This is a genomic window from Streptomyces sp. cg35, assembly GCF_050410835.1.
Lineage (GTDB): Bacteria > Actinomycetota > Actinomycetes > Streptomycetales > Streptomycetaceae > Streptomyces.
In genome coordinates this window covers 2031501-2088279 of record NZ_CP191268.1, presented here as the reverse complement: position 1 = coordinate 2088279, position 56779 = coordinate 2031501, and the positions used below count along the sequence as shown (strand labels likewise).

The 56779-nt window shown below is 72.4% G+C and carries 48 protein-coding genes and 1 pseudogene (1 of these 49 running past the window's edge); 28 read left to right on the top strand and 21 right to left on the bottom strand.

Annotated elements, in window-relative coordinates:
* From ACQUQD_RS09665 to cyc2, 4 genes are all read left to right on the top strand, one after another.
* Positions 1-2758 carry the 3' portion of an NEW3 domain-containing protein gene (locus ACQUQD_RS09665; protein ID WP_428951625.1) on the top strand. Its footprint begins 1775 nt before the window's first position, so the window shows 2758 of its 4533 coding nt (coding positions 1776-4533); its start codon lies off the left edge, out of view; the stop codon is at positions 2756-2758.
* On the top strand, positions 2755-3834 hold the full coding sequence (locus tag ACQUQD_RS09660; protein WP_428951624.1) for a LacI family DNA-binding transcriptional regulator: 1080 nt from the start codon (positions 2755-2757) through the stop codon (positions 3832-3834). The genes ACQUQD_RS09665 and ACQUQD_RS09660 overlap by 4 nt, the downstream gene beginning before the upstream one ends.
* 86 nt (positions 3835-3920) lie before the next feature.
* Positions 3921-4757 (top strand): pentapeptide repeat-containing protein, encoded by an 837-nt coding sequence (locus tag ACQUQD_RS09655; RefSeq protein WP_428951623.1) that lies wholly within the window; start codon positions 3921-3923, stop codon positions 4755-4757.
* A 129-nt stretch (positions 4758-4886) separates the two neighbouring features.
* Positions 4887-7121, top strand: coding sequence for a germacradienol/geosmin synthase Cyc2 (gene cyc2, locus ACQUQD_RS09650; RefSeq protein ID WP_428951622.1), 2235 nt, complete (start codon positions 4887-4889; stop codon positions 7119-7121).
* Positions 7122-7172: 51 nt separating this feature from the next.
* Here cyc2 and ACQUQD_RS09645 read toward each other — a convergent pair whose 3' ends face one another.
* Positions 7173-7907, bottom strand: a complete 735-nt coding sequence (locus ACQUQD_RS09645; protein WP_428951621.1) for a CTP synthase C-terminal region-related (seleno)protein — start codon at positions 7905-7907, stop codon at positions 7173-7175.
* Between the two features lie 96 nt (positions 7908-8003).
* On the opposite strand from ACQUQD_RS09645, the gene ACQUQD_RS09640 reads away from it, so the two are divergent.
* Complete coding sequence (locus ACQUQD_RS09640; protein ID WP_428951620.1) at positions 8004-8864, top strand: LysR family transcriptional regulator; 861 nt, start codon at positions 8004-8006, stop codon at positions 8862-8864.
* Positions 8865-9002: 138 nt separating this feature from the next.
* On the top strand, positions 9003-9590 hold the full coding sequence (locus ACQUQD_RS09635; protein WP_428951619.1) for a PDZ domain-containing protein: 588 nt from the start codon (positions 9003-9005) through the stop codon (positions 9588-9590).
* A gap of 57 nt (positions 9591-9647) precedes the next feature.
* On the opposite strand, the gene ACQUQD_RS09630 is transcribed toward ACQUQD_RS09635, so the two are convergent.
* Positions 9648-10400: a metallophosphoesterase gene (locus tag ACQUQD_RS09630; RefSeq protein ID WP_428951618.1), complete on the bottom strand. Its 753-nt coding sequence runs from the start codon at positions 10398-10400 to the stop codon at positions 9648-9650.
* A 231-nt stretch (positions 10401-10631) separates the two neighbouring features.
* On the opposite strand from ACQUQD_RS09630, the gene ACQUQD_RS09625 reads away from it, so the two are divergent.
* Together ACQUQD_RS09625 and ACQUQD_RS09620 are read left to right on the top strand one after the other, a co-directional pair.
* Positions 10632-11759 carry a M24 family metallopeptidase gene (locus ACQUQD_RS09625; protein WP_428951617.1) on the top strand — a complete coding sequence of 376 codons (1128 nt, stop codon included), beginning with the start codon at positions 10632-10634 and terminating at the stop codon, positions 11757-11759.
* A 6-nt stretch (positions 11760-11765) separates the two neighbouring features.
* Positions 11766-12665, top strand: coding sequence for a phosphotransferase family protein (locus ACQUQD_RS09620; RefSeq protein ID WP_428951616.1), 900 nt, complete (start codon positions 11766-11768; stop codon positions 12663-12665).
* A 103-nt stretch (positions 12666-12768) separates the two neighbouring features.
* On the opposite strand, the gene treZ is transcribed toward ACQUQD_RS09620, so the two are convergent.
* Positions 12769-14514 (bottom strand): malto-oligosyltrehalose trehalohydrolase, encoded by a 1746-nt coding sequence (gene treZ / locus ACQUQD_RS09615; protein WP_428951615.1) that lies wholly within the window; start codon positions 14512-14514, stop codon positions 12769-12771.
* A gap of 123 nt (positions 14515-14637) precedes the next feature.
* Positions 14638-15489, bottom strand: coding sequence for a GNAT family N-acetyltransferase (locus ACQUQD_RS09610; protein ID WP_428957504.1), 852 nt, complete (start codon positions 15487-15489; stop codon positions 14638-14640).
* Between the two features lie 200 nt (positions 15490-15689).
* Here ACQUQD_RS09610 and ACQUQD_RS09605 point away from each other — a divergent pair, with 200 nt between their 5' ends.
* Positions 15690-16241: an FHA domain-containing protein gene (locus tag ACQUQD_RS09605; protein WP_428951614.1), complete on the top strand. Its 552-nt coding sequence runs from the start codon at positions 15690-15692 to the stop codon at positions 16239-16241.
* A gap of 160 nt (positions 16242-16401) precedes the next feature.
* Entirely contained in the window at positions 16402-16833 is a 432-nt protein-coding gene (locus ACQUQD_RS09600) for an SSI family serine proteinase inhibitor (RefSeq protein WP_428951613.1), read from the top strand.
* A gap of 9 nt (positions 16834-16842) precedes the next feature.
* On the opposite strand, the gene ACQUQD_RS09595 is transcribed toward ACQUQD_RS09600, so the two are convergent.
* A complete protein-coding gene (locus ACQUQD_RS09595) occupies positions 16843-18084 on the bottom strand; it encodes a M14 family zinc carboxypeptidase (RefSeq protein ID WP_428951612.1) in 1242 nt (413 codons plus the stop codon).
* Positions 18085-18455: 371 nt separating this feature from the next.
* On the opposite strand from ACQUQD_RS09595, the gene ACQUQD_RS09590 reads away from it, so the two are divergent.
* On the top strand, positions 18456-19622 hold the full coding sequence (locus ACQUQD_RS09590; protein WP_428951611.1) for a cytochrome P450: 1167 nt from the start codon (positions 18456-18458) through the stop codon (positions 19620-19622).
* On the opposite strand, the gene treY is transcribed toward ACQUQD_RS09590, so the two are convergent.
* Positions 19609-21981 carry a malto-oligosyltrehalose synthase gene (gene treY, locus ACQUQD_RS09585; protein WP_428951610.1) on the bottom strand — a complete coding sequence of 791 codons (2373 nt, stop codon included), beginning with the start codon at positions 21979-21981 and terminating at the stop codon, positions 19609-19611. The genes ACQUQD_RS09590 and treY overlap by 14 nt on opposite strands.
* An 81-nt stretch (positions 21982-22062) precedes the next feature.
* Here treY and ACQUQD_RS09580 point away from each other — a divergent pair, with 81 nt between their 5' ends.
* Positions 22063-23316, top strand: a complete 1254-nt coding sequence (locus ACQUQD_RS09580) for an MFS transporter (protein WP_428951609.1) — start codon at positions 22063-22065, stop codon at positions 23314-23316.
* Here ACQUQD_RS09580 and glgX read toward each other — a convergent pair.
* Positions 23291-25408 carry a glycogen debranching protein GlgX gene (gene glgX, locus ACQUQD_RS09575; protein WP_428951608.1) on the bottom strand — a complete coding sequence of 706 codons (2118 nt, stop codon included), beginning with the start codon at positions 25406-25408 and terminating at the stop codon, positions 23291-23293. The two genes, ACQUQD_RS09580 and glgX, sit on opposite strands and share 26 nt — an antisense overlap.
* 198 nt (positions 25409-25606) lie before the next feature.
* On the opposite strand from glgX, the gene ACQUQD_RS09570 reads away from it, so the two are divergent.
* The 4 genes from ACQUQD_RS09570 to ACQUQD_RS09555 all read left to right on the top strand — a co-directional run bounded on the left by ACQUQD_RS09570 (position 25607) and on the right by ACQUQD_RS09555 (position 29967).
* The gene (locus ACQUQD_RS09570; RefSeq protein WP_428951607.1) at positions 25607-26362 is read left to right on the top strand and encodes a Tat pathway signal sequence domain protein; all 756 of its coding nucleotides are present in this window, start codon (positions 25607-25609) and stop codon (positions 26360-26362) included.
* A gap of 65 nt (positions 26363-26427) precedes the next feature.
* Complete coding sequence (locus ACQUQD_RS09565) at positions 26428-27735, top strand: copper amine oxidase (RefSeq protein ID WP_428957503.1); 1308 nt, start codon at positions 26428-26430, stop codon at positions 27733-27735.
* A 114-nt stretch (positions 27736-27849) separates the two neighbouring features.
* On the top strand, positions 27850-29118 hold the full coding sequence (locus tag ACQUQD_RS09560; protein WP_428951606.1) for an SAV2148 family HEPN domain-containing protein: 1269 nt from the start codon (positions 27850-27852) through the stop codon (positions 29116-29118).
* 114 nt (positions 29119-29232) lie between these two features.
* On the top strand, positions 29233-29967 hold the full coding sequence (locus ACQUQD_RS09555; RefSeq protein ID WP_428951605.1) for a 3'-5' exonuclease: 735 nt from the start codon (positions 29233-29235) through the stop codon (positions 29965-29967).
* A 64-nt stretch (positions 29968-30031) separates the two neighbouring features.
* Here the strand turns inward: ACQUQD_RS09555 and ACQUQD_RS09550 are convergent, their stop codons facing one another.
* Positions 30032-30910 carry a phosphotransferase enzyme family protein gene (locus ACQUQD_RS09550; protein ID WP_428951604.1) on the bottom strand — a complete coding sequence of 293 codons (879 nt, stop codon included), beginning with the start codon at positions 30908-30910 and terminating at the stop codon, positions 30032-30034.
* 152 nt (positions 30911-31062) lie between these two features.
* Between ACQUQD_RS09550 and ACQUQD_RS09545 the strand changes: the two genes are divergently transcribed.
* The 6 genes and pseudogenes from ACQUQD_RS09545 to ACQUQD_RS09520 all read left to right on the top strand — a co-directional run bounded on the left by ACQUQD_RS09545 (position 31063) and on the right by ACQUQD_RS09520 (position 37147).
* Positions 31063-31989: a carbohydrate ABC transporter permease gene (locus ACQUQD_RS09545; protein ID WP_428951603.1), complete on the top strand. Its 927-nt coding sequence runs from the start codon at positions 31063-31065 to the stop codon at positions 31987-31989.
* Positions 31989-32819: a carbohydrate ABC transporter permease gene (locus tag ACQUQD_RS09540; protein ID WP_428951602.1), complete on the top strand. Its 831-nt coding sequence runs from the start codon at positions 31989-31991 to the stop codon at positions 32817-32819. Before ACQUQD_RS09545 ends, ACQUQD_RS09540 begins: the two co-directional genes overlap by 1 nt.
* Complete coding sequence (locus ACQUQD_RS09535) at positions 32819-34117, top strand: ABC transporter substrate-binding protein (RefSeq protein WP_428951601.1); 1299 nt, start codon at positions 32819-32821, stop codon at positions 34115-34117. Before ACQUQD_RS09540 ends, ACQUQD_RS09535 begins: the two co-directional genes overlap by 1 nt.
* 204 nt (positions 34118-34321) lie before the next feature.
* Positions 34322-34537 (top strand): annotated as a pseudogene (locus tag ACQUQD_RS09530) (rRNA adenine N-6-methyltransferase family protein); the annotation flags it as partial.
* 120 nt (positions 34538-34657) lie between these two features.
* Positions 34658-35878 carry a macrolide-inactivating glycosyltransferase gene (mgt, locus tag ACQUQD_RS09525; protein ID WP_428957502.1) on the top strand — a complete coding sequence of 407 codons (1221 nt, stop codon included), beginning with the start codon at positions 34658-34660 and terminating at the stop codon, positions 35876-35878.
* Between the two features lie 228 nt (positions 35879-36106).
* Positions 36107-37147 carry a CDP-alcohol phosphatidyltransferase family protein gene (locus ACQUQD_RS09520; protein WP_428951600.1) on the top strand — a complete coding sequence of 347 codons (1041 nt, stop codon included), beginning with the start codon at positions 36107-36109 and terminating at the stop codon, positions 37145-37147.
* 43 nt (positions 37148-37190) lie between these two features.
* Here ACQUQD_RS09520 and ACQUQD_RS09515 read toward each other — a convergent pair whose 3' ends face one another.
* Positions 37191-39461, bottom strand: a complete 2271-nt coding sequence (locus ACQUQD_RS09515) for an MMPL family transporter (protein ID WP_428951599.1) — start codon at positions 39459-39461, stop codon at positions 37191-37193.
* Between the two features lie 371 nt (positions 39462-39832).
* On the opposite strand from ACQUQD_RS09515, the gene ACQUQD_RS09510 reads away from it, so the two are divergent.
* Both ACQUQD_RS09510 and ACQUQD_RS09505 read left to right on the top strand, forming a co-directional pair.
* Positions 39833-41041 (top strand): S8 family serine peptidase, encoded by a 1209-nt coding sequence (locus ACQUQD_RS09510; protein WP_428951598.1) that lies wholly within the window; start codon positions 39833-39835, stop codon positions 41039-41041.
* A 74-nt stretch (positions 41042-41115) separates the two neighbouring features.
* Complete coding sequence (locus ACQUQD_RS09505; RefSeq protein ID WP_428951597.1) at positions 41116-41670, top strand: DUF1697 domain-containing protein; 555 nt, start codon at positions 41116-41118, stop codon at positions 41668-41670.
* Here ACQUQD_RS09505 and ACQUQD_RS09500 read toward each other — a convergent pair.
* Entirely contained in the window at positions 41654-42520 is an 867-nt protein-coding gene (locus ACQUQD_RS09500) for an aldo/keto reductase (protein WP_428951596.1), read from the bottom strand. The two genes, ACQUQD_RS09505 and ACQUQD_RS09500, sit on opposite strands and share 17 nt — an antisense overlap.
* A 135-nt stretch (positions 42521-42655) precedes the next feature.
* Between ACQUQD_RS09500 and ACQUQD_RS09495 the strand changes: the two genes are divergently transcribed.
* Both ACQUQD_RS09495 and ACQUQD_RS09490 read left to right on the top strand, forming a co-directional pair.
* The gene (locus ACQUQD_RS09495; RefSeq protein WP_428951595.1) at positions 42656-43660 is read left to right on the top strand and encodes a ketopantoate reductase family protein; all 1005 of its coding nucleotides are present in this window, start codon (positions 42656-42658) and stop codon (positions 43658-43660) included.
* Between the two features lie 54 nt (positions 43661-43714).
* Positions 43715-44332, top strand: a complete 618-nt coding sequence (locus ACQUQD_RS09490; RefSeq protein WP_428951594.1) for a TIGR03086 family metal-binding protein — start codon at positions 43715-43717, stop codon at positions 44330-44332.
* Here ACQUQD_RS09490 and ACQUQD_RS09485 read toward each other — a convergent pair.
* Positions 44322-45602 carry an MFS transporter gene (locus tag ACQUQD_RS09485; RefSeq protein ID WP_428951593.1) on the bottom strand — a complete coding sequence of 427 codons (1281 nt, stop codon included), beginning with the start codon at positions 45600-45602 and terminating at the stop codon, positions 44322-44324. The two genes, ACQUQD_RS09490 and ACQUQD_RS09485, sit on opposite strands and share 11 nt — an antisense overlap.
* Positions 45603-45682: 80 nt before the next feature.
* Here ACQUQD_RS09485 and ACQUQD_RS09480 point away from each other — a divergent pair, with 80 nt between their 5' ends.
* Complete coding sequence (locus tag ACQUQD_RS09480) at positions 45683-46663, top strand: helix-turn-helix domain-containing protein (protein WP_428951592.1); 981 nt, start codon at positions 45683-45685, stop codon at positions 46661-46663.
* A 175-nt stretch (positions 46664-46838) separates the two neighbouring features.
* Positions 46839-47372 (top strand): RICIN domain-containing protein, encoded by a 534-nt coding sequence (locus tag ACQUQD_RS09475; RefSeq protein WP_428951591.1) that lies wholly within the window; start codon positions 46839-46841, stop codon positions 47370-47372.
* A 57-nt stretch (positions 47373-47429) separates the two neighbouring features.
* Here ACQUQD_RS09475 and ACQUQD_RS09470 read toward each other — a convergent pair whose 3' ends face one another.
* The 10 genes from ACQUQD_RS09470 to ACQUQD_RS09425 form a co-directional block, all read right to left on the bottom strand.
* A complete protein-coding gene (locus ACQUQD_RS09470) occupies positions 47430-48170 on the bottom strand; it encodes a sirohydrochlorin chelatase (RefSeq protein ID WP_428951590.1) in 741 nt (246 codons plus the stop codon).
* A gap of 6 nt (positions 48171-48176) precedes the next feature.
* On the bottom strand, positions 48177-49055 hold the full coding sequence (locus ACQUQD_RS09465; protein WP_428951589.1) for an ABC transporter permease: 879 nt from the start codon (positions 49053-49055) through the stop codon (positions 48177-48179).
* On the bottom strand, positions 49042-49821 hold the full coding sequence (locus tag ACQUQD_RS09460; RefSeq protein WP_428951588.1) for an ABC transporter ATP-binding protein: 780 nt from the start codon (positions 49819-49821) through the stop codon (positions 49042-49044). The genes ACQUQD_RS09465 and ACQUQD_RS09460 overlap by 14 nt, the downstream gene beginning before the upstream one ends.
* A gap of 34 nt (positions 49822-49855) precedes the next feature.
* A complete protein-coding gene (locus ACQUQD_RS09455) occupies positions 49856-50974 on the bottom strand; it encodes an aliphatic sulfonate ABC transporter substrate-binding protein (protein ID WP_428951587.1) in 1119 nt (372 codons plus the stop codon).
* A 229-nt stretch (positions 50975-51203) separates the two neighbouring features.
* Positions 51204-52562, bottom strand: a complete 1359-nt coding sequence (locus ACQUQD_RS09450) for a sulfate adenylyltransferase subunit 1 (protein WP_428951586.1) — start codon at positions 52560-52562, stop codon at positions 51204-51206.
* Positions 52563-52564: 2 nt separating this feature from the next.
* Complete coding sequence (cysD, locus tag ACQUQD_RS09445; protein WP_428951585.1) at positions 52565-53500, bottom strand: sulfate adenylyltransferase subunit CysD; 936 nt, start codon at positions 53498-53500, stop codon at positions 52565-52567.
* Complete coding sequence (cysC, locus tag ACQUQD_RS09440) at positions 53497-54063, bottom strand: adenylyl-sulfate kinase (RefSeq protein ID WP_428951584.1); 567 nt, start codon at positions 54061-54063, stop codon at positions 53497-53499. Before cysC ends, cysD begins: the two co-directional genes overlap by 4 nt.
* Positions 54064-54067: 4 nt before the next feature.
* A complete protein-coding gene (locus ACQUQD_RS09435) occupies positions 54068-54778 on the bottom strand; it encodes a phosphoadenylyl-sulfate reductase (protein ID WP_428951583.1) in 711 nt (236 codons plus the stop codon).
* Complete coding sequence (locus ACQUQD_RS09430; protein ID WP_428951582.1) at positions 54775-54954, bottom strand: hypothetical protein; 180 nt, start codon at positions 54952-54954, stop codon at positions 54775-54777. Before ACQUQD_RS09430 ends, ACQUQD_RS09435 begins: the two co-directional genes overlap by 4 nt.
* Positions 54951-56648: a nitrite/sulfite reductase gene (locus ACQUQD_RS09425; protein WP_428951581.1), complete on the bottom strand. Its 1698-nt coding sequence runs from the start codon at positions 56646-56648 to the stop codon at positions 54951-54953. The genes ACQUQD_RS09430 and ACQUQD_RS09425 overlap by 4 nt, the downstream gene beginning before the upstream one ends.
* Between the last annotated feature and the right edge of the window lie 131 nt (positions 56649-56779).

Genomic DNA, 56779 nt, shown 5'->3' with positions numbered 1-56779 from the left:
CCCGGCACGTCCGGGCGCGGGTTTCGACGTCGCGCGGATCGCTGTGCGGGACGCCGCGGGAGGGCTCGCGCCCGTACTGGTCGAGCACGTGGGCGCGGACGAGGTGGCGCTCGCCTTCCTCGCCGCCGACCTGCCGCCGCTGGGGCACCGCACCTGGTGGCTGGTGGTCGCCGACGCACCGCTGTCCGGCGGCTGGGAGCCCGTGCCCGAAGGGGAGTTCGCGCCCGAAGAGGAGTCCGTTCCCGAGGGGGAGCCGGTGTCCGCGGGGAAGCGGGTGATCGCCAACGCAGCGTTCCGCATCGAGGCCGATCCGGCGCGCGGCGGCGGCCTGAGCCGCGTCACCGACCTGCGCGGCGGGCAGGAGCTGTACGCGCCCGGCGAGGTCGACGAACTGGTCGTGCAGGACGAGTACGCCGCCCACCCCTTCTTCGAGGAAGGGCCCTGGCACCTGCTGCCCAAGGGGCCCGGTGTCGGATCAGGAGCCGCGCCCGCCGACAGCTGCACCGTCGAGCGGAGCCCCCTCGGGGCGCGCATCGTCGCCGCCGGCCGCACCGGGCCCGCCCGCTGGACCCGCACGACCACCCTCTGGCACGGTCTCGACCGGGTCGAACTGACCACCCGCGTCGACGAGTTCACCGGCAGCGACCAGTTGCTGCGGCTCCGCGTCCCGGCGGACGTGCCCGGCGCGCTGCCCGTGGCGGAGACCGCGGCCGCCGCCGTGGGCCGCGGCTTCGCCTTCCCCGACACGGACACCGGCACCGACCACACCCGTGCCCCGTGGACGCTCGACAGCCCGTGCCTGAACTGGTTCGCCCTGTCCTCGACCCTGCGGGCCACCCTGCTCGGGCCGGACGGGGTGCCGGTGGGGGAGCGGGCCCTGGGGGCAGGGGAGATCGTGCTGCCGGACGGTGGGGTGCCGGGGTACGGGGCCCGGATCGAGGGGCCCTGTCCCGATGCCGATGCCGATGCCGATGCCGATGCCGATGATGGTGCCGGTGCCGGACTCGGTGCCGATCCCCTCCGCGACCTGGTCACCGCCCTCGTCCGGTACGGCGTCACCACGACGCCCACCCGGGCCCGGGGGCCCCGCTGGGGTGATCTCGCCGTCGACAGCAGCCTGCCGGACTTCCGGATCGCCGTCGGCGGGCCCGAGGCCAACTCCTTCACGGCGGCGGTGCTCGCCGACGCCGGGCCCGCGTACGCCGAGGCCGTGCGCGCCGCGCGCGGGCCCCTGGTGTGGGTGCCCGCGCGGACCGGGCTGCGCGAGGCGTGGGTTCCCGGGTGCGACCTGACCGGCGTACGCGATCTGCCGGTGGCCGTCCTCACCGGTGACGATCTGCCCGCCGCCCTGGCCGCGCTCGCTCGGGCCGTCGCGCAGAAGGGACGTGTCGAGGCGCTGAGCCCCGTGCCCGCCGCGCCGGAACCCTTCGAGGACCGCACCGTCGCCCTGCTGGTGCGCGGCACCCCGGGGTTCGCCGTCGACACCCGGGGGCGGCTGCACAGCTCGCTGCTGCGGTCGTGCACCGGGCGGCCGTCCGGCGCGTGGATGGACCCGCCGCGGCGTACCGCCCCCGACGGCAGTGCCTTCCAGCTCCAGCACTGGACCCATGTCTTCGAGCATGCGCTGGTCGCCTCGTCCGGCGACTGGCGCCGGGCCGATCTCGTGCGCAGGGGACGGGAGTTCAACCAGCCCCTGACCGCCGTGACCGGCACCCCGCACCCCGGCACCGCCCCGGCCGCGCGCTCCCTGCTGACGGTCGAACCCGCGGACCGCGTCCTCGTCGAGACCGTCAAGCGCGCCGACGGGCAGGCCCTGGCCGTGCGGCTGCGCGAGACCCACGGGCGCCCCGTCGGGACCGCCCTGACCACGGCCGTCCCGGTGCACGGCATCGCCGCCGCCGACCTCCTCGACACCGCGCGCGACGACGCCGACCCGCTGACGCTGCCGGGACACGCGTACACCACCGTGCGGCTCGACACCGGCCCGCTGCCGGCGACCGAGCCCCGGCAGGAGCACGTGCGGCCGCGGTTCAGCCGCTACTGGCTGCACAACACCGGCACCGCCCCGCTCGGCGACGCCCCGTACTCCCTGACGGTGTCCCCGTCGGCGCTCACCGCCTCCGGCCACGGACCGCTGCGCACCGACGTCGTGCTGACCTCCAACTCGGCCACCGGAAAGGACTGTTCGGAGCACGCGGTGACGGTGCGGCCGCCCGACGGCTGGACGTCCTCCTGGACCGCAGGCGAGGTACGGCTCACCGCGGGCGGCCGGGCCCGGCTGCCGCTCGTCATCGACGTGCCGGAGGGCGCGCCCCCGGGCGACCACCTGGTGTCCGTCGAAGCGGCGGGCGTCGAGGACTGCCTCACCGTCACCGTGCCCGGCGCCGACGGGCCGCCGCCCGGCCTCGACGTCCACGTGCCGTGTACGGCGGTACGGGTGGAGCCCGGCGCCGCCGCCGAGATCCGGGCCGTCGTGGGCAACACGCTGCACGGTCCCGTGCACGGCGAGGCCATCGCCGTCTCCCCGTACGGTAGTTGGCGGATGATCGCCGAGCGCGCCGTCCCGCTGCGGGTGCCGGCCCGGGGCGAGACGGAGGCCGTGTTCCGTGTCCGGCCCCCGATGGACACTCCGCCTGGGGTCTACTGGGTCCTGATCAAGGCCGTCTGCCGAGGTCGCTCCGCCTACGGACCCGCAGTCGCCGTCACCGTCGACGGAGCCGACGCACCGCACACCGCACCCGAGGGGGCATCCCGATGACACCGCCACCGCCACCGCAGGGCGACGGCGCCAGGACGACTCCCGCGCGCCGTCCCACCATCAAGGACATCGCCCGCCGCGCCGGGGTCTCGGAGAGCGCCGTCTCCTTCGCCCTGAACGGCCGGCCGGGCGTCTCGCAGGGCACCCGCGACCGCATCCACCGGGTCGCCGAGGAACTGGGCTGGCAGCCCAACAGCGCCGCCCGCGCCCTGTCCGGGGAACGCTCGGGCAGCATCGGCCTGGTGCTCGCCCGGCCCGCGCACACCCTCGGCGTCGAGTCGTTCTTCCTGCAGCTCGTCTCCGGCGTCCAGGAAGTGCTCGCCGCCCGCAAGGTCGCCCTGCTGTTCCAGGTCGTCGAGGACATCGACGCCGAGTGCGCGGTGTACCGACGCTGGTGGGCCGAGAACCGGGTCGACGGGCTGCTCGTGGTCGACCCGCGCACCGACGACCCGCGCCCCGAGCTCCTCGGCGAGCTCGGCCTGCCCACCGTCGTCATCGGCGCGCCCGCCCTCGGCGCCGACGCCCCGCACGTCTCGACGGTGTGGGCCGACGACTCGGCCGCGATGGCGTCGGTCCTCGCGCATCTGCACGGCCTCGGCCACCGGCGCATCGTGCACGTCGCGGGCCTGCCCGGACTCGCCCACACCGAGCGGCGCATCCGCTCGCTGCGCACCGAGGCCGGGCGGCTCGGGCTCACCGGCACGGACGTCCGCTCGGTGACGACCGACTACTCCGACGCGGAGGGCGCCGAGGCGACCCGGCGCATCCTGGACGAGGCCGAGCCGCCGACGGCGATCGTCTTCGACAACGACGTGATGGCCGTCGCGGGCGCCTCCGTCGCCGCCGAGCGCGGCATCCGGGTGCCGCAGCAGCTGTCGCTGGTCGCCTGGGACGACTCGGCCCTGTGCCGGCTCACGCACCCGCCGCTCACCGCTCTGGTCCGCGACACCTCCGGGTTCGGCCGGCTCGCCGCGCAGGAGCTGCTCGACCGCCTCGACGGCGGCCCGGTCCGCAGCCTCCAGGCCGAACTGCCCCATCTGGAACCGCGCGAGAGCACGGGGCCGCCGGCTCGCTGAGGGCGGGGCGGTGCGGGGCGCCACGATGGCGTGGTCCCGCGCGGGCCACAAGGGGGCACGTGCGGCCGGTCGGGGACAATGGGGGCGTGACCTCCCCCGACGTCCCCCGCACCGTCCCCGACCGCCCCGATCTGCGCGCCGACTGCGGCAGCTGCTTCGGCCTGTGCTGCGTCGCGCTGCCGTTCGCCAAGTCCCAGGACTTCGCGCGGAACAAGAGCGCGGGCACACCCTGCCACCACCTCCAGGACGACTTCCGCTGCGGCATCCACACCCGGCTGCGCGACGAGGGCTACCCGGGATGCACCGTCTTCGACTGCTTCGGCGCGGGCCAGAAGATCTCCCAGATCACCTTCGAGGGCGTCAGCTGGCGCGAGCGCCCCGAGAGCGCGCGGGCGATGTACGAGGTGTTCCCGGTGATGCGTCAACTCCACGAACTGCTCTGGTACTTGAGCGAGGTCCTGGAGCTGCGCCGGGCCGAGCCCGTGCACCGCGACGCCCGCCGCGCCCGCGACGACATCGAGCGGCTCACGCGCGCGGGCGCCGACGAACTCCTCGCGGCCGACGTGCCCGCGATCCGCGGCGACGTGAACACCCTGCTGCTGAGGGCGAGCGACCTGGTGCGCGCCGAGGTGCCCGGGCGCAAGAAGAACCACCGCGGCGCCGATCTCGTCGGCGCCCGCCTGCGCACGGCCGATCTGCGCGGCGCCACCCTGCGCGGCGCGCTCCTCGTCGCCGCCGACCTGACCGGTGCCGATCTGCGCTCGGCCGACCTGATCGGCGCGGACCTGCGCGACGCGCGCCTCGGCGGCGCCGACCTCACGGGCTGCATCTTCCTCACCCAGGCCCAGCTGAACGCGGCCCGCGGCGACGGCGCCACCAGGCTGCCCCCGGGGCTGACGCGGCCCGCGCACTGGGCCGCGTAACAGACCGCACCGAGCGGCCGCTTCCCCGAAACGGGGCCGCCCACGCCGCCCGCCGACCGGTTCACGCGATGGGGCGATCATGGTCGGGGCCGTGGATGCCCGTCGAGGCGCACGGGTAGGGCCGCGCTCATGACACAGCAGTCCTCACAGCCGTTCCAGCTGCCGCGCTTCTACATGCCGTACCAGGCGCGGCTCAACCCGCATCTCGACGAGGCCCGCGCGCACTCCACCGGGTGGGCCCGCGAGATGGGCATGCTGGAGGGGAGCGGCGTCTGGGAGCAGAGCGACCTCGACGCGCACGACTACGGTCTGCTGTGCGCGTACACGCACCCCGACTGCGACGGCCCCGCGCTCTCGCTGATCACCGACTGGTACGTGTGGGTCTTCTTCTTCGACGACCACTTCCTCGACATGTACAAGCGCACGAACGACCGGGAGGGCGGCAAGGCGCACCTCGACCGGCTGCCCCTGTTCATGCCGATGGACCTCGCCACGCCGGTACCCGACCCGGAGAACCCCGTCGAGGCGGGCCTCATCGACCTGTGGCGGCGCACCGTGCCCGCGATGTCGGCGGACTGGCGACGGCGCTTCGCCGAGTCGACCGAGCACCTGCTCAACGAGTCGATGTGGGAACTCTCCAACATCAACGAGGGGCGGATCTCCAACCCCGTCGAGTACATCGAGATGCGCCGCAAGGTGGGCGGCGCCCCCTGGTCGGCCGGACTCGTCGAGTACGCGACCGCCGAGGTCCCGGCCGCCGTCGCCCGCTCGCGTCCGCTGCGCGTCCTGATGGAGACCTTCTCCGACGCGGTGCACCTGCGCAACGACCTGTTCTCCTACGAGCGAGAGGTCCGCGACGAAGGGGAACTCTCCAACGGCGTCCTGGTGTTGGAGACCTTCTTCGGCTGCACGACACAGGAGGCGGCGGAGGCCGTCAACGACGTGCTGACCTCGCGGCTGCACCAGTTCGAGCACACCGCGCTCACCGAAGTCCCCGCACTCGCCCTGGAGAAGGGGCTCACCCCGGACGAGGTCGCCGCCGTCGCCGCGTACACGCAGGGGCTGCAGGACTGGCAGTCCGGCGGCCACGAGTGGCATCTGCGCTCCAGCCGGTACATGAACAAGGGTGCCGTCGACCGGCCGTCGCCGCTGGGCGGGCCGACCGGGCTCGGCAGCGGCTCCGCCGATGTGCGGGCGCTGCTCCAGGACCTGGGGGCGCAGCGCCTGCGGGCCCACACCCACGTGCCGTTCCAGAAGGTGGGACCGTCCCGGATCCCGGACCTCTACATGCCGTTCCAGCTGCGGCTCAACTCCGGACTCGACACCGCCCGCGAGCGTCTCGTCCAGTGGTCCCACCGCGTGGGCATCCTGGAGGAGGGCGTCTGGGACGAGGACAAGCTCGCCGCGGCCGACCTCGCGCTCTGCTCGGCGGGCATCGACCCCGACGGCTCGCCCGAGGCCCTCGACCTCAGCGCGCGGTGGCTGGCCTGGGGAACGTACGGCGACGACTACTACCCGCTGGTCTTCGGCCACCGCCGCGACCTCGCCGCGGCCCGGCTGTGCACCCGGCGCCTGTCGGCGTGCATGCCGCTCGACGGCGCCGACATCCCGGCCCCCGCCAACGCGATGGAGCGCGGCCTCGCCGACCTGTGGCGCGACACCACCCGCGACATGACGGCCGAGCAGCGCGGCACCCTGAAGGACGCCGTCGAGGTCATGACGGAGAGCTGGCTGTGGGAGCTGGCGAACCAGATCCAGAACCGCGTCCCCGACCCCGTCGACTACCTGGAGATGCGCCGCGCCACCTTCGGCGCCGACCTCACGATGAGCCTGTGCCGCATGGGACACGGGCCCGCCGTGCCGCCGGCGGTCTACCGCACCGGACCCGTCCGGGCCCTGGAGAACTCGGCCGTCGACTACGCGATGCTGCTCAACGACGTGTTCTCGTACCAGAAGGAGATCGAGTACGAGGGCGAGATCCACAACGCGATCCTCGTCGTACAGAACTTCTTCGGCACCGACTACCCGACCGCGCTCGGCATCGTGCACGACCTGCTGACCCAGCGCATCCAGCAGTTCGAGCACATCGCCGCACACGAACTGCCCGTCCTGTACGAGGACTTCAAGCTGTCCCGCGAGGCGCGCACGGTCATGGACGGGTACGTCGAGGAGCTGCGCAACTGGATGGCGGGCATCCTCAACTGGCACCGGAGCGTGGACCGTTACCGCGCCGACCACCTGGCGAGCCGCACCCACGGCTTCCTGCCGGACCGGGCCCCCACGGGCTCCGCTTCCGGTTTCAGGACCTTCGCGTCCGGAACAGGACTTTCAGGCACCGCCGCCGCGGCACCTGCCGTCTTGTGACGTGACCACGGGGCCGGGAACGGCGGCGGCCACGCCGCCTGGAGCCGGACGTCAGACCCGTGCGGTGGCCGCCGCGTGCGCGGCCGCCGCGCGGGCCAGGGCCTGCACGATCGGGTGCGGGCGGCTGCCGTCGCCGGACAGCTCCGGCTGGAAGAGCGTCGCGAGGAAGAACGGGTGCCGGTCCGTGGGCAGTTCGGCGATCCGGACCTGCCCCTCCTCGTCGGTGCCCGTGAAGCGCAGGCCGTGCGCGCGCAGCGTGTCCAGGTGTGCGGCGGGGCCGTACCCGCAGTGGTAGCGCTCGACCGTGCGGTCCGCGCCGAGCACCGACTCGGCGAGCGAACCGCCGGTCAGCGTCACGGTGCCCTCGTGGCCGACGAGCGAGCAGGCCAGCGGGGCGATCAGCGGGTCGTCGGCGTCGGGATCGTTCTCGGCGTGGGCCGCGCCGGCCAGACCGCACACGTTCCGCGCGTACTCCAGCAGCGTGTGCTGGAAGCCGCCGCACGTGCCGAGGAACGGGACGCCGTCCTCGCGGGCCGTGCGGATCGCCGCGAGCGTCCCCGCCTCGCTGCGGTACGGGCTGCCCGGCAGCACCCACACCGCGTCGAAGCCACGCACCGCGCCCGGCGGTTCGGCGTCCTCGGTCGGGATCCAGTACGCGTCGAGGACGAGGCGCTCCCGGGCGGCGAGGGCGTCGAGGAGCAGCGGGACCCGGGTGTGCGAGACGACGTTCGGGGAGCGGTCGCCGACCAGGGCGATCCGGGCGGGAGCATGCGGTGCGGAGGTCATGCCGACCATCGTCGGCCGCGCCTCCCGTTCACGTCCAACGATGAAAACTGCACTCTCCATAAGTGTTCCTGATGCCCGTCCGGGATCCTGGACGCCATGGACCCGCACCTCCTGCGCACGTACGTCACCGTCGCCCGCCTCGCCTCCTTCTCCGCGGCGGCGCAGGAGCTCGGCTACACCCAGTCCGCCGTCTCCCAGCACATCGCCGCCCTGGAACAGGACCTCGGCGCCCCGCTGCTGACCCGGCGGCCCGTCGCCCCGACGGCGGCGGGGGAGCGGCTCCTGGAACACGCGGCGCTGCTGCTGCTGCGCCTGGAGGCGGCCCGCGCGGAGGTGAAGCGCACCGCGGCGGCCCCCGGGCACGGCCTCACCGTCGCCGTCACGCCGACCGCGCTGCGCGAGCGCACCGCCGCGCTGCTGCCGCACGCCGGGGTGACCGTGCGGGTGCTGCCCCGCGACGAGATCCCCGCGACGGTCGCGACCGGCCACGCCGAACTGGGCGTCGTGGACGGCGTCGCCGCGCCCAGCGACCCGCTGCGGCTGCCCGACGTCGCCCCGCTCACCACCCGCGGCGTCGCCGAGGAACCCGTCCACGTCGTCCTCCCGGTACGCCATCCGCTGGCCGGCCGCACCGGGCTGCGCCTCGCCGACCTCGTCGACGCCCGCTGGCTCGACGCCCCCGGCGCGGGCCTCCCCCTCGACGGGCTGCGCACGGTCCTGGGCGGCGGCGGCCTGCGCCCGGCGCTGCGCTACGAGGGCGCGGACGTCCGCACGCTGCTGACCCTCGCCGCGGCCGGGCACGGCCTGACGCTGCTGCCCGCCTCGCTCGCCGCCGGAGTGCCGGGCCTCAGCGCCGTACCGCTCACCGCGCCCCGCGTCGTGCACCGCACCGAACTCCTCCATACGGGCACGCTGCGCGGCCCGGCCGCCGACCTCGCCGCCGCACTGACCGGCTGACCCGCGGGCCGACCTGCGTAAACGCCGGGAAATTCGAGCGCGGTGAGGCACTCTCACTCGTTCGTGGATCGTCGCGGGAGGGCCCGGAGGGTAGGGCTGAGGCCGGAGCGAGCACCCCAGGACCGGAGGCGGCGACCCATGGAACAGACCGCGTTGCGCCCCAAGTCCATGCCGGGCTCGCCGGGGCGCGACCCCGCGGGGCCCGGCCCGGAATCCCGGCCCGCCCGCCGTCCGCATGCCGCGCGGCCCCGGGGCAGGCGCCTGGTCGGGATGCTGGCCGGTGTCCTGTGCGCGCTGGTCCTGGTGCTGGCGGGCGTGGGCCTGGGCACCGTCGGCGCCACGGTCATCGGCATGAGCCGACTCGCCGAGATGCAGCGGCAGGCCGCCGCCGCGGGCCCGGCGAAACCGTCCGCGCCGCCCGCGCGGAGCGCGGCCCCGATCCCGGCCCCGGCCGCCGTCCGGGGCAGCCTCGGCGTCGAGGTGGTCGACGCGCCCAAGGGGCCTGGCGCGCTCGTCGTCGCGGTGCACGTCCCCGGGCCCGGCTACACGGCCGGACTGGTGCGCGGTGACGTCCTGCTGAGCCTCGGCGCGGCGCACATCGGCTCGGCGAGCGACCTCGCGGCCGTCGTGGCCGACACCCGCCCCGGGCACCAGCTCGTCATGACGGTGCGTCACGACAGCGGCGCACAGCAGAAGTTGGCGGTCACTCCCGGGGTGGTGACGTGATGCGGGTCTGGTCCGGCCGGCCTCGGTCCAGGAGGGGGCGGTCCACGGGATGTGCGTTCAGACGGTGCGGAAATGCGTCGTCAACCGCCGCTCGTCGTCCAGGACATGGAACGCGAGGCCCACCGGCGCCTCCCGGTCCGCGACCTGTTCGCCCTCCCAGGGCAGCCGCAGCGTCCAGGTCACGCCGGGCCCCACGACCAGCGGCCGGCCGGCGAACGTGGTCGCGGCCGGGCTGTGGGCGTGCCCCGTGATCACCGCGACGATCTCCGGCCGCCGCTCCAGCAGATGGGCCAGGGCGTCCGGCCGGGCCAGCTGATACCGGTCGGGCAGCGGGTGGTGCAGGGCCACGGGCGGGTGATGGAAGGCGATCAGGACGGGCGTCTCGCCGTCCAGCGCGTCGAGCTCCTCCTCGATCCAGGCGTACGTCTCCTCGTCCAGCGCCCCCTCGTCCGCCCCGGGGATGCTGGAGTCGCACATGAGCACGGCCGCACCGCCCACCCGGTGCGCACGGTTGACCGGACCGCCGGCGGCGGGCTCGCGCAGCAGGGCCTTGCGGTACGGGACGCGGCTGTCGTGATTGCCCGGGCAGGTCAGGACGGGCACCGGCGCCGCCGGACCGTGCAGCCCGAGCAGCTCGGCCGCCTCCTCGTACTCCGTCTCGGCGCCGTGGTCCGCGATGTCACCGGTCACCAGGAGGGCGTCCACCGGCCCCGGCAGCGCTCGCAGATGGTCCAGCACGCGGCGCGCCCGCTCCGTGGCGCGCGGGGTCCCGTCGAGATGCAGATCGCTGATCTGGGCCAGCACAAGCATGGGCGTACGTCCTTCGCGGAGTCGGCCTGACGGAGGCAGACGGAATTAACGGATAGCTCGGATCTAACCATTAGATCTAATGCTTCAGCAATGCCTTTCCGTTAAGCAGTACGGCTCGCTGCGCAGCAGGGGAGCGATGGCCAGGAAGCGGACTCGCGCGCTCCCGCGAGGCCGGGCAGGATGCTGCCGTAGACCCTTGTCCCCGTTGTCGCCCCGTTACGGAGGCCCGCCATGACGACCGGCACACCCGCGCCCTTCACCGCCGCCGACTACAAGGCCCGGATGGACCGTGCGGCGCAGTCCGCGGCGGCCGCCGGACTGGCGGGAGTGCTGGTCGCGCCGGGGCCCGACCTGGTCTGGCTCACCGGCTACCACGTGCCGGCCGACACCGAGCGGCTCACCCTCCTCGTGCTCGCCGCGGGCCAGGAGCCGACGCTGGTCGTGCCCACCCTGGAAGCGCCCGACGCCGCCAGGGCCGCGGGCGCCGACGCGATGACCCTGCGCGACTGGACCGACGGTAAGGACCCGTACGCGATCACGGCCCCGCTGCTGGACGTCTCCGGCCGCTTCGGGGTCAGCGACAACGCCTGGGCCATGCACCTGCTCGGCCTGCAGCGCACCCTGCCCGGCACCTCGTACGTCTCCCTGACCGAGGCCCTGCCGATGCTGCGCGGGGTCAAGGACGCCGCCGAGCTGGAGCGTCTCGCGGCCGCCGGTGCCGCCGCCGACGCCACGTACGAGGAGATCAAGAAGGTCGCCTTCGCCGGGCGCGAGGAGAACGACATCGCCCGCGAACTCGCCGATCTGCTCAAGCGGTTCGGTCACTCGCAGGTCGACTTCACGGTCGTCGGCTCCGGTCCCAACGGCGCCAACCCGCACCACGAGGCGGGCGACCGCGTCATCCAGGACGGCGACATGGTCGTCCTCGACTTCGGCGGCCTCAAGCACGGCTACGGCTCCGACACCACCCGCACCGTGCACGTCGGCGAACCCACCGACGAGGAGCGCCGCGTCCACGACATCGTGCGCGAGGCGCAGACCGCGGCCTGCGACGCCGTGCGGCCCGGCATCGCCTGCCAGGACGTCGACCGGGTCGCCCGCAAGGTCATCACCGACGCCGGGTACGGCGAGTACTTCATCCACCGCACCGGCCACGGCATCGGCGTCACCACGCACGAACCGCCGTACATGATCGAGGGCGAGGAGCAGCCCCTCGTCCCCGGGATGTGCTTCTCGGTCGAGCCCGGCATCTATCTCCCCGGCCGCTTCGGCGTCCGGATCGAGGACATCGTCACCGTCACCGAGGACGGCGGCCGGCGCCTCAACTCCACCGCGCGGGACCTGGCGATCGTGGGCTGACCGACCATGCCGCCGACGGAGCAGCCGACCGCCGAGACAGTGCGCCGCCTCCTGGAGACCCTGCTCCCGGGCGGCGGCGCCGAGACGCACCCGGTCACCGAGGGAGGCGGTCGCGCCTGGTGGGTGGGCGCCCGGCACGTGCTGCGGCTCGCCCCCGACGCCCCGATGTCCCGGGGCATGCGCCGCGAGCTGCGACTGCGGGACCTCCTGCGCCCCTACGTCACGGTGGCCGTGCCCGTGTCCGTCGCGACGGGGGAGTGGGCGCCCGGCCTCGCCTACACCCTGGACACCCGGCTGTCCGGCGACTCCGCCGAGGTCCGGGACGTCACCGCCGCCGGTGAGGAGGACCTCGCGGGACTGCTCACCGGCCTGCGCTCGGTGCCGGCCGCCCGCGCCGTGCCGCTCGGGGTGCCGAAGGCGGCGCCGCGCTCCCTGGAGAACCTGCGGCGTCAGGCCGGCGCCGCGGCCCGGAAACTCGGCGAGGACGGCGAGTTCGAGGCGGGGCGGCTCGCCCAGCTGACCCCGCAGGCCGTCGCCCAGCTCGGCCCCCAGGCGGACGCCGGGCTCGTCCACCACGCCCTCAAGGGCGAGCACCTGACCGTCTCGCCCGACGGCCGCGTCCGCGGCGTCCTCGACTGGGCCGACGCGGTCGTCGGCGACCCGGCCGAGGACATCGCGGGCCTCGCGATCGCGGTGGGCGCGCGGGCGGCCGTGCGGTCCGCGACGCTCGCCGGGTACGGGCCCCGGGTCTGTCTGCGGGGACTGTGGCTGGCCCGCTGCGATGCGCTGGTGCGGCTGGCCGAGCGGCTCCACGGAGCGGACGGCAGCGGCCCCGAGGGCCTGCTGCGGGTGCGGTTGGAGCGGGCCTGGGAGCCGATCCTGCTGGAGCTGGTGTCGGAAGGGTGACGTGGCGGGTGCGGGTCCGGTGGGGCTTCGCGCGAGGTTCCCCGCGCCCCTGAGGCATGCCGCCACGAGGAAAACCCGCAGCCGCCCACGCCCTCCCCGCTCCCTACGGCGCGACCGCGATCACACAGGACTCCGCCGGCACCGTCAACGTGCCGTCGGAACCCGGCAGTTGCACCGGTTCCCACGCCGCCAGCACCTGGGCCACGGGCCGCCCCAGCGGGATCGACACCGGCCGCCCCGACAGATTCACCGCCACCCGGAGATCCCCCCGCCGGTAGGCGATCCAGCGGGCCTCCTCGTCGTACGCGACCTTGACCGCCGCCAGATCCGGATCCCGCAGGTCCGTACGGGCGCGCCGCAGGGCGATCAGGTCGCGGTACCAGGCCAGCACGCGCGCGTGGTGCCCCGTTCCGGGCTCCGACCAGTCGAGGCAGGACCGCTCGCGCGTGGCCGGATCCTGCGGATCGGGGATGTCCTCCTCCGCCCAGCCGTGCGCGGCGAACTCCCGCCGCCGCCCCTTGCGGACGGCGTCGGCGAGCCCCGGGTCGGTGTGGTCGGTGAAGTACTGCCACGGCGTGCTCGCCGCCCACTCCTCGCCCATGAACAGCATCGGCGTGAACGGGCCCGTCAGGACCAGCGCCGCCGCGCACGCCAGCAGGCCCGGCGGGACGGAGGCGGCGAGCCGGTCGCCCTGGGCGCGGTTGCCGACCTGGTCGTGGGTCTGGGTGTAGGCCAGCAGCCGGTGCGCCGGGGTGCGGGCGCGGTCGACGGGCCGGCCGTGGTGGCGGCCGCGGAACGACGAATAGCCGCCGTCGTGGAAGAAGCCGTGCGTCAGCGTCTTGGCGACAGCGGCCAGTGGCGCGCGCGCGAAGTCGGCGTAGTAGCCCTGCCGTTCACCGGTGACGGCCGCGTGCACGGCGTGGTGCACGTCGTCGTTCCACTGTGCGTGCAGCCCCAGACCGCCCTCCGCGCGCGGCGTGATGACCCGCGGGTCGCCCAGGTCGGACTCGCCGATCAGGAACAGCGGGCGGCCGAGCCGCTCCGCGAGCGCGTCCACCCCGGCCGACAACTCCTCCAGGAAGGGCAGGGCGCGCCGGTCGTGCAGCTCGTGGATCGCGTCGAGGCGCAGCCCGTCGATCCGGTAGTCGCGCAGCCAGGCCAGCGCGCTGCCCAGAAGGAAGGCGCGGGTCTCGTCCGAGCCGGGCGCGTCCAGGTTCACGGCGCTGCCCCACGGTGTGTGGTGCGTGTCCGTGAAGTACGGCCCGAAGGCGGCCAGATGGTTGCCCGACGGACCCAGGTGGTTGTGCACGACGTCGAGGACGACCCCGAGGCCGAGCCCGTGCGCCGTGTCGACAAAGCGCTTCAACGCCTCGGGGCCGCCGTACGGCTCGTGCACGGCCCACAGGCTGACCCCGTCGTAGCCCCAGCCGTGCCGGCCGGGGACGGGACACAGGGGCATCAACTCGACATGCGTCACGCCGAGTTCGGCCAGATGGCCGAGACGCTCGGCGGCCGCGTCGAGCGTGCCCTCCCGCGTGAACGTGCCCACGTGCAGCTCGTACAGGACCGCTCCGGTCAGCCCCCGCCCGGCCCAGTCGCCGCGCCACACGTGCCGCTTGTGGTCGACGACCGCGCTCAGGCCGTCGGGCCCGTCGGGCTGACGGCGCGAGCGCGGGTCGGGCAGTACGGGGCCGTCGTCGAGCGCGAACCCGTACCGCGATCCGTCCCCGGCGTCGGCCTGCCCCGACCACCAGCCCGCGCGGTCCGGGTCCTTCTCCAGCGCGCGCGTGGCGCCGTCGCAATGGAGTGTGACCCGCTCCGCCTGTGGTGCCCACACCTCGAACTGCACGGACGCTTCCCCCTCGTAGCCGGATGTCTGCCGACAGTGACGACGCGTCCATGGTGCGTCACGAGTGATCGCCGCGCCGGGGATTCACCACTACTGGGTCCCCACTCCGCGCCCTGCGCGAGGTCACACCATGTGGACGCGCTTCTGTGTCACCGGGTACCCGGCTCTCGTGAAATGCGCCGCCATAGGGAAGTTGCCGTCGTCCGTGGCACCGTCGATGAAGTCCGCGCCGCGCTCGACAAGGAAGTGCGTCGATTCGACCAGAAGGTCGTACGCGTAGCCGTGTCCGCGCTGCTCGGGCACCACCCCGATGAAACCGATGCAGGGCCCTGTCGGGTTGTGCGCGGGCACATGGATCCCGGCGAGCTCGCCGTCGGCCGTGTACGCCAGCCGCAGCCACTCCCGCGGCGACGGGCACCAGTGGAAGAAGTCCAGCTCCTCCCGCGCGGCCTGGTCGAGGCCGCCCTGCTCGATCGCGACCAGCGCGTGCGCGTCCAGCGTCACCGAGTGCACGCGGCGCAGCACGTCCAGCACGACCGCGTCGTCCCGCTCGGGCCGGAACTCCAGCCGCCCCGGCCGCTGCGGCAGCCCGTTCTCCGGCGTCCAGCGATAGCGGAAACGCTCCACAAGAAGGCGCATACCCGCCTTCCGCGCCGCTTCCATGCGCGCCTCCGCGGCCGCCCGCGCGTCCGGGCGCTCCTTCCAGTCGGCGGGCAGGATCAGCTCGTACTCGACGTCGTACGGAGCCTGCTCCAGCAAGGCGACGCCCGCCTCGACGTCGTCCTCGGCGACGTCGAACCAGTTCAGGTTCACCGGCTTCTCGTCGTCCGGGGCTCCCCACCAGGCGGCCCGGGCGACGACGCGCCCCTCGCGCAGCGCCACCCAGGTCCAGGCCGGGTCGTAGTCGCCGCCCTCGGCGCGGGTGCGGTACTCGACTCCGGCCAGGACGCGGCCGACCAGGCCGGGGTCGTCCATCGTGCGGAAGAGCCGGGCGTCGTCCTCGGTGAGGGGGCGGACCACCAGGTCACCGGGCGCCTCGTGCGGTACAGAGGTCAAGAACTCTCCTTATGAGGCGGCCCGTTCGTGGCCGCGGCGGGGCGAACGTAGCAGCGGACTAGAGCGGGACGCTCCTCGTTTTCTGGACACCCCGGCCGCACTGCCCGACAATCTTCAGCGTGACGTCCTCTTTTGAACACCACACGTACCCGGCTCGGCTGTCCGACGCCGAGCGGGACGACGCGCTGAGGGTGCTCAGGGACGGAGTCGCGCTCGGGCGGCTCTCGCACGACACGTTCGTGCGCCGCATGGAGCTGGCACTGGCCGCCCGCAGATCCGCCGAACTCGACGCGCTCACCGCCGATCTGCGGCACGAGAACAAGTGGTCGCGGGCCGTCCTCGGGGCCGTGGGAGCGGTCTCCGGGTTCACCGTGCGGCTGCGCCGGGCATGGACCGTCGAGCGCCTGCCGAAGCTGCTGCTGCCCCCGCAGGTCAACCCGTACCCGCTGCGCATCGGCCGCGACCCGGCCAACGGGCTGCGTCTCAGCCACGAGACGGTCTCCCGGGTGCACGCCGAGCTGAGCAGCCAGGGCGGCATGTGGGTGCTGCGCGACCTCGGCTCCACCAACGGCACGTCCGTGAACGGCCGCAGGGTGATCGGTGCCGCCGTCGTCCAGGACGGCGACCAGGTCGCCTTCGGCCGGATGTCGTTCCGGCTGTCCGCGAACTGACCGCTCCGCCGCTCCCGCTGTCCGCCGACTGACCGCTCCCGGCATCCCGTTCGGATGGACGGCGCCCCCGCCAGGTGAGGCGCGGGCCCCGTCGTGTCGATGCATGCACCGGCACGGGCGCCCGCCCGCGCACCCCTGAACGCGAGGAACGGTGACACCCATGACCCTGATCCCGGTCTCGAAGGCACGCGGCGTCCTGCTGGCCCTGGCCGCCGCGGGCACCCTGCTCGGCACGACGGCCGGCACGGCGCAGGCCGCCCCGCAGGAGCCGCGGCCGGGCAACTGGGTCTCCCTGACCCTCCTGCGGGGCGACGACGGCTTCGGCGACACGACGGACGTGCTGCTGCGGTGCCCAGCCGGGCGGGGGAGCGGGCACCCGCACGCCGAGCGGGCCTGCCGCGAACTCGCCGCCGTCGACGGCGACATCCGCCGGATCGACGCCGCGCAGACGCCCTGCACCATGATCTACCAGCCGGTCACGGCCTACGCGTACGGGATGTGGGACGGCCACCGCGTCGCGTACGCCCGCGACTTCGCCAACCCGTGCGTCCTGCACGCCTCCACAGGATCGGTCTTCGCCCTCGCGCGCTGACCGCGTCGCTCACCCCTGGGCGTGCCGGACCGCCGCGATCGTCGTCCGTGCCTGGTGCTCGATCTGGTGGTCCACCGGCACCCAGCGCGCCCCGAACCGGTCCGCGTACACCTCGCACCACCGCGTGACGAGGGCGTCCAGGCGGGGCGCCGCCGGGTCCTCGGCCTCCTCCAGGACCCGCAGCAGCATGGCCGCGGCCCGCAGCGGCAGACGCCGGGCGAACGCGTCGATGCTGCCGACGTACGCCATCGTCGCGTCCGGCGGCGGCGGTTGCAGCCAGTCGTCGGCCAGGCCCGGCACCAGGCTCAGCGCCCAGCGGGCCGCCCGCAGCAGCGGTCCCGTGGTGTCGGGCAGGCGGGGCAGGGTGACCGCCAGGATGTCGTTGACCATCCGGGTGTCCCGGCTCAGCCGGGCCGAGATGCGCCGCAGCGCCCGCTCCGGCGCCGGATGCGGCGCCGGGTCGTCCACCAGGTCACTGGCCCACATCGGCACCTCGACGATCGCCGTGGAGCCGCCGTAGCGGTGCGCGTGGTGCCAGGTGGAGTGCCGGGCGTCGTCGGGCAGACTCGGGAACGCGGCCTGGACGTCGGGGTCCGGCATCACATGCACGCCCGGCCCGGACGTCGGCCAGCCCGCCGCGTCCGACGCACCCGTCTCCACCGGTATGTGCAGCTCCGCCGCCGACTTGGCGAAGGGCTCCGCGAGCCCCGGTATGTCCCGGGTCAACTGCACCCAGCTCCCGCCCAGTTCCGTGCCGTGCAGCGACACCTGGAGGTACGGGCGCAGCTCGTCGATGACTCCGGTGAGCGTCGTCGTCTCCGGCGGGAGACGGTCCGGCGGCAGCACCGACGGCGACCACTCGGGCTGCTCGGGGCCCGCAGGACGGAAGAAGTGCCGGTGGTAGTCGAGCAGGGTGCGCGGGGCCGGCGTGCGGTGCAGGGACGCCCCGTCAGGATCCGCGCACAGCAGGAAGTGCCACGATCTGTCGGATCTCAACGACCGGTCCAGCAGGGCCCGTTCGGCGAGACTCAGCACGGTGGAGCCGCCCGTCGGCTCGTTGGCGTGCGCGCCCGCGACGACGAGCACTGTACGCCGGTCATGTCCGACGGACAGCAGATGAAGCGGCCTTCCGGCACGCGACGTACCGACCTGGCGTAGTGCGCACAGGTCGGGCCGGGCAGTCGCCAGCTCCCGCGCTGACTGGACCAGTTCGGCCGAGGTGGGGTATCGCTGCTCCGTCAGGTGACTCACCCCCGTTGGTGCTCCCGGCGTCAGCACCCGCAGTACCCCACGCTCGGCCGCACCTGTCAAGAAGGCCTCTGCCGACGTTCATTGCCGGTGCAGGCTACGCCCCACGAGGGTGAGGAACATCTCGCCGACGACATCGGACCGTGTGGGGCGTGCATCCATGTGCGGTGACCGTCGGCGGACTCCGTTTCCCGTCCGGGGCCCACCCGGCTTCCCGCGGCCGTCGCACGGATTCTCCGGCCGCCGGGGCGCGCAGGGGCACCGCCGTCACCCGTCCGGCCGTACGAGGGCTGCGCGCCGGGGTCCCCGGTGGTGCGCTGGGTACAGCCGCGCGCAGCAACCCGTGCGCGCACCGGCCCAGAGTGGAGCCCGCGGTGCTGTGCCCTTCCGGACCGGCCTCACGCCCCAGCGCGCACGGCGCACACACACGCCGCGCCACCCCGCTGCCGCCGAGCCTCGCGGACCCGGACGTCGCCCGCGACCCCTACCCGCTGTACCGCACGCTGCGCGAGACCCACCCGCTCCTCCAGGACGAGCCCTTCGGCGCGTGGCTGCTGAGCCGCTACGTGGACGTCCGCGCCGCCCTGACCGACCCCCGCCTGGTCGCCCCGCCGCCCGGCGGCAGTCTCGCCCACCTGGAAGACGCCACGCACACCGCGCACCGCGCCCTGGTCTCCCCGGCGCTGCAAGGGCGCGCGCTGGCCGCACTGAAGGCAGGCGTGGAACGCACCGCCTACGTGCTCGCCCGCCGCCTCACCCGGCGCCGGGAAGCCGACCTGGTGGAGGAGTTCTGCCACTGGCTGCCCGCCGCCGCGGTGGTGGCCGCGCTCGGTCTGCCCTACGAGGACACCGCCCGCGTCACCGACTGGTGCCGCTCCGGCCTGACCCATCTCGGTGCGGCGCCCGCCGGCCTGGACGCCTTTCTGCGCCCGCACGTCGTCCGCCGCCGCGCGCACCCGCGGAACGATTTCCTGTCGGTGCTGTGCACCGCCCGGGCCGACGGACGGCCGCTGTCCGACGAGGCGGTCACCGCGATCGTGGCGAACCTGCTCGGCGCGGGCGGCGAGGCCACCGACCGGGCCCTCGCCTCGCTCCTCGCCAACCTCCTGGACCACCCCGCCCAGCTGGCCCTCGTCCGGGCCAGGCCCGAACTGGCCGACGCCGCCTGGGCCGAGTCGCTGCGCCACGACCCCGCCGTGCACATCGTGCTGCGCCGGGCCCTCGCTCCGGTCGCGGTGAGCGGCGGCACGATACCGGCCGGCGCCACCGTGGCGTGCCTGGTGGGCTCGGCGGGCCGGGACGCCGACCGGTTCGCCGACCCCGACCGCTACGACATCTTCCGGGCGACGCCCGGGCAGCTCGCGTTCGGCGCGGGCCGGCACCGCTGCCTGGGCATCCAGCTCGCCCGCCTCACCGCCGGGTCGGGGCTGCGCGCCCTGCTCGACGCGCTGCCCCGGCTGGCCTGGGCGCCGGACTTCCGGCCCGTCCCCGAAGGGCTCCTCACCCGGTCTCCCGCAGCCCTCCGCGTCAGCCTGCACTGACCTCGGCACGGACCAGCAGAGCCACCGGCAGCGACCCCAGAACGTCCGCCACGCGCGCGTGCCCGCTGAACCGCCGCCCCGGAGCCAGCAGTTCGGTCCACTCGCCTTCGGGAAGCACGAGTTCCGTCTCCCGCCATCCGCCCGCGTCGGCCAGCCGCAACGACAGGCGGGTCGCCACCACGGCCACCCGGCCCGAGCGTGCGAACGCCACACAGTGCCCCTCGGCCGCGCCCTCCACGGGCAGCGGCGCATACGTGGCCGCGCCCCCGAACCACTCGGGGTGCTCCCCGCGCAGGCGCAGCGCCACCTTGGTGAGCGCCGCCTTCTCCTCGGAGAGCGCGCCGCTCTCCTTCGGGCCGAAGCGGGCGGGCGCCCGGTTGTCCGGGTCCACCAGGGCGCGGTACTCGTGCTCGGTGTCCTGGTAGACGTCCGGTACGCCCGGCATCGTGAGGTGGACCAGGGCCGCGCCCAGGACGTTCGCCCGGACATGGGGCGCCAGTTCGTCCATGAAGCGCAGCACCGCGTCCCCCGGAGGGCCGCAGGGACCGGACGCCACGAAATCGTGCACGGCGCTCTCGTAGGCGGTGTTCTGCTCCGTCCACGTGGTGAACAGGCCCGCCTCGCGCGCGTGCTTGAGCAGTGCCCCCTGGAGCCGTTCCGGGGTCGCGGGGCCGAGACCGGCCACCGTCTGCCAGGCCGCCCACGCCAGCTGGGGGTCCGGGGAGCTCGTGCCGCCGCCGCGCGCGGTCAGCTCCGTCACCTGGGCCAGCAGCGTCTCCCACCGGTCGGGGCACTGGGTGAGCACCGCGATGCCCGCCCGCACGTCCGCGCTCCGCTTCGTGTCGTGCGTGGACAGCACCGTCGACGTGTACGGCCAGTCCCGCTGCACGCGCGCGCAGTACGCGTGGAAGGCCCCGGCCGTGACCGCCGGGCTGCGGGGGCAGCCGCCCACCTCCAGGGCCGACAGGAGCGGCGTGTGCCGGTAGAACGCCGTGTCCTCGACCGACTTGGCCCGCAGCGCCGACGCGGTCTGCGCGAACCGGGCCCGGAACGCCGTGTGCGCCGGCCCGTCGCCGCGCCGCCCGAGCGCCAGCTCCCGTACGGCGTCGACCGCGCGGGCCTCCTCGGGCACGGCGAACGCACCCTTCGCGTCGGCCGCGTCCGCGGCCGTCAGGACCGTCTCCGGATCGGCGCCCCCGCTCGGGTACGGCCGGTACACCGGGACGCGCACCAGCAGCTCGCGCAGGGCCGTGCGCAGCGCCCAGGGGGCGTGGTCGCGCAGATCCGGCGCCAGGTCGCACAGCGCGGCCGCCTCCCGCGTCAGCCGGTCCACCTCGGTCGCCAGCTCGTGCGTGACGACCCGGTGCGCGGCCCGCCGCGCGGTCGCCGCCCACTGGCCGCCCCGGTCGGCCGAGACGTCCGTGAACCGGCGGAACAGCCCCAGCAACCGGTCCGCGCCCGCCGGGTCGGTGAACAGGCCGTCGATGTGCCGCAGTGCGTCGTACCCGGTGGTGCCGGCCACCGGCCACGCGGCGGGCAGCTGTTCGTCGTCCTCCAGGATCTTCTCGACGACGGTCCACCGGCCGCCCGTGGCGTCGCTCAGCCGCTGCAGGTAGGCACCCGGATCGGCGAGCCCGTCGGGATGGTCGACGCGCAGGCCCTCGATGACGCCTTCGCGCAGCAGACGCAGCACGGTCGCGTGGGTCGCCTCGAAGACCTCCGGGTCCTCCACGCGCACCGCGATCAGGTCCGAGATCGTGAAGAAGCGGCGGTAGTTGAGCTCCGTACGGGCCAGCCGCCACCAGGACAGGCGGTACCACTGCGCGTCCAGGAGCTGCGGTAAGGGCAGCGTACGGGTGCCCTCACGCAGGGGGAACTCGTGTTCGTAGTAGCGCAGTACGTCGCCGTCCACCTTCAGGTGGGGCAGCTCGTCCCCGAGGTGACGAGCCAGGACGGGCAGCAGCACCCGGCCGCCCTGCGCCTGCCAGTCGATGTCGAACCAGCGCGCATACGGGGACGACGGTCCGTCGCGCAGCACTTCGTACAACGGCCGGTTGTGCCGCACGGATGCGGCCATGTGGTTGGGCACGATGTCCACGACCAGCCCCAGGCCGTGTTCGCGCGCCGTGCGGGCCAGCGCCCGCAGACCGTCCTCGCCGCCCAGTTCGCCGCGCACGCGCGCGGGGTCCACCACGTCGTAGCCGTGCGTCGACCCGGGCACGGCCTCCAGGACCGGCGACAGATGGAGATGGGAGACCCCCAGGGAGGCCAGGTACGGGACGGCGGCCGCGGCCGCCGCGAACCCGAGATCCGGTTGCAGCTGGAGCCGGTAGGTGCCCGTCGGATGCTGAGGCGTCATGCGAATCTACGTACCCCCGGGGCCGTCTTTCGTGCCTTCACCGCATGCAGGAGCCGCGGTACGTGTCGTTAGCGTCGCACGATGACCACCGGCACCTCCGCGAAGACACCCAGCACGCTCGACACGTACCGCCAGGTGATCGGGGTGACCGGGACGCTCCTGCCGGTCGTCTCGTTCCTCGGACGGCTGCCGGTCGCGGTGATCCAGTTCGGCAGCGTCCTGCTGGTGACCCGTACCAGCGGCTCGCTCGCCACCGGCGGCACCGTCGCCTGCGCCCTCGCGCTCGGCCAGGTCGCCATGGGGCCCTTCGTGGGACGTCTCGCCGACCGGCGCGGCCAGCGCCCGGTCGTGCTCGCCCTCGCGCTGCTCAACTCCTGCGCCATAGCCGCCTACACGCTGGGCGCGCTGTACCACCTGCCGACGCTCCTCCTGGCCGCGCTCGGCGTCCTCGCGGGCGCCACCGTGCCCGGCATCGGACCGCTGGCCCGCGCCCGCGGGGTGGCCCTCGTGCGCCGGGAGGGCGCCGACGAGCGGGTGGTGAACGCCGTCCTGTCGCTGGAGTCCACCATGGACGAGCTGTCCTTCGTCCTCGGCCCCGCCCTCATCGGCGTCGCCTCGGTGCTGGCACACCCCGCCTACGCGTTCGGGACAGCGGCCCTCCTCGTCGCGGCCTGCGGCACCGGGTTCGCGCTGCACCCCACGGCCACGGCCGTCCCCCGGACCGCGCCCGGCGCCCGGCCCCGCGCGCGGGAGGACCGGCCCCGCATGCCGCGCCAGGTCCATGTCGTACGCGTCGGGCTCGTCCTGCTGGGCATCCTGCTCGGCGGCTGCGGCGCCGGAATCACCGCGCTGACCCAGGAACTGGGCCACGAGGACCAGGCGGGCCTCGTGTACGCCGCGATGGGCGTCATGAGCGCCGTCGTAGGGCTGTCGATGGCGGCGGTGCCCGAACGGTTCGCGCTGCCCGCCCGCTGGCGCGTCGCCACCGCGGCCGCCGCCCTCCTGTCGCTCCCGCTGATCGTCACCCACACCATGCCGGTCCTGTACGTCGTCGTGACCGTGTTCGGCGCCCTGTTCGCGCCGAACCTCATCACCGGCTTCGGGCTCACCGAACGGGCCGTGCCGCGCGAACGCCTCGCCGAGGGCATGACGGTCGCCGCGAGCGCCTTCGTCGGCGGGCAGGCGGTCACGCTCGCCGTGGCGGGGCGGCTCGCACAGGCCCACGGGCCCGCTGCGGCGTTCGCGGTGGGCAGCGCGGCCGCGGGCCTGGCCTTCCTCGTCGCACTGCGCGTACGGCCCCTTAGGGAGCCTAGGCGGGCCGTTGCAGCACCGTGAGGCTCCGGCCCGCCAGGGTCAGCCGGTCGCCCGCCTGCACCTTCTGGCTGCCGTCGGCGGGCAGTCCGTCGGGCAGCGCCGTGTCGATCACGGCCTGCCACTGCCGGCCGTGATCGACCGGCACCACGAACTCCATGTCCTTCGGGGAGGCGTTGAACAGCAGCAGGAACGAGTCGTCCACGATGCGCTCGCCGCGCGCGCCCGGCTCCGAGATCGCGTTGCCGTTCAGGAACACCGACAGGGCGCGGGCCTGCGCCGCGCCCCAGTCCTGCTGCGTCATCTCCTCGCCCTCCGGAGTGAACCAGGCGATGTCCGACAGCTCGTCGTGCGTGCCCTCCACCGGCCGGCCGTGGAAGAAGCGGCGCCGGCGGAACACGGGATGCTCGCGGCGCAGCCGCACCATCGCGCGCGTGAACTCCAGGAACGGCTCCGGCGGGGCGTCCGGGGCCGCCCAGCGCACCCACGCCAGTTCGTTGTCCTGGCAGTACGCGTTGTTGTTGCCGTCCTGGGTGCGCGCGAACTCGTCGCCGTGGCTGAGCATCGGAACGCCCTGCGACAGCATCAGCGTGGCGACGAAATTCCGCATCTGACGCGCCCGCAGATCGAGCACCTCCGGATCGTCCGTCTCGCCCTCCGCGCCGCAGTTCCACGACCGGTTGTGGCTCTCGCCGTCCCGGTTGCCCTCCCCGTTGGCGTCGTTGTGCTTGTCGTTGTACGCCACCAGGTCGTGCAGGGTGAAACCGTCGTGACAGGTCACGAAGTTGATGGAGGCCAGGGGGCGGCGGCCGTCGTCCTGGTAGAGGTCCGACGAGCCCGTGAGCCGCCCCGCGAACTCCGCGAGGGTGCGCGGCTCCCCGCGCCACATGTCCCGTACGGTGTCGCGGTACTTGCCGTTCCACTCGGTCCACAGCGGCGGGAAGTTGCCCACCTGGTAGCCGCCCTCGCCGACGTCCCACGGCTCCGCGATCAGCTTCACGCGCGAGACCACCGGATCCTGCTGCACCAGGTCGAAGAACGACGACAGCCGGTCCACCTCGTGGAACTGCCGCGCCAACGTGGCGGCCAGGTCGAAGCGGAACCCGTCGACATGCATCTCCTCCACCCAGTAGCGCAGCGAATCCATGATCATCTGGAGGACGTGCGGGGACCGCATGAGCAGCGAGTTCCCGGTCCCCGTGGTGTCCATGTAGTACTGCGGATCCTCGGTCAGCCGGTAGTACGACGGATTGTCGAGACCCTTGAAAGACAGGGTCGGGCCCAGATGGTTGCCCTCGGCCGTGTGGTTGTAGACGACGTCGAGGATCACCTCGATGCCGGCCTGGTGCAGCGCGCGCACCGCCGACTTGAACTCCAGGACCTGCTCGCCCCGGTCGCCCCACGATGCATAGGTGTTGTGCGGCGCGAAGAAGCCGATCGTGTTGTAGCCCCAGTAGTTGTTCAGACCCATGTCGACCAGGCGGTGGTCGTTGACGAACTGGTGGACCGGCATCAACTCCAGCGCTGTGACGCCCAGTTCGGTGAGGTGCTCGATGATCGCCGGGTGCGCGAGCGCCGCGTAGGTGCCGCGCAGCTCCTCCGGCAGCGCCGGATGCCGCATCGTGAGCCCCTTGACGTGCGCCTCGTAGAGCACCGTCTCGTGGTACTCGGTGCGCGGCCGACGGTCGTCGCCCCAGTCGAAGTACGGGTTCACCACGACCGACGCCATCATGTGCGGCGCCGAGTCCAGGTCGTTGCGCTCGTCCGGCTTCCCGAACGGGTACCCGTACACCGCCTCGCTCCAGTCGACGCGCCCGCTGATGGCGCGCGCGTACGGATCGAGGAGCAGCTTCGCCGAGTTGCAGCGCAGCCCCCGATCGGGCTCGTACGGGCCGTGCGCGCGGTAGCCGTACCGCTGTCCCGGCATGATCCCCGGGAGGTAGGCGTGCCGGACGAACGCGTCGGACTCCCGCAGTTCCACCGCGGTCTCCGAACCGTCGTCGTGCAAGAGGCACAGCTCGATACGGTCCGCGGTTTCGGAGAAGACCGCGAAATTTGTGCCGGCGCCGTCGTACGTGGCGCCGAGCGGATACGCCTGTCCAGGCCAGACCTGCATGCTGACGACTCTTCCACTCCCGGCCCGGGGGCCCGGGCGACAACAGTCAGTCTCTCCCCCGAAAGTGACGGAACCACCTACGAGTTGGCCCCCTCTTACATGAAGACCACGTAATACCGGTATGCCCGTGCGTGGGACTGCCGGGGAAGCAGGGGGGTAGATGTGCGCGAGCTAGCAAGACGCCATCTCGGGAAACTGGTGGCGACAGTGGCCCTCGCGGTCACCGGTGCCGCCGTCGCGGTCGGCGTGAGCCTGCCGGACGGCGCGGGGGGCGCCGGCGACGCGGCCAGGGCGGGAGCGGCCCAGCAGGACGCGGTGGCTCCGGAAGGAAGGATCGAGGCCGCCCCCGAGGACGGCGACAAGGGCGTCGGCCGGGACCCGCTGACCGACGCCGAGATCACCCGGGCCGAGCGGCTCGCGGTGACGGACAACGGCCTGCGGAGGGACGCGAGGGACGTCGAGGGCGACCGCGGCCCCCAGCACCTGTCGACGAACCTGACGGAGATCGACCCCGGCCTGAGCGGCCCGGCCGCCGCACAGCGCCGCGCGGACGTCGTCTCCTACGACTACAAGAGCGACACCGTCGTCACCAGGACCGTGAACCTCGACACCGGCAAGGTCGAGGACACCCGGACCGACCAGGGCGTGCAGCCGCCGCCCAGCCAGGACGAACTGGCCGAGGCCGCCCGGCTGCTGATCGGCGACCGGCTCGGCGCCGACCTCAGGGCCGACTACGCGGACGCCACCGGCAAGGAGCTCACCAAGGCGGACCAACTGCAGCTCAGCGGCATGGTGTTCCGCAAGGAGACCGTCGCGAAGGTCCCCTCCGACCTCACGGCATGCGGAAAGCACCGCTGCCTGCGCGTCGTCGCCAAGGTCACCAACGGACCGTGGATCGACACCCGCGCCCTCGTCGTCGACCTGAGCGACCGCACGGTCGGCCGCCTCGCCTGACGCGGCGCCGCCACCGCCTCCTTCACCTTCTTCTCGTGCCAAGGGAGCCCTTCCGTATGCACGTCATGCACGTCAACAGAGTCCGGCGCGCCCGCAAACGGCCCGCTGCCGCCCTCGCGGCCTGTGCGGTCACCGCGCTGCTCGGCACCGCCCCAGCCGCCCAGGCGGCGCCCCAGAAGGCGCCCGCGGCCGCCGCGCCGTCCTGCTCGGCCGCGTACACCATCGAGCAGACCCTCGACGGCGGCACCACCTGGCGCATGTGCTGGCACTACAACACCCTCTCCGGCCTCGTCCTGGACGACGTCAGCTACCAGCCGAAGGGCGAGCCCCAGCCGATCCGCGTCCTGACCAGCGCCCGCCTCGCGCAGGTCCATGTGCCCTACGACGACGGGGAGAACGAGTACGACGACATCACCGGCACCGACTTCGGACAGGCCCTGCAGAACCTCCGGCCGGCCGAGTGCCCCGGCGGCACCATCAAGACCGTCAAGGTCCCCGACCGGGGCGACGTGACGGGGCTGTGCACGACCACGCGTGCGCGCGGGCACGCGTACCGGCTCAACGACGACGAGTCGACCGGCGGCAACGGCAAGCTGTACAGCGCCCAGGGCAAGGACCTGCTCGTCTACACCGTCAACAAGGCGTCCTGGTACGAGTACATCACCGAATGGCGCTTCGCCTCCGACGGCACCATCACGTCGAACGTGGGCGCCACCGGCAGCCTCTCCCCGTACGACTACAAGGGCACCGACGGCAAGGGCTGGCCCATCGGCAAGGGAGCGAGCGCCTACGCCGAGAGCCACAGCCACAACGTCTTCTGGCGGCTCAACTTCGGCCTCGACGGCTCCAGCAAGAGCAAGGTCGAACAGTACGACTCCACGGTGACGCCGCCGCGCGGCAGCGGATCGCCCACCACGAAGACCACCAGGACGCCCGTCACCAAGGAACTCGCCGGTGACGAGAAGGACATGCGGTGGTGGCGGGTGGTCTCCACCGCGGGCAAGAACAAGGACGGCCACCCCAGGTCCTACGAGTTCGTGCCCGGCCGCTCCAGCCGGTTCCCCGGCCGTTCCTTCACCAAGCACGACGTGTACTTCACCGAGTACAAGAAGTGCGAGCAGTACGCGAGCAACAACCCCTCGGCGCACTGCGGCGGAACAAGTGTGGACAAGTGGGTCACCGGGCAGACCCTGAGCCACCCGATCACCTGGGTCAACATCGGGTTCCACCACATCGCCCGCGACGAGGACCAGCAGCCCATGCCGGTCCACTGGCAGGGCTTCTCGCTGGCCCCCAGGGACGTGACCGCTATGAATCCGCTCACTCCCGCCGACCTCGCGGATCAGAACGGGGTTCCCCGAAACGGGAGTTGAGAAACTCTCGTCCCCATCGGGCTGCACCGCCCACCGCTCCCGGAGTACCCTTCCTTGATCGTTGCTGGGGGAGTGCTCGACAAGCTCGGGGGAGCGGAAGGCGGTGCGGAGCGGGTGAGCTCGGGAGGGCTGGAGCTGCCCCCTGGTGACGACGGTCACGAGGGCCATGAGGGTTCGGGGGCAGCCTCCGCGGACATCCCGCCCGGAGCCGTGTCACTGGCCCGGCCCATGGACGTGGGGTCGCAGATCGGACCCGAACTGGACTGGGGTGCCGACGCCTGGGGCGAAGTCCGTACGCGTGCCCAACGAGCCGGGCGTGCCTACATCTGGCTGAACCTGGTGGAGCAGCGGCTGCGCGCCGTCGTCGCCGCCGTGCTGCGGCCCGTGTACGAGCCCGTGCACGGCGACGACTGGGTCGTCGCCGCCGCCGGGCCCGCCGGACAGGAGTGGGTGCAGCGGGCCGTCGCCGTGCGCGAGGTCAGCCGCCGCAAGGGCTATCTCCTCGACCCGGCCGACGACAACGTGCTGTCCTTCCTCACGCTCCCGCAGCTGCGCGAGCTGATGGTGCAGCACTGGCCCTGCTTCGAGCCGTACTTCGACGACCGGCGCGACGTCGAGCTCGCCCTGGACGAGCTGGAGGTCACCCGCAACGTGGTCTCCCGCAACCGGGCCCTGTCCCAGACGGTTCTCGCCCAGGCCGAGCGCGCCTCCGCCCGCCTCCTGGAGATGCTCGGCGCGGGCTCCGACGTCCCCTCGGCCCGGCGGCTGCCCATCGACGCCGTCGAGGACCTGGTCGGCGACCGGTACGCGGACGTCGTGGGCGTCCACCCGGACCGGGTGCGGCTGCTGCGGCAGTTTCCGGCCGAGGACCTCTTCGGCGGCGCCCGGCGCCTGGACGCGATCGGGATAGGCCTGAATCTGCTGGTGCAGAACTTCTCCGGCCGCCGCCTGATCCGCCTCGCCGAGTCCGGCTGCCGGGTACGGCTCCTCTTCCTGAACCCGGCGTCCAGTTCGGTCAAACGGCGCGAAAGGGAACTCGGCCTCAAGCGGGGCGAGTTGAGCCGCGCCGTCGAGATGAACATCCTGCACATGCGGCGCGTACGGGCCCGGCTGCGGGACCCCGGCGCGTTCGAGATCCAGGTCTTCGACGACACTCCGCGCTTCACCGCCTACCTCGTCGACGGCGACGGCTCGGACGGCGTCGCCGTCGTCCAGTCGTACCTGCGCCGCACGCGGGGGATGGAGGCCCCGGTCCTCGTGCTGCGCGGCGGCGGGCGCCTGGTCAGGGCGAACGGTTCCGCGGAGAACGGGGAGAACGGGCTGTTCGTGACATACCGGGACGAGTTCGAGCAGGCGTGGGCGGACGCCCGCCCCGTCTCCTAGGGCTTGTCCCGGCCGTCCGGTCCCGGCCGTCCGCGACGGGTGCCGGACGGATTGTCAGTGGCGCGTGCGAAGGTGGTGGTCACTGGGGGAACGCACCACGAGAAGGGGGCTGCCATGGGCTGGCACCGGGAGCTGTTGGTCGGCTTCGACCTGGAGACGACGGGGACGGATCCGCGCGAGGCGCGCATCGTCACCGGCGCCGTCATCGAGGTCAGGGACGGCGCGGTCCTCGGCCGTCGGCAGTGGCTCGCCGACCCGGGCGTACCGATCCCGGACGAGGCGGTCGCCGTGCACGGGATCAGCACCGAGCGGGCGGCGGCCGAGGGCGAGCCGGCCGACCGGGTGGCCGACGCCATCGCCGAGGTGCTCGTCGGGTATTGGCGCACGGGCGCCCCGGTCGTCGCGTACAACGCGGCGTTCGACCTGACCCTGCTCTCCGCCGAGCTGGCCCGGCACGGCCTGCCGTCGCTGCGCGACCGGCTCGGCGGCGCGGAGCCGGCCCCGGTGATCGACCCGTACACCATCGACCGCACCGTCGACCGCTACCGCCGGGGCAAGCGCAATCTCGAAGCGGTCTGCACCGAGTACGGCGTCACGCTCGACGCCGCGCACGACGCCTCCGCGGACGCCCTGGCCGCGGCGCTGCTCGCCCACGCGATAGGCGACCGGCACGCGAAGGTCGCGGCGCTGGGACCGGCGGAGCTGCACCGCCGGCAGGTGGAGTGGTACGCCGAGTGGGCAGCGGACTTCCAGAGCTTCCTGCGCAAGAAGGGCGACGCGGACGCGGTGGTGGACCCGACGTGGCCGATGAGAGACCTGACGGTCAAGGCCGGCCCGTCCGGCGTCTGACGACCGGGGGGTCCGGGGGCGAAGCCCCCGTGCGAACGGCGGGAAGCCGAAGGCGAGCCGAGGCTCAGAACGGGTACCACCGCACACCGGCGTCCCCGTCCCGCAAAGACGCCACCCGCCGCTCGAACTCCACCAGTGCCTTCGGGTTGGCAGGAGCGTGCTGCGCGACCCACGCACAGGACGCTGTCTCCCGCGCCCCCCGCAGCACACCACACCCGTCCCACTCCCGCACGTCCCACCCGTACGCGGCGACGAACCCGTCGTAGGCCGCCGGGTCCAGCCCGTACCGGTCCCGCGACAGCGCCATCACCACCAGATCGTGCTCGCGCAGATCCGACGAGAACGTCTCCAGGTCGACCAGCACCGGCCCCTCGGGCCCGATGTGCACGTTGCGGGGCAGCGCGTCCCCGTGGATCGGCCCGGGGGCCAGCCGCGGGGTCAGCGCCGCGGCGGCCGCCGCGAACCCGTCCCGCCGCTCGCGCAGATACGCCGCGTCCGCCGGATCGATGGCGTCGCCCGCGAGCCGCAGCCAGCGCTCGACGCCGCCCAGCAACTCCCGCCGGGGCAGCGTGAACCCGGTCGGCGCCGGCAGCGCGTGCACCAGCGTCAGCAGCTCGGCCAGATCGCGCGGCTCCGCGGGCCGCACGGCCGCCGGGATGCGGTGCCACACCGTCACGGGATGCCCGTCGACGACCAGCGGCTCGGCCTTCGCCGCCCGCACGGCCGGGACGCCGTGCTCGGCGAGGTAGGAGGCGATGGCCAGCTCGCGACGGGCCCGGTCGAGGAGCTCGGGCGCCCGGTCGATGCCGCGGCCCACCTTGACGACGAGATCACCGGCCGCGAACACCGCGTTCTCGCCGAGCGCGAGCAGCTCCACACCCTCCGCCGGGCCGTCCACGACACCCGCCTGGGCCAGCACGTCCCGTGCCCGTGCCTCGTCCATCACTTGCCTCCCGCGTTCCAGCTGGTACCGGCCCAGTCTCGCACCCGGCCGAATGTCTTGACGCCGTAGGAGCGTGTCAGGACCATGACGGGGGCCGCCGGGGCGGCCGGAAGCCGCGTGAGCCGTCCGAACCGCCCGAAGGAGTCGCATCCGTGACCTCGGCGACCGCCACGACACGCACCACGGGGCAGCGCCCCGTCCGCGCACCGCACAAGGAGCACAGCGCCTGGTTCCTCGTGCTCCCGGCACTCCTGCCGATCCTGGTGCTGAGCGTCGGCCCGCTGCTGTACGGGATCGGGCTCGCCTTCACCGACTCCCAGTCGGGCCGCACCGCGGCGACGCAGTGGGTCGGCACCCTGAACTTCCAGGACCTCCTCCACGACACCCTCTTCTGGGAGTCGTTCCGGATCGGCCTGCTGTGGGCGGTCGGCGTCACGGTGCCGCAGTTCGTGCTGGCCCTCGGCCTCGCCCTGCTGCTCCACCAGGATCTCCGCTTCCGGTGGCTGGCGCGGGCGCTCGCGATCGTGCCGTGGGCGATGCCGGAGGTCGTCGTCGGCATCATGTGGCGCCTCGTCTACCACCCCGACGCGGGCATCCTCAACGAGACGCTGCGCGACCTCGGCCTCGGCGACGGCCGCGACTGGCTCACCGGCCTCGCCACCGCACTGCCCGCCGTCATCGTCGTCGGCGTCTGGGCGGGCATGCCGCAGACCACGGTCGCGCTGCTCGCCGGGCTCCAGCACACCCCGCGCGAACTGCACGAGGCGGCCGCCATGGACGGGGCCGGCGCCTGGCGCCGGTTCCGCACGGTGACCTGGCCCGCGATCCGCCCCGTCGCCCTCGCCGTCAGCGCGCTCAACTTCATCTGGAACTTCAACTCCTTCGCCCTGGTCTACGTCCTGACCGGCGGCGGACCCGGCGGCCGCACCCGGCTCCCCATGCTGTTCGCGTACGAAGAGGCCTTCCGCTACGGGCAGTTCGGCTACGCGGCGGCGATGGGCTGCGTCATGGTCGCCGTCATCTCGATCCTCCTCGCCCTCTACCTCGTGGGCCGACTGAAGGGAGGCGACGAGCAGTGATGCGCACCGGCGGACTCGCCCGCGCGGGTCAGTACCTCGCGCTCCTGGCCTATCTGATCTTCCTCGTCTTCCCGTTCCTGTGGCTGATCTCCACCGCGTTCAAGCCGCCGCGCGAACTCGCGAGCCTGCACCCGACCTGGATTCCCGAGCACCCCACCCTCGCGAACTTCCGGCAGGCCTTCGACGAACAGCCCCTGCTGCGCGCCGCGGGCAACTCCCTGCTCGTGGCCGTCGCCACCGCCGTGATCGCGATCGTCATCGCGACCCCGATGGCGTACGTCATGGCGCGCCGCCGCTCGTTCGTGTCACGGGCGGCGACCGGCTGGGTGGTGGTCAGCCAGGCGTTCCCGTTCGTCCTGGTGATCATCCCGCTGTTCCTGATCCTCAAGAGCCTCCACCTGATCAACGCCCTGCCCGGCCTGATCATGGTGTACGTGGTGTGGGCGCTGCCCTTCGCGCTGTGGATGCTGGTCGGCTATGTCCGGTCCGTGCCAAGGGAGTTGGAGGAGGCGGCGGCGGTGGACGGGGCGGGCCGGCTGCGCGTCCTCGTGTCCGTGACGGCGCCGCTGCTGGCGCCCGGCATCGTCGCCACGGGGCTGTTCGCGTTCATCAGCGCGTGGAACGAGTTCTTCTTCGCCCTCGTCCTGATGAAGACCCCGGAGCGGCAGACGCTGCCGGTGATCCTCACCCACTTCCTCGGCGCCGAAGGGGTGGCCGACCTCGGTCCGCTCGCCGCCGGGGCGTTCCTGGCGACGCTGCCGTCGCTGGTGATCTTCGCGGTCATCCAGAAGCGGATCGCGGGCGGCATGCTCGCAGGGGCGGTGAAGTGATGCGCGGAGGAGGGAGGGCGGCGACGGCGCTCGTGGCGTGCACGGCGCTGCTGCTCGGCGGGACCGGCTGCACGTCCGGCGTGGGAGAGGGCGACGACGGCCGTGTCACCCTCGAGTTCCAGTCCCTGGCCTGGCAGAAGGAATCCGTCGACGCCAACAGGCAACTGGTGAAGGAGTGGAACGCGACGCACCCGGACGTCCAGGTCACCTACGTCCAGGGAAGCTGGGAGAGCGTCCACGACCAGCTGCTCACGGCCTTCGAGGGCGGCGAGGCGCCCGACATCATCCATGACGCCTCCGACGACCTGGCCGACTTCGCGTACGGCGGATACCTCGCCGACCTGCGCGGCCGTCTGCCCGGCCGACTGAAGTCCGACATCCCGCAACGGAGTTGGGAGACAGCGACGTTCGGTGACGGTGTCTACGGGGTGCCGTTCCTCCAGGAGCCGCGCGTCCTCGTCGCCAACGCGACGTGGCTCGAGAAGTCCGGCGTCCGCGTCCCGACCCCAAAGCGGCCCTGGACCTGGGACGAGTTCCGGCAGATCACCAAGAAGCTCAGCGGCAAGGGCAGATACGGCGTCGCCTGGCCGCTGAAGGAGCCCGTGTCGGCGACGCTGAACCTGTCCCTGTCCACCGGCGGGCAGCTGTTCCACCGCGGCACGGACGGCACGGTGCGGATCCGCTTCGGCCCGGCGGACGAGGTGATGCCGCGCACCGTCCACGACCAGGTGAACACCGACCGCGGCGCGTCCGCCACGACGCTCGGCATGGGCGGCTCCGACACGCTCCCCGGATTCTTCGCGGGCAAGTACGCGATGGTGCCGCTCGGGTTCTCCTACCGGCAGCAGATCGTGCAGCAGGCCCCCAAGGGGTTCGACTGGCAGGTGCTGCCCGCGCCGGCCGGGGCCGACGGCCTCACTCAGGGCGTCAGCCCGCAGACGCTCTCGGTCGCCGAGGACAGCCCGCACAAGAAGGAGGCCGTCGCGTTCATCGACTTCCTCCTCCGGCCGCGGAACATGGTGCGGCTCGCCCTGGGCGACTGGATGCTGCCCACCGGCACCCAGGCACTGAAGGACCCCGCGCTGCACACCACGAAGAACGACTGGGCGGCCGGCACCGCCCTCGCCGCACACCTGCGCGCGGCGCCCGCCCCGTCCGTGCGCGGCTATCCCGAATGGAAGGACAAGGTGGCCACCCCCGCGCTGCAGGAGTACTACAGCGGGGCGATCGGCCTCGACGAGCTGCGGCGCCGCCTGGTCGACGACGGGAACCTGGTGCTCGCGCGCTACCAGAGATAGCGGCCGGCACCGGGCTCCGCCCCCGAGAACCCGTGGACGTACGCGGTGTCCCCGGCGGGCCGCCGAGCTCGTCGCGTACGAGATCGACGCCTGCCTGGTCCCCGGACTGCGGCGCCGCTTCGCCGCGCACCCTCAAGTCCGCATCCACGAGGCTGACTTCGTCACCGCACGCGCGCCGCGCACCCCTTCACGGTCGCCGGGAACGTGCCGTTCGCGCGGACCTCGGCGGTGGTGGAGCGGTGCCTGCGCGCGCCGGCCCTCACCCACGCCACGTTCCTCACTCAGCTCGCATACGCCCGCAAACGAGCCGGGGGCCACGGGAGCTGGTCGCGCCTCACGGTCCTGACCTGGCCGCACTTCGAGTGGCGCCTGCTGGACCGGGTCCCGCGCACCGCCTTCCGCCCGGTGCCCCGCGTCGACGCGGCCGTGCCGCGCATCGAACGCCGGGCCGCGCCCCTGCTGGATCCCGCCGCCTCGTCGAGCCTGGCTTCACTGGACAAAAGGTTGCACGAGACGTCTCGTCTCGTCTACGGTGGGGGCATGACGAACCCGGAACACCGCAACCGTGCCCACATCGCCATGTTCTCCATCGCCGCCCACGGGCACGTGAACCCGAGTCTCGAAGTGATCCGGGAGCTCGTCGCCCGTGGGCACCGCGTCACGTACGCGATCCCGCACCTCTTCGAGGAGAAGGTCGCCGGGACCGGCGCCGAGCCGGTGCTCTACCGCACGACACTGCCCGGCCCCGACGACGACCCGGCGGCGTGGGGAAGCACGCTGCTCGACAACGTCGAGCCGTTCCTGGACGACGCGATCCAGGCCCTGCCCCAGCTCATCGAGGCGTACGAGGGCGACGGCGGCGCGGGCGTGCCCGATCTCGTGCTGCACGACATCACCTCGTACCCGGCCGCCGTCCTCGCCCATCGCTGGGGCGTGCCCGCGATCTCCCTCTCGCCGAACCTCGTCGCGTGGCAGGGGTACGAGGAGGAGGTCGCCGAGCCGATGTGGGCGGAGCCCCGGCGGACGCCGCGCGGCAAGGCGTACTTCGAGAAGTTCACCGACTGGCTGACGCGGAACGGGGTGACGAAGACCGCCGACGAGTTCTGGGGCCGCCCCGACCGCTCGCTCGTGCTCATCCCCAAGGCGCTCCAGCCGAACGCCGACCGGGTCGACGAGAAGACGTACAGCTTCGTCGGCGCCTGCCAGGGCGACCGCGGTGCGCAGGGCGACTGGGAGAGGCCCGCCGCGGCCGAGCGGGTGCTGCTCGTCTCGCTCGGCTCCTCCTTCACCAAGCAGCCCGACTTCTACCGTGAGTGCGTCAAGGCCTTCGGTGACCTGCCCGGCTGGCACATGGTGCTCCAGGTCGGCAAGCACGTCACCGCCGACGACCTCGGCGAGATCCCCGCGAACGTGGAAGTGCACCAGTGGGTCCCGCAGTTGGCGGTCCTGAAGAAGGCCGACGCGTTCATCACGCACGCCGGTGCGGGCGGCAGCCAGGAGGGCCTGGCCACCGCCACGCCGATGGTCGCCGTCCCGCAGGCCGTCGACCAGTTCGGCAACGCCGACATGCTGCAGGGCCTCGGCGTCGCCCGGCACGTCCCGATGGAGGAGGCGACGGCCGCGACGCTGCGCGAGGCGGTGCTCGCCCTGGCCGACGACCCGCAGGTGGCGGCGCGCCTCGCGGTGATCCAGCGGGACATGGCGGGCGAGGGCGGCACACGGCGGGCGGCCGATCTCATCGAGGCCGAACTGCCCGGGTGAGCATGGTTGCCTGTCGCACGTGAAAGGGGTGTGCGCATCCGATAACGGGCCGATGTGGATGTAACGCTCAGGTAACGCAGTGGTCCGACGGTGTTCCCATCGATCTCGTCACCCCGTACGACCGTTACCCCCCACCGAAGGTTGCGCCCTGAACATCTTGAACATGGCGAGAACATGTTCTTAGCGTGAGGTGAACTTGATCTGCACGAAGGAAAGTTGGCATACCTCATGCCCCGAGACATACCGCCGCTGCGTGATGTGCGCCGGATGACCCAGAAGAAGCGCGACGCGTGGTGGACCGTGCTGCTCGTCGATCCGGTCGCCACGCCGCTCGTGCGGGTCACGGCCAGATGGACCCGCATCACGCCGAACCAGATCACCTGGGGCGCGCTGCTCCTGGGGCTGGGGGCCGCCGCGTGTTTCGCCATGGGGGACTGGCGCTGGCTGATCGCCGGCGCCGTCGTCTACCACCTGAGCTTCATCCTGGACTGCATGGACGGCAAGGTCGCGCGGCTGACCGGGCAGGGTTCCGTGTTCGGCGCCTGGCTGGACTACATCTTCGACCGCGTCCGCGTCGCGGCCTGCGCCGTCGCCCTCATGGGCGGCCAGTACCACCGCACCGGCGACATCTGGTACGTGTGGCTCGCGGTGGCCGTCGTCTTCCTCGACGGGCTGCGCTACCTCAACGCGCTGGAGATCTTCAAGACCCGGCACAACATGCGCAAGCAGATCAAGGCCCGCGTGCGGGCGGCCCGCCGTGCCGAGAACGAGCAGAGCCTCGCCTTCATGGAGGACCTGCTGCGGGCCAACCCCGAGGCGGACATCGAGCAGGACCTGGCCGCGGCCGCCGAGCGGGCCGCCGACGAGACGGACGAGACGGACGAGACGACCGGGACGACGCAGGGCCTCGACGCGCAGGACCTCGGCACGCAGGACGGGGTGACCGCGCCGAAGAAGGCCCAGGTCGTCGACCTGCACCAGGAGTTCCGCAGCCGCTTCCCGATCTACCTGCGGTTCCGCTCCTTCCTGCTGCGGCACCGCATCCGTACGCACCTGATCAGCGGCATCGAGTTCCAGATGGCCGTCTTCATCGTCGGCCCCCTGATCGACCAGGTGATCGGGACGACCATCGTCGCGGGCGCCCTGCTGCTCGTCTTCGAACTCGCCATCGTCTACAAGCTGCTGCTCTCGACGCGCGACTTCGGCCGCACGCTCGCCTCGTTCGAGCAGCAGGAGCGGGAGCGGGAGAGCCTGTCCGCCGCAGCGTGACACGCTGCGGCGGACAGGCTCCGGTGGGCGGGGAGCGCGGTCGTCAGACCCGCACTTCCTCGCCCCCGTGGTGCGTCGCCGCCACGGGCTCGGGCGCCTCGTCGTGCGTGAGGTCCGGCATCCGGTGCAGCCACCGCGGCAGATACCAGTTGCGCTCGCCGAGCAGCGCCATCACGGCCGGCAGCAGGACACCCCGGATGACGGTCGCGTCGATCGGCACGGCGGCGGCCAGACCCACGCCCATCTGCTTGAAGGACTGCATGGACAGCGTCCCGAAGATGGCGAAGACGGCGACCATGATGACGGCGGCACTGGTGACCACGCCCGCCGTCGTGACGACGCCGTGCCGGATCGCGTCCTTGTTCGTACGCCCCTGGAGCCGCGCCTCCCTGATCCGCGACACCACGAACACGTGGTAGTCCATCGACAGGCCGAACAGGATCACGAACAGGAACAGCGGCAGCCACGAGATGATCGCGCCGACCCCCTCGGCGCCGACGAGCGAGGCGCCCCAGCCGTTCTGGAAGACGGCCACGAGAATCCCGTAGGCCGCGCCCACGGACAGCAGGTTGAGCGCGATCGAGGTGATCGCGACCGTCAGCGAGCGGAACGACAGCAGCATCAGCAGGAAGGCGAAGACGACCACGAACACGAAGACCGGGACGACCGAGCCGACGATCTGGTCGTTGAAGTCCTTCGACCCCGCGACCTGCCCGGTGATCGGCGCCTCGACACCGTCCGCCCTGCCGAGCGTGTCCGGACGTACGTGGTCACGGAGCAGCGCCAGGCTCTTCTCGGCCCTGTCCTGGTCGGAGCCGCCGACGAGCGGGACGTCGATGAGCGCCACGTTCTCCCGCCCGTGCACGGTGACCTCGACCGGGCCGCGTGAGGCACCCGAACTCACGGCCTGCGCGCGGAAGTCGGCGATGGCGGAGCGCACGGCGGGCGCGTTGATGTCGTCCGCCCTGACGACGACCTCGGCCGGGTCCGAGCCGCCCGGGAACGCCTCGTTGACCCGGTCGTACGTGGCGACGATCGGCAGCGAGTCCCCGAACTCCTGGTCCAGGGTGAGGTTCTGGGTCTTCATGCCGAGCGCCGGGGCGGTGATCGCGAGGAGCGCGCCGACCGCGACGACCACACAGACGGCGGGCCGCGCGAGCACGACCGTGAGGACGCGGCTCCAGAAGCGGCTGCCGTCCGTGCCGCCGCTCCCGCCGCGCCGCTTGGCCGGGTGCAGGAACGGGATACGGCCCTTCTCCACGCGCTCGCCGAGCAGCGAGAGCAGCGCGGGCAGCACGGTCACCGAGCCGACCATCGCGACGGCCACCACCATCAGCGAGGCGAGCCCCATGGCCTGGAACTCGGCGAGCCCGGTGAACATCATGCCGGCCATGGCCACGCACACCGTGACACCGGAGACGATGATCGCGCGGCCGCTGGTGGCCGCCGCGACGCTCAGCGCGGTCCGCGGGTCGTGGCCCTTCATCCGCTCCTCGCGCTCGCGCCGCAGATAGAACAGGCAGTAGTCGACACCGACCGCAAGCCCCACGAGCAGCATGACCGAGTTGGCGGTCTCGCTCATCGGCTGCAGATGGCTGACGACTCCCATCAGGCCCATCGTCGCCATGATCGCCGTGATGGCGAGCGCCACCGGCAGCAGCGCCGCGACGAGCGCGCCGAACGCGATCAGCAGGATACCGAGCGCCACCGGCACCGCCGAGAACTCGGCCCGCTGGAAGTCGTCGCCGAACGCGTCGTCGAACGTCTTGCCCATGCTGGCGCCGCCGATCTCCTCGATCCGCAGCGCGTCGTGGTCGTCGGCGACGCCCTTGACGGCGTCGAGGACCGGCTCGATGCGGTCGGACGCCGTCTCGGGGTCGCCGCGCATGTCGAACTGGACCAGCGCGGTGCTGCCGTCCTTCGAGACCGCCTGGGCCCCGGCGGCGTACGGCGAGCGCACGTCGGTCACCGCGCCCGTGCCCTCGACGGCCTTGACCACGTCGGCCACGGCCCGCTCGAACTCCGGCGCCGTGGCGCGCAGTTGTCCGTCCCTGCTCTGGACGAGCACGGTCTCGCCCGCCGGCTCGTCGATGTCCGCGTCGGCCACGATCTGCGCGGCCCGCCCCGTCTCGCCGCTGAGCTGGTCGCTCTCCTTCACGTCGACGCGCCCCGCGGCCGAGCCGATGCCCATCGCCAGCACGACGAACAGCACCCAGATCCCCACCGCCGCCCAGCGGTGCCGGACGCTCCAGCCGCCGGCCCGGGCCGCGAACCCCCGCACCTGTCGGTCCCGCCGGTCCCCGTTCCTCCCCATGAGGTCACCTCCGCAATCGAAGGTATGGGCGGGATAAGCGACGTTCGTCCTGCTGCCCGGTGAGGTGTCACCGGCCCGGCTCATCCCTCCGGGCGGTGCGGCTCGGCTCGGAGGATGAGGTGAGCCCCTTACATCTATAGGGACTTCGGCGGCGGAAACGTCAATGAGGTGATCCGTCCGGTTTGTTATTACGAAACCTTGTTGAACAAGTCACAGGTGTATGTAGGTCTTGATCTGGTCGCGTCAATCGGTCAGGGTTTCGTCTCAACCCCCGGACATCTTCCGGAGATTGCCGGGGGCTGCATGAAATGACGCGCCCCCACGCGCGTAGAAACACAACCCCCCACATCACCACGAGGAGATACCTCTTCATGGCAACTCACAAGCGTGCGCGCACGATGAAGCTGACCGCGGCGATAGCCACGGCGGCGACCGCCGTGGGCGTGACGGTCTTCACCGGCAGCTTCGCGGGCGCCGCGGCCCCCGCCCAGGGCAAGGTGTACGGGCTCGACGCCAAGGGCGCCGTCGCCGGCAGCTACATCGTGCTGCTCGACCAGAAGGCGAACACCACCGCCAAGAAGGGCCTCGCCAAGGAGTACGGCGGCACCCTCAAGCGGAACTACGCCTCGGCCGTCAACGGCTTCTCGGTGAACGGTCTTTCGGAGACCGAGGCCAAGCAGCTCGCCGCCGACAAGTCGGTCGCGAAGGTCGTCCAGAACAAGAAGTTCCACATCGACGCCACCCAGGACAACCCGCCGTCGTGGGGCCTGGACCGCATCGACCAGGCGGACACCGCGGGCGACGGGAAGTACACGTACCCTGACAACGCCGGTGAGGGCGCGACCGCGTACGTCATCGACACCGGCGTCCGCATCAGCCACAAGGACTTCGGCGGCCGCGCCTCGTCCGGCTTCGACGCCGTCGACAACGACGACAGCGCCGACGACGGCAACGGGCACGGCACGCACGTCGCCGGCACCATCGCCGGTGAGGCGCACGGCGTCGCCAAGAAGGCGAAGATCGTCGCCGTCCGCGTCCTCGACGACCAGGGCTCCGGCACCACCGAGCAGGTCGTCGCCGGCATCGACTGGGTCACCGAGAACCACCAGGGCCCCTCGGTCGCCAACATGTCGCTCGGCGGCGGCGTCGACGAGGCGCTCGACGCGGCGGTGCAGAAGTCCATCGCGTCCGGCGTCACCTACGCGGTCGCGGCCGGCAACGAGTCCTCCGACGCCTCCCAGAGCTCGCCCGCCCGCGTCCCCGAGGCGATCACCGTCGCCTCCTCCACCAAGGACGACGAGCAGTCCGACTTCTCCAACTACGGCTCCGTGGTGGACATCTACGCCCCCGGTTCGGACATCACGTCCGACTGGAACACCGGTGACGACGCCACCAACACCATCTCCGGTACGTCGATGGCGACCCCGCACGTCGTCGGTGCCGCCGCCGTCTACCTCGGCGGGCACCCGGACGCGGCCCCGGCCGACGTCGCGAAGGCGCTCACCGACGGGGCCACCCCCGACGCCATCTCGAACGCGTCCGAGGGCACCCCGAACAAGCTCCTGAAGGTCGTCGAGTAACACCCGGCGATCCCACGACCGGCGGCCGTCGCGCCCACCCCCACGGGGCACGACGGCCGCCCTATCGTGTCCGGATGACGACCAGGAGATACGCGGCCCTGCTGCGCGGCATCAACGTGGGTGGCAACAAGAAGGTCCCGATGGCCCGGCTGCGCCCGCTGATCGAGGGGCTGGGCTGCACCGACGTCCGCACCTACCTGCAGAGCGGCAACGTGGCCCTCGCGGCGGACGGCGGCGACGAGGAGTCGCTGGCACGCGACATCGGGGCCGCCATCGAGGGCGAGTTCGGCTTCGCGGTCGACGTCCTCGTCCGGGACCACGCCTATCTGAAGGCCGTCATGGAAGCGTGCCCCTTCCCCGCGGCCGAACTGCAGGGCAAGCAGCTCCACGTCACGTACTTCTCCGAGCCGGTGAGCGCGGACCGCTTCGCCGACGTGGACCCGGCCGCGTACGCGCCGGAGGACTTCCGGCTCGGCGACCGCGCCCTCTACCTCTACGCCCCCGACGGCCTCGGCACCTCGAAACTCGGCGCCCAGCTCGGCCGCCCCGCGCTGAACAAGGGCCTGATCGCGACGAGCCGGAACTGGAACACCGTGGTCAAACTGGTGGAGCTCACGGACGGGGCGTGAGTGCGTCCAGCCGGGCCATGTCCTCCTCGGTGAGCCGCACTCGCGCGGCGCCCAGGTTCTCCTCCAGATGCCCGAGCGAGCCCGTCCCCGGCGTCGGGCACAGCACGGGGGAGTGGTGCAGCAGCCAGGCCAGCGCGATCTGCGACGGGGTGGCGTCGTGGGCCACCGCGATGTCGGAGCACACGGCGTCGCCCGAAAGGCTGCCGTTGCCCAGCGGGAACCAGGGCAGGAACGCGATGCCGTGCGCCTCGCACAGCTTCAGCAGCGGCTCCGAGGCGCGGTCCAGGAGGTTGTAGCGGTTCTGCACGGAGGCGATCGGCACGATGTCCAGGTCGAGCGCCGCCCGCAGCTGCCCGGCCGTGACCGAGTCCAGGCCCACGTGCCGGATCTTGCCCGCGTCCCGCAACTCCCGCAGCACGCCCAGCTGGTCGGCCATCGGGACCTCCGGGTCGAGCCGGTGCAGCTGGTACAGGTCGATGCGGTCCAGCCGCAGCCGTCGCAGGCTCGCGTCGCACATCGCGCGCAGCCGCTCCGGGCGGCCCTCGATGTGCCAGGCCTCGGCCGAGTCGCGCACGACACCGCCCTTCGTGGCGACCACCAGGCCGTCGGCGTACGGGTGCAGGGCCGCGGCGACCCGCTCCTCCGCCACGTCCGGGCCGTAGTTGTCGGCGGTGTCGACGAGCGTCACCCCCCGCTCCACGGCGCGACGCAGCAGCGCGGTCGCGTCCGCGTCGGTGCCGCGCGAGCCCCAGCAGCCGGGACCGGTCAGCTGCACGGTTCCGTAGCCGAGCCGGCGTACAGACAGGTCGGAGCCGATCCGGAAGGTCTCCAGCGGTGCGGGGCGCGTCATGGCGCGACCGTATCCGACGCCCTCCGCGCGCTCTCACGGCGGTGCCGTCGGCCGATGCCGCACGCAGCGAGAGTTTGCCGGATCGCAACAGCCGCGTCGATGGCCCCTGCAACCTTCCGTGAAAGGGTCGCGGACATGCGCTATCTCATCATCGGAGCAGGAGCGGTCGGCGGTGCCGTCGGGGGCCGGCTCGCGCAGGCGGGGCACGAGGTCGTCCTCGTCGCGCGCGGCGAGCAGTACAAGGCGCTGCACGCCGACGGACTGCGGCTGCAGACCCCGGAGGGGCAGCACACCCACCGGCTGCCCGTCGTCGACGGCCCCGAGCCGCTCGGCCCCCTCCGCGCCGACGACGTGCTGATCCTCGCGGTGAAGACCCAGGACAGCGCCGCCGCGCTCGCCACCTGGGGCGCGCGGCCCGTCGCGGGCGGCGGCACCGCGGCCCAGCGGCTGCCGCTGGTCTGCGCGCAGAACGGGGTGGAGAGCGAACGGCTCGCCCTGCGCGTCTTCCAGCGCGTGTACGCGATGTGCGTCTGGCTGCCCGCCACCTTCGTCGAGCCGGGCGTCGTCCGCGCCGACGGCACCCCGCTCACCGGCATCCTGCACCTGGGCCGCTACCCCGAAGGCGTCGACGACACGGCACGGGCCATCGCCGCCGACCTGGAACGGTCCCGCTTCGAGGCTCCGGTCGCGGCCGACGTCATGCGCTGGAAGTACGCCAAACTCCTGGCGAACCTGGCCAACTCCCTGGAGGCGGTCTCCGGCGTGCTCACCAGCGAGGAGGGCATCGCCCTGTTCCGGCGTGCCCGCGCCGAGGGCGAGGCCGTGCTCGCCGCGGCCGGTATCGCGTACACGCCGCAGGACGAGGAGCAGCGGGCGCGGGCCGAGAAGATCCGGTTCGAGCCCTTCGACGGAACACCGCGCGGCGGCGGCTCCTCCTGGCAGTCCCTCCACCGCGGCACCGGCACCATCGAGGCCGACTACCTGAACGGCGAGATCGCGCTCCTCGGCCGGCTGCACGGGGTGCCGACCCCGGTCAACGACGTCCTCCAGGAGTACGCCGACGAGGCGGCCCGCCAGCGGCGTCCGGCGGGCGCGACGCCCCTGGCCGAGCTGATCGCGGCGATCGACGCACGCGGCTAGGGCCTGTCGCGTTTGTTCAAGAGAGGGCGGCGGGCCCCGCCGTAGCGTCGGTGCATGGAAGAACGCATGGGCACCGTGTACCCGTACCTCGTCGAGGCCGCCGCCGAGGCCTCCCGCGTCGCGGCGGGCGTCGGCCCCGACCGGCTCGACGCCCCCTCGCTCTGCGGCGACTGGGACGTGCGCACCCTCGTCGACCACTGGGTGCTGTACAGCTCGCACGGCCTGGAGCACCGCGCGCTGCGCAGCCCCCTGCCCGAGGAGCTGACCGGACGGGACTTCACCGCCGACGAGGACTGGGCCGCGCGCTACGCCGCCCGGCTCGACGCGGCCGTCACCGCCTGGGCCGCGCCCGAGGTGTGGGCGGGCGACATCGACCTCGGCTTCGCCCGGCAGCCCGCCCCCGAGGTCGCCACGCTCCTGTGGGCCGAACTCGTCCTGCACGGCTGGGACGTGGCCCGCGCCACCGGCCAGGAGTTCCAGGTCTCGGCCGGCGCGGGCGCGCTGCTGCTCCGGGTCGTCGAGAAGAACGCCGAGACGTACCGCCGGTACGAGGGGTTCGCCGAGCCCGTCGACGTGCCCGGCGCCACGTCCGCCTACGAGCGGGCCCTGGCGGGCAGCGGACGCGATCCCCGCCACCCGGCTCGACACCGGGCAACCTCCGTCAGGGGCTGACGGACTCACCGCGCCACGCGTCCCGCCGCGCCCTGCGCACGGCGGGACCCACACCCAGACCCGCCGCGACGAACAGCACCCCGAGCACGGCCCAGCCCGCCGTCCCGTGGTCGATGGCCGTGGCGGTCACCAGGGCCGGTGCGGCCATCGTCGCCGCGGCCTGGCCCGAGTTGAACACGCCCTGGTAGACGCCCTGGGCGCGGGCGTCCGCCAGCCCGTATCCGACGGTCCAGCCGCCCGCGGCCGACAGCACCTCGGCGAGCACCTGCACCACCGCGCCCACCACCAGCACGGCCAGCGCCCACAGCGGCGACAGACCCGCCGTGCACGCGAACACCGCGCACGACAGCGCCAGCAGCAGCCCCGAGCGGCGCATCGCCCGCACCGCGCCCGACAGATCCTCCACACCGCGCGTCGCCCGCACCTGGAGCAGCGCCACCAGCGCACAGTTGAGGATCATGATCAGCGCCGCCGACCAGCGCGGCGCGTCCGTGTGCTGCACGATCCACAGCGGCAGACCCACCTCCAACAGGCTGTACTGCAGGGCCAGTACGGCATTGAGGAACGTCACGCCCAGATACGGCAGATCACGCACCGCCCGCCAGCGGCTCTCGGCCGGTGAGTCGTCCACGGGCCGCCGCGCGCCGCCGCCCGGCAGCCGCAGCACCATCAGCGCCGACCCGACGAACGCCACCGCGTCGACGAGGATCAGCGCCGTGTACCCGGCGCGACTGTCCACCTGCAGCGCCAGCGCGCCGAACGCGCCGCCCACCCCCATGCCCACGTTGGTGACCATCCGCAGATGCGCCCGGCCCTCCACCCGCGTCCCGGCGGGCAGGACGTCGGCGTACAGCGCGTTGCGCACCCCCATGCTCGCCTGGCACAGCGCCGCGTAGCCGATCGCCGTCGCCAGGAAGGAGGCGTACGAGCCGATCAGCGTGTACGCCGCCAGCGCCGCACCGCAGCCGATCCACAGCACCGTCAGCACCGGCCGGCGCCCCCACCGGTCCGATGCCCGGCCCGCGGGCACCCCCGCCGCGATCCCGAACAGGCCCGCCACGGTCAGTCCGATCCCCACCGACGTGGCGCTCAGGCCGATGATCCGCGTGAAGTACAGCACGCTGACCGGGAAGAAGAGGCCGCGCCCGAAGGCGTTGAGGAGCGTGAGCAGGGAGAGGCGCAGCAGCAGCGGGTCGGTGGGGAGCATGCCGGCGAAGCGGGTGGCGGGCGCGGCCTCGACGGGCCGTGCCTCGGTCGGCGAAGTGGTCATGACCACAGGGAACCGGGCTCACGCCGCCGTCCGACATTCCTTTAGCGTGGAGCTAAAGGGTGAAGGGGGGAGAGCGCGGGGTGATCGAATTCCGTTTCGTGGTCGGGGATCTGGCCCGCACCTCGTTCGCGTACTCGCCCCTCCAGGAGGCCGTGTACTCGCTGCGCTGCTGGCGCGACCCCGCCCGTTACCCGCACCAGCGCCCGTGGCTGCGCCGGCTCGCACCGGCCTTCGGGCGTCTGGACACCGAGCTGCTCACCGCGCTGATCGCGCCGAGACTGTGGATCCCGGACTTCCTCACGCCGCGCCCCGACCGGCCCCGCCCCGTCTTCGGCCAGCAGCTGGACGCCCTGCGCGACGTTCCGCTTCCGCTGATCGCGCAGCACTTCACCGCCGCGTACGGCGCCGAACGGCTCCCGCCGGTGGTCCGCGCGGGCCTCACGGACCCGGCAGCCTTCCTCGACCGCGTCCTGACGGCCCTGGACGCCTACTGGCACGACTGTCTCGCCCCCGACTGGTGGCCGCGCGCGCACCACGTCCTGGAGGCCGACCTCGCCCACCGCGGCAAGGTCCTCGCCGAGGAGGGCGCGGGCGGCCTCTTCGCGAGCCTCGACCCGCGCCTGAGCTGGAGCGGCGAAGTCCTCACCCTCGTCAAGAAGTTCGACCGGCACCCCTGGCCGGAGGCCGACATCCGCATCGGCGGCCGCGGTCTGGTCCTCGTCCCCACGCTCTTCGCGCAGGGCGCCCACACGATGATCGACCCCGGGCTGCCGCCGCTCCTGTCCTACCCGGCGCGCGGCCGGGCCACGATCTCCGAGGCGCCCCCGCCGGCCAACGACGAGGCCCTGACCCGCCTCCTCGGCGCGGCCCGCGCCCGCATCCTCCGCCTCCTCGCCGACCCCGCCTCCACCACCCAGCTCGCCCACCGGCTCGGCGTGACCCCGGGCGCCGTGAGCCAGCACCTGTCGGTCCTCTACGACGCGGGACTCCTGTCGCGGACGCGCAGCGGACGCAGCGTGCGGTACGCGCGCAGTGAGCTGGGAGAGCGACTGTGCGGGTGACTCAATTCCGTGGCGCCGCGAAATAGCTGTTTACGGAGGCCTGATGGTGAAGCTCTGGGGAACCTCAAGCAATCGTGCGGAAAGAGTGACCACAGTTCGGGCCCGTTGAAATCGGATGATCTTGAAGGTAAGTTTTCCCGGGTCAAGGAAAAAGAATAGATCGGGGGATCTCTTCATGACTTCGAAAAATCGGCTTGCTCTGCTCGCCTCCACGGCGTCGCTCTGTCTCGCGGCCGGCGTGGTGACCGCGGGCGACGCGGAAGCAGCCACTTCCTGGCGCACGCTCAAGTTCACGCACGGGTCCAACATCTGCCTCAGCCTGCAGTCCAAGGCCAGCACGAAGAAGGGCAAGCGCACCCAGATCCGGAAGTGCAACGGGGGCGCCGCACAGCTGTGGCGCATCGACCGCTTCAAGTACCACGGCAAGTACCTCGCCAAGCTGCACCCCGGGACCGCCACCAGCACGTGCCTGGACGCCAAGAAGTCGGAGAAGCTCGGCAGCGGCTGGCACCTGCATGCGGCGAAGTGCAGCTCTTCGGCGTCGCAGAAGTGGAAGTACGTGCTGAGCAACACCGGCAGCTATTTCACCGCTCAGAACTACAGCACGAACCTCTGCGTCAACGCCTACAAGAAGGGCAAGAAGTCCGGGACCTGGGTGGGCACGGCCAAGTGCACCAGTAAGGCCGGTCAGATTCTCCTGGTCGCCTAGTTCCTGCTCCGAGAACTCCCGGGAATTCGCATGGGATTCCCGGGAGTTTCCTTTTTCTCAGGCGCCGACAGCGGCCGGCACGGAAAGCACCGCATGCGTGTACCGCTCGATGACGGTCCGCGCCACCTCCGGCGCCGCCCCCAGCACGCCGGCCAGCACATCGGCCCCGGCCGCGCCTTCCGCGACCCGGTCCGGCAGGCGCCCCGGGGCCAGGAAGTACGGGGCGACCGCGACGCGGGCGCAGCCCAGGCCGCGCAGTTCCCGAACGACGTCCTCGGTACGGGGCAGAGATGCGGAGGCGAACGCAGGCCGCACGGCGCACCAACCGGTGTGCCGCCACTCCCGCGCGATATCAGCGATCACTGCGATCGCCTCCGGGTCGGTGGAGCCCGCCGAGGCCAGGACGACCCCGGTCGTGGGCTTGTCGGCCGGGGTCAGCCCGGCCTCGTACAGGCGGCGTTCGAGCGCCGACACCAGAAGCGGTGAGGGACCGAGGACCTCCGCCTGACGGATGCGCAGCGAGCGCGGGGCGGTGCGCAAGGCCGCCGGGATGTCGGACTTCGCGTGGAAGGCGCGGGTGAGGAGCAGCGGCAGGGCCACCACGTCCCGCACCCCCTCGGCCGCCAGCGACTCCAGCACCCCGGTGACGGACGGGATGTTGAAGTCCAGGAAAGCCGTCTCCACCCGCACACCCGGCCGTTGCGCCCGGACCTCGCGCACCAGTGCGTTCACCGTCGCGGCGTGCCGCGGGTCGCGGCTGCCGTGGGCGATGAGCAGAAGAACGGGCTTGTGGTGCATGGCGATTCAGTTCCTGACGAGCAGCCCGCGGCTGCGCAGCACCCTGCGCTCGAGCGGGCTGAAGATGAGCAGGTCGATGGCGATGCCGACGAACAGAATGAGCAGGATGGCCTCGAACACCATGGCCATGTCGATGGCGGTGCGGCCGTTCTCCAGGAGCTGCCCGAGGCCCACGCCCAGGTCGGGGAAGTTGGCGATGATCTCGGCGGCCATCAGCGAGCGCCAGGAGAACGCCCAGCCCTGCTTGAGGCCGGCGACATAGCCGGGCAGCGCGGCGGGCAGCGTGATGTGCCAGGTGCCGCGCAGGCCGGTCGCGCCCAGGGTGCGGCCCGCCCGCAGGTACAGCGGCGGGACCTGATCGATGCCGGACACCAGGCCGTTGGCGATCGAGGGCACGGCGCCGAGCAGGATGACGGCGTACATCATCGAGTTGTTCAGGCCCAGCCACACCACGGCCGGCGGCACCCAGGCCACCGAAGGCAGCGACTGCAGTCCGGACAGCACGGGTCCGATGGCCGCCCGGACGAACTTCACCCGCGCCACCAGCAGTCCGAGCGGCGTCCCGATGCACAGCGCGATGGCGAAGCCGAGCAGGCCGCGGGAGACACTGGTCCAGATGTAGCCGAGCAGCTTGCCTTCGAGCCAGTCGTGTTCGAAGGCGTGGTAGACGGCCGCGGGCGACGGCAGCTTGGACGGGTCGTCGACGACCGGGACGAGCAGGGTCCAGGCCACCAGGACCACGCCGACGGCGATGATCGGTGGCAGGACCTTGTTCCTGAAGGTGTGGCTGACGGGCGTCCGCGCCTTCGCGGCGGTCTCCAGTGCGTCGAGACCCGCCTCGACGCTCCCGGCGTCCTGGGCCACCGGCGTCTCAGTGCTGGCCATGTCGGCGGATCTCCCCACGCAGTACTTCGGTGATCTCAAGGGACAGCTCCGCCACGGGCGCGTCCTCGATGCGGCGCGGCTGCGCGATGTCCACCGTCCATTCGCGGGCGACCCGGCCCGGACGCGAGGACAGCAGCACGACCCGCTGCGCGAGGCGCACGGCCTCGCGCACGTTGTGCGTGACGAACAGGACGGACACGCCCGTCTCCGCCCAGATGCGGGTCAGTTCGTCGTGCATGACGTCCCGGGTGATCGCGTCGAGCGCCGCGAACGGCTCGTCCATCAGCAGCAGCCGGGCGTCCTGGGCGAGCGCCCGGGCGAGCGCCACGCGCTGGCGCATGCCGCCGGACAGCTCGTGGACGCGCTTGCCGTACGCGCCCTTGAGGCGGACGAGCGCGAGCAGTTCCTCGGCCCTGGCACGCCGGTCGGGTTTGGCGACACCCTGGAACTTCAGGGCGAGTTCGATGTTCTTGCCCGCGGTCAGCCACGGGAAGAGCGCGTGCTCCTGGAACATCAGGGCGGGGCGGCCCTGCGTCGTGATGGACCCCGTGGTGGGCTTGTCGAGCCCCGCCACAAGGTTCAGCAGCGTGGACTTGCCGCAGCCCGAGGCTCCCAGGAGGGTGACGAACTCGCCCGGAGCGACATCGAGACTGATGTCGTCCAGGACGAGCTGCTGCCCGCCCGGACCGGCGAAGGACTTCGAGACATGCTCGAGCCGGGCCGCCCGGTCCACTGCCTCCGCTGCTTTCGCGAGCGTCGTGGCCATGGTCGTCACCTCCTGGGAATCTGTGGGTCCGGTCTCAGTTCGCGCCGAGGCCGGCGTCGTCGACCTTGGCCCCGCCCTCGGCCGCGAGGACCTTGTTGAGCGGCCTGAGGTCGTAGATGCCCTTCAGGTCCGGCTTCTCCAGCAGCCCGGCCTTGACCGCGTGGTCGGCCTCGGTGCCGAGCGTGGACGCCAGCGGATCGTCGGTGATCTGGATCGACTTCCACGCCGGGTCGAGCACCTCGGCGGGCAGCGCCTTGCCCGAGTCGGCCTCCAACTGCTTGTTGGCGGACGCCTTGGCCTTGTCCTCGTTGGCGTTGATCCACTTGTTGGCCCCGACCGAGGCCTTCAGGACCGCTTCCACGGCCTTGGGGTGCTTCTCGAGGAAGTCCTGCCGCACGATGACGTTCGTGATCACGAACTTCTTGTCGGGCCACAGCGAGGCCTCGTCGAGCAGGGTCTTGCCGCCCTCGGCGACCAGCTTGGAGGCGGTCGGCTCGGGCACCCAGGCACCGTCGATGGAACCGTTCTTGAAGGCGTCCGGGGTCACCTTGTTGTCGCTGCGCACGACGGTGACGTCGCCCTTGCCGCTCTGGGCGTCGACCTTCCAGCCCTGTTCCGCGATCCAGTTGAGGAACGCGACGTCCTGGGTGTTGCCGAGCTGGGGCGTGGCGATCTTCTTGCCCTTGAGGTCCTTGAGGGACTTCACCTTCTTGGGGTCGACGACCAGCTTCACGCCGCCGGACGCCGAGCCGGAGATGATGCGCAGCCCCTTGCCCTTCGACTTGGTGTAGCCGTTGATCGCGGGGGACGGGCCGATCCAGCCGATGTCGATGGAGCCGGAGTTGAGGGCCTCGATCTCGGACGGGCCCGCGTTGAACGTCGCGTACTTGGCCTGGGTGGCGCCGAGCGACTTCTGGAAGAAGCCCTGCTCACGACCGACGAGAGCGGTCGCGTGCGTGAGGTTGCCGAAGTAGCCGATCTTCACCGAGTCGAGGCCGTCGATCTTCTTGGCCCCGGCAGCGACCTTCTGCTTCGCCGAGTCGTTGTCGGAGTCCGAGCCGTAGCCGCAGGCCGTCGCGGTGAGCGCGAGGAGCGGCAGGGCGGCGACGGCGACGAGGCCGCGACGCGCGAAGGTGGAACGGTTGGCAGGCACGGGAGGTTTTCCTCTCGTTGGCCCGGCGGTCACGCCGTCAGGGCGGGGCCGGGAAGTCGGCAGGTCTTCGTCTGTGGGGGTGTGGGGCGTGGGGGGCGTGGGCGCGCAGGCAGTGCGCGTACGTCATCGCGCACATCGCGCGACCCCGCCCTGTCCGCTGCCGAGGGCGCCGCTGCCGACGCGGCCGCCCTCCTTGGCGAACGTCCCGTAGTAGTCGATGGAGGTCATGTCAGAAGTCCCAGCCGTCCTCGTCGTCGACGGACGCGACGGCCTCGGCCGAGGCGGCGAACGCCTTGCCCGCCATCCCCGCCGCCAGCGTCGTCCCGTCCGACGGGTCGATCAGCAGGAACGAACCGGTGCGCCGCGAGTCGGCGTACGCGTCGATGGCGAGCGGCTCGGCGACCCGGACCTTGACGCGGCCGATGTCGTTGGCGACGAGCTGCCCCGGCTCGGGGTGCTGGGAGAGGTCGTCGAGGGTCAGCCGCGACGGGATCTCCTTCACGATCGCCTTGACCGTGCGCGTGGTGTGCTTGAGCAGCACCCGCTGGCCGACGACGAGCGGGGTGTCGGCGACGTGGCACACGGTCGCCTCGACGTCCTGCGAGGTCGCGGGCGCGTCGTGGCTCGGCACGATCAGGTCGCCGCGCGAGATGTCGATGTCGTCCTCCAGGAGGAGGGTGACGGACTGCGGCGTCCATGCCACGTCGACGGCCTTGCCCAGCAGGTCGATCCCGGCGACCTTCGACGTGCGGCCGGAGGGCAGCACGGTGACGGACTCGCCGACGCGGAACGTACCGGCGGCGATCTGCCCCGCGTAGCCCCGGTAGTCCGGGTGCTCGGCGGTCTGCGGCCGGATCACGTACTGCACGGGCAGCCGCGCGTGGCAGCTCGTCAGGTCGTGGCTGACCGGCACCGTCTCCAGGTGCTCCAGGACGGTCGGGCCGCCGTACCAGTCCATGTTCGCGGACGCCTCGACCACGTTGTCCCCGGCGAGCGCCGAGATCGGGATCGCGGTGATCTCCGGGACGCCCAGGTCGCCCGCGTACGCGGTGAACTCCTCGGCGATCTGGGCGAAGACGGACTCCTGGTAGTCGACGAGGTCCATCTTGTTCACGGCCAGGACGACGTGCGGGACGCGCAGGAGCGCCGCGACGGCGGCGTGCCGGCGGGTCTGCTCGATGACGCCGTTGCGCGCGTCGACCAGGACCACGGCGAGGTCGGCGGTGGAGGCGCCGGTGACCATGTTCCGGGTGTACTGCACGTGGCCCGGGGTGTCCGCGAGGATGAAGCGGCGCCGGGGCGTGGCGAAGTAGCGGTAGGCGACGTCGATGGTGATGCCCTGCTCGCGCTCGGCGCGCAGGCCGTCGGTGAGCAGCGCGAGGTCGGGCTCGGCCGCGCCGCGGCTGCGCGAGGCGTGCTCGACGGCCTCCAACTGGTCGGCGAGGACCGACTTGGAGTCGTGCAGCAGACGCCCGACGAGCGTGGACTTGCCGTCGTCGACCGAGCCGGCCGTGGCGAACCGCAGCAGGGTGGTGGCCGAGAGACCCGCGAGTTCCTCGGCGGCCGTGGAGTCGGTGGTGCTGGTCATGTCTAGAAGTACCCCTCGCGCTTGCGGTCTTCCATCGCGGCCTCGGACATCTTGTCGTCGGCGCGGGTGGCACCCCGCTCGGTCAGCCGGGACGCGGCGATCTCCGCGATGACCTTCTCGATGGTCGTGGCGTCCGAGTCGACGGCGCCGGTGCAGGACATGTCGCCGACGGTGCGGTAGCGCACGAGCCGGGTCTCGACGTCCTCGCCGTCCTTCGGGCCGCCCCATTCACCGGCGGTCAGCCACATGCCGCTGCGCTGGAAGACGGGCCGCTCGTGCGCGTAGTAGATCTCGGGCAGCTCGATGTTCTCGCGGGCGATGTACTGCCACACGTCCAGCTCGGTCCAGTTCGAGAGCGGGAAGACCCGGACGTGCTCGCCGGGCGCGTGGCGGCCGTTGTAGAGCTGCCACAGCTCGGGGCGCTGACGGCGCGGATCCCACTGCGAGAACTCGTCGCGCAGCGAGAACACCCGCTCCTTCGCGCGGGCCTTCTCCTCGTCGCGGCGCCCGCCGCCGAACACCGCGTCGAACTTCTCGCTCTGGATCTTCTCCGTGAGCGGCACGGTCTGCAGCGGGTTGCGCGTCCCGTCGGGACGCTCCTTCAGCACGCCGCGGTCGATGTAGTCCTGCACGGACGCGACGTGCAGCCGCAGCCCGTGCTCGGCCACGACGCGGTCGCGGTAGTCGAGGACCTCGGGGAAGTTGTGCCCGGTGTCGACGTGCAGCAGGGAGAAGGGGATCGCGGCGGGCGCGAACGCCTTGAGCGCCAGGTGCAGCATGACGATCGAGTCCTTGCCGCCGGAGAACAGAATCACCGGCCGCTCGAACTCGCCCGCCACCTCACGGAAGATGTGCACCGCCTCGGACTCCAGAGCGTCCAAGTGGCTCAGCGCGTAAGGGCTGTCGGTCTCCTCGGAGACGGAAACCACGGTCGTCATGCGGCGAGACCCCTCTCGGTGAGCAGCGCACGCAGCGCTGCCGCGGACTCCTGCACGGTCTGGTTGTGCGACTCGATGCGCAGATCGGGCGATTCGGGCACCTCGTACGGGTCGTCGACCCCGGTGAGCCCGGACAGCTCGCCCGCCGCCTGCTTCGCGTACAGCCCCTTCACATCGCGTACGGAGCAGACCTCCACCGGCGTCGCGACGTGCACCTCCAGGTAGGCGGTGCCGCCCGCCTGGTGGCGCTTGCGCACGGCCTCCCGGCTGTCCGCGTACGGAGCGATGACCGGGACGAGCGCCAACACGCCGTTACGGGCCAGGAGTTCGGCCAGGAAACCGATGCGCTGCACGTTCGTGTGCCGGTCCTCGCGGCTGAAGCCGAGGCACGCCGAGAGGTACTCGCGGATCTCGTCACCGTCCAGCACCTCGACCTGCCGGCCCTCGGCGCGCAGCGTGTCCGCCAGCTCGTTCGCGATGGTGGTCTTGCCGGCGCTCGGCAGACCCGTGAGCCAGATCGTGGCTCCGGTCACTTGCTTCTCCAAAGTCTGTGTCTGGTCCATGAGTTCAGCCGTGGATCCCGCACTCGGTCTTCGCCCGGCCCGCCCAGCGTCCGGCGCGCGCGTCCTCGCCCTCCAGGAGGCGACGGGTGCACGGGGCGCAGCCCACGGAGCCGTAACCGTCCATCAGCAGCGGGTTGGTGAGCACCCCGTGCTCGGCGACGTACGCGTCGACGTCGTCCTGCGTCCAGCGGGCGATGGGGGAGACCTTGACCTTCCGCCGCTTCTCGTCCCAGCCGACGACCGGCGTGTTCGCGCGGGTCGGGGACTCGTCGCGGCGCAGTCCCGTGGCCCACGCGGCGTATGCGGTCAGCCCCTCCTCGAGGGGCTTCAGCTTCCGCATCGCGCAGCACAGGTCGGGGTCGCGGTCGTGCAGTTCCGGGCCGAACTCGGCGTCCTGCTCGGCGACGGTCTGCCGGGGCGTGAGCGTGATGACGTTCACGTCCATCACGGCCTCGACGGCGTCGCGGGTGCCGATGGTCTCCTCGAAGTGGTAGCCGGTGTCGAGGAAGACGACGTCCACGCCGGGCAGGGCACGCGAGGCGAGGTGGGCGACGACCGCGTCCTCCATGGACGAGGTCACGCAGAACTTCTTGCCGAAGGTCCGCGTCGCCCATTGGAGGATCTCCAGGGCGGAGGCGTCCTCCAGGTCGCGCCCGGCCTGCTCGGCGAGCGCCTTCAACTCTTCAGTGTCCGAGGCGATCTGAGTCGTGGTCATATCTCTTCCCCTCCACCGTCGTTGCGCTGAAGCCCCCGGGACAGGAGTCCGAGGAACTTCAGCCGGAAGGCTCGATTGCACGCCGCGCATTCCCAGGCGCCGTGACCTTCTTCGCTCGGACGAAGGTCCTCGTCGCCGCAGTACGGGCAGTAGAAGGGGGCCGCGCGCTCGCTCATGACAGGGCCTCCTCGGAGGCGCGGGCGGTCCAGGCGGCGAACCGCTCGCCGTCCTCGCGCTCCGCCTGGAAGCGCTTGAGGACCCGCTCGACGTAGTCGGGCAGCTCGGCCGACGTGACCTTCAGGCCGCGCACCTTGCGGCCGAACCCGGCCTCCAGGCCGAGCGCGCCGCCGAGGTGCACCTGGTAGCCCTCGACCTGCTCGCCGTTCTTGTCGAGCATGAGCTGGCCCTTGAGACCGATGTCCGCGACCTGGATACGGGCGCAGGCGTTCGGGCAGCCGTTGAGGTTGATGGTGATGGGTTCGTCGAAGTCCGGGATGCGGCGCTCCAGTTCGTCGATGAGCGAGGCGCCGCGCGCCTTCGTCTCGACGATGGCGAGCTTGCAGAACTCGATGCCGGTGCAGGCCATGGTGCCGCGCCGGAACGGCGAGACGTTGACCTTCAGGTCCAGCGCCTCCAGGCCGGCGACCAGGGAAGGCACCTGCGCCTCCTCGACGTCGAGCACGATCATCTTCTGCTCGGCGGTGGTGCGCAGGCGCCCGGAGCCGTGGGCGCTCGCGACCTCGGCGATCTTGGTGAGGGTCGTGCCGTCCACGCGGCCGACGCGGGGCGCGAAGCCGACGTAGAAGCGCCCGTCCTTCTGGCGGTGCACACCGAGGTGGTCGCGCCAGGTGCCGGCGGGCTGCTCGGGCGCGGGCCCGTCGACCAGCTTCCGCTTCAGGTACTCGTCCTCCAGGACCTGGCGGAACTTCTCGGCGCCCCAGTCGGCGAGCAGGAACTTCAGCCGGGCACGGGTGCGCAGGCGCCGGTAGCCGTAGTCACGGAAGATGCCGATGACACCGCCGTACACGTCCGGGACCTCGTCGAGCGGCACCCACGCGCCGAGGCGCTGACCCAGCTTGGGGTTGGTGGAGAGACCGCCGCCGACCCACAGGTCGAAACCGGGGCCGTGCTCGGGGTGGTTCACGCCGACGAACGCGATGTCGTTGATCTCGTGCGCCACGTCGAGCTGCGGGGAGCCGGAGATCGCGGTCTTGAACTTGCGCGGCAGGTTGGAGAAGTCCGGGTTGCCGATGAAGCGCCGCTGGATCTCGTCGATGGCGGGGGTGCCGTCGATGATCTCGTCCGCGGCGACCCCGGCGACCGGCGAACCGAGGATCACGCGGGGCGTGTCACCGCAGGCCTCGGTCGTCGACAGGCCGACGGCCTCCAGCCGGTTCCAGATCTCGGGCACGTCCTCGATCCGGATCCAGTGGTACTGGATGTTCTGCCGGTCGGTGATGTCGGCGGTGCCGCGCGCGAACTCCTGCGAGATCTCGCCGATGACGCGCAGCTGCTCGGTGGTCAGCCGCCCGCCGTCGATGCGTACGCGCAGCATGAAGTACTCGTCGTCCAGCTCCTCGGGCTCCAGGACGGCGGTCTTGCCGCCGTCGATCCCGGGCCGGCGCTGGGTGTACAGGCCCCACCAGCGCATGCGGCCGCGCAGGTCGTTGGGGTCGATGGAGTCGAAGCCGCGCTTGGAGTAGATCGTCTCAATGCGTGTCCGCACATTGAGACCGTCGTCGTCCTTCTTGAACTGCTCGTTGCCGTTGAGCGGCGTGAAGTGGCCCACGGCCCACTGGCCCTCGCCACGGTGACGGCTCACCTTGCGGCGGGGCGCGGCGGCAGCGGGCTTCTCAGGGGTGGCAGCCATGGATGTACGTCCTTAACAAGCAGGCAGTCAAAAGTGCGGCGCGCAGCGCCTCGTCGAAGGGTGGTGGCCGGGTGGCTCTGACCGGCACACTTCGCGCAGGGCGCGGCGGTGCGCAGGGAGACGGGGCGGAG

What these genes read in the sequence shown, in the direction of transcription:
- ACQUQD_RS09660 (WP_428951624.1), top strand. Translation starts at nt 2,755, where the DNA reads ATGACACCGCCACCGCCACCGCAGGGCGACGGCGCCAGGACGACTCCC.
- cyc2 (WP_428951622.1), top strand. Translation starts at nt 4,887, where the DNA reads ATGACACAGCAGTCCTCACAGCCGTTCCAGCTGCCGCGCTTCTACATG.
- ACQUQD_RS09645 (WP_428951621.1), bottom strand. Translation starts at nt 7,907, where the DNA reads ATGACCTCCGCACCGCATGCTCCCGCCCGGATCGCCCTGGTCGGCGAC.
- ACQUQD_RS09640 (WP_428951620.1), top strand. Translation starts at nt 8,004, where the DNA reads ATGGACCCGCACCTCCTGCGCACGTACGTCACCGTCGCCCGCCTCGCC.
- ACQUQD_RS09635 (WP_428951619.1), top strand. Translation starts at nt 9,003, where the DNA reads ATGGAACAGACCGCGTTGCGCCCCAAGTCCATGCCGGGCTCGCCGGGG.
- ACQUQD_RS09630 (WP_428951618.1), bottom strand. Translation starts at nt 10,400, where the DNA reads ATGCTTGTGCTGGCCCAGATCAGCGATCTGCATCTCGACGGGACCCCG.
- ACQUQD_RS09625 (WP_428951617.1), top strand. Translation starts at nt 10,632, where the DNA reads ATGACGACCGGCACACCCGCGCCCTTCACCGCCGCCGACTACAAGGCC.
- ACQUQD_RS09620 (WP_428951616.1), top strand. Translation starts at nt 11,766, where the DNA reads ATGCCGCCGACGGAGCAGCCGACCGCCGAGACAGTGCGCCGCCTCCTG.
- ACQUQD_RS09610 (WP_428957504.1), bottom strand. Translation starts at nt 15,489, where the DNA reads ATGGACGACCCCGGCCTGGTCGGCCGCGTCCTGGCCGGAGTCGAGTAC.
- ACQUQD_RS09600 (WP_428951613.1), top strand. Translation starts at nt 16,402, where the DNA reads ATGACCCTGATCCCGGTCTCGAAGGCACGCGGCGTCCTGCTGGCCCTG.
- treY (WP_428951610.1), bottom strand. Translation starts at nt 21,981, where the DNA reads ATGACGCCTCAGCATCCGACGGGCACCTACCGGCTCCAGCTGCAACCG.
- ACQUQD_RS09580 (WP_428951609.1), top strand. Translation starts at nt 22,063, where the DNA reads ATGACCACCGGCACCTCCGCGAAGACACCCAGCACGCTCGACACGTAC.
- glgX (WP_428951608.1), bottom strand. Translation starts at nt 25,408, where the DNA reads ATGCAGGTCTGGCCTGGACAGGCGTATCCGCTCGGCGCCACGTACGAC.
- ACQUQD_RS09565 (WP_428957503.1), top strand. Translation starts at nt 26,428, where the DNA reads ATGCACGTCAACAGAGTCCGGCGCGCCCGCAAACGGCCCGCTGCCGCC.
- ACQUQD_RS09555 (WP_428951605.1), top strand. Translation starts at nt 29,233, where the DNA reads ATGGGCTGGCACCGGGAGCTGTTGGTCGGCTTCGACCTGGAGACGACG.
- ACQUQD_RS09550 (WP_428951604.1), bottom strand. Translation starts at nt 30,910, where the DNA reads ATGGACGAGGCACGGGCACGGGACGTGCTGGCCCAGGCGGGTGTCGTG.
- ACQUQD_RS09540 (WP_428951602.1), top strand. Translation starts at nt 31,989, where the DNA reads ATGCGCACCGGCGGACTCGCCCGCGCGGGTCAGTACCTCGCGCTCCTG.
- ACQUQD_RS09535 (WP_428951601.1), top strand. Translation starts at nt 32,819, where the DNA reads ATGCGCGGAGGAGGGAGGGCGGCGACGGCGCTCGTGGCGTGCACGGCG.
- mgt (WP_428957502.1), top strand. Translation starts at nt 34,658, where the DNA reads ATGACGAACCCGGAACACCGCAACCGTGCCCACATCGCCATGTTCTCC.
- ACQUQD_RS09520 (WP_428951600.1), top strand. Translation starts at nt 36,107, where the DNA reads ATGCCCCGAGACATACCGCCGCTGCGTGATGTGCGCCGGATGACCCAG.
- ACQUQD_RS09515 (WP_428951599.1), bottom strand. Translation starts at nt 39,461, where the DNA reads ATGGGGAGGAACGGGGACCGGCGGGACCGACAGGTGCGGGGGTTCGCG.
- ACQUQD_RS09510 (WP_428951598.1), top strand. Translation starts at nt 39,833, where the DNA reads ATGGCAACTCACAAGCGTGCGCGCACGATGAAGCTGACCGCGGCGATA.
- ACQUQD_RS09505 (WP_428951597.1), top strand. Translation starts at nt 41,116, where the DNA reads ATGACGACCAGGAGATACGCGGCCCTGCTGCGCGGCATCAACGTGGGT.
- ACQUQD_RS09500 (WP_428951596.1), bottom strand. Translation starts at nt 42,520, where the DNA reads ATGACGCGCCCCGCACCGCTGGAGACCTTCCGGATCGGCTCCGACCTG.
- ACQUQD_RS09495 (WP_428951595.1), top strand. Translation starts at nt 42,656, where the DNA reads ATGCGCTATCTCATCATCGGAGCAGGAGCGGTCGGCGGTGCCGTCGGG.
- ACQUQD_RS09490 (WP_428951594.1), top strand. Translation starts at nt 43,715, where the DNA reads ATGGAAGAACGCATGGGCACCGTGTACCCGTACCTCGTCGAGGCCGCC.
- ACQUQD_RS09485 (WP_428951593.1), bottom strand. Translation starts at nt 45,602, where the DNA reads ATGACCACTTCGCCGACCGAGGCACGGCCCGTCGAGGCCGCGCCCGCC.
- ACQUQD_RS09475 (WP_428951591.1), top strand. Translation starts at nt 46,839, where the DNA reads ATGACTTCGAAAAATCGGCTTGCTCTGCTCGCCTCCACGGCGTCGCTC.
- ACQUQD_RS09470 (WP_428951590.1), bottom strand. Translation starts at nt 48,170, where the DNA reads ATGCACCACAAGCCCGTTCTTCTGCTCATCGCCCACGGCAGCCGCGAC.
- ACQUQD_RS09465 (WP_428951589.1), bottom strand. Translation starts at nt 49,055, where the DNA reads ATGGCCAGCACTGAGACGCCGGTGGCCCAGGACGCCGGGAGCGTCGAG.
- ACQUQD_RS09460 (WP_428951588.1), bottom strand. Translation starts at nt 49,821, where the DNA reads ATGGCCACGACGCTCGCGAAAGCAGCGGAGGCAGTGGACCGGGCGGCC.
- ACQUQD_RS09450 (WP_428951586.1), bottom strand. Translation starts at nt 52,562, where the DNA reads ATGACCAGCACCACCGACTCCACGGCCGCCGAGGAACTCGCGGGTCTC.
- cysD (WP_428951585.1), bottom strand. Translation starts at nt 53,500, where the DNA reads ATGACGACCGTGGTTTCCGTCTCCGAGGAGACCGACAGCCCTTACGCG.
- cysC (WP_428951584.1), bottom strand. Translation starts at nt 54,063, where the DNA reads ATGGACCAGACACAGACTTTGGAGAAGCAAGTGACCGGAGCCACGATC.
- ACQUQD_RS09435 (WP_428951583.1), bottom strand. Translation starts at nt 54,778, where the DNA reads ATGACCACGACTCAGATCGCCTCGGACACTGAAGAGTTGAAGGCGCTC.
- ACQUQD_RS09430 (WP_428951582.1), bottom strand. Translation starts at nt 54,954, where the DNA reads ATGAGCGAGCGCGCGGCCCCCTTCTACTGCCCGTACTGCGGCGACGAG.
- ACQUQD_RS09425 (WP_428951581.1), bottom strand. Translation starts at nt 56,648, where the DNA reads ATGGCTGCCACCCCTGAGAAGCCCGCTGCCGCCGCGCCCCGCCGCAAG.